This window comes from Paraburkholderia lacunae (genome assembly GCF_003353175.1).
GTDB lineage: Bacteria > Pseudomonadota > Gammaproteobacteria > Burkholderiales > Burkholderiaceae > Paraburkholderia > Paraburkholderia lacunae.
In genome coordinates this window covers 286,806-342,350 of the sequence record NZ_QHKS01000002.1, presented here as the reverse complement: position 1 = coordinate 342,350, position 55,545 = coordinate 286,806, and the positions used below count along the sequence as shown (strand labels likewise).

Below are 55,545 nucleotides of genomic sequence, written 5' to 3'. Positions count from 1 at the left end.
GCCGTACGCGCTCGGCATCATCGCAACGCGTTCGATCGACGAACCGGTGCTCGGCCTGAAAGATTTGATGGCGCGCAGCGAGGTGCGCATCAAGAACGGCATGCTGGCTTACGCTGCGCTCCAGAAGCTGAAGCAAGGCGACGCCACCGACGAAGCGAAAGCCGCCTTCGACGCGCACAAAAAGGACCTCGGCTACGGCCTGATGCTCAAGCAGTTCACCGCGAACGTCACCGATGCAACGCCTGATCAGATCGCCCAAGCCGCCAGGAAGACGATCCCGCCGGTGGCACCCGTGTTCTTCTCGTTCCGACTGATGGTCGGCCTCGGCATCCTGTTCCTCGCGACCTTCGTGCTGGCGTTCTGGTTCTGCGCGCAGCGCTCGCTGCTGCTGGAAAAGCGCCGCTGGTTCCTGCGCTGGGCCGTGTGGGCCATTCCGTTGCCGTGGCTCGCGGCTGAATTCGGCTGGATCGTCGCGGAGGTGGGCCGTCAACCATGGACCATCGCCGGCATTCTGCCGACCGCGCTGTCCGCGTCGAGCCTGACGCCGACCGACCTGTATCTGAGTATCGCCGGCTTCGTGGTGTTCTACACGGTGCTGTTCATCATCGAAATCATGCTGATGTTCAAGTACGCGCGGCTCGGGCCCTCGTCGCTGCATACGGGCCGCTATCACCACGAACAACAGCCGCTGAATCAGCCGCTGCCGTCCAACACGGCCGCATGAATCGCCGCCACGCCGTCTTAAGGGAAAAATCATCATCATGGATTACGCAACCCTCAAACTGATCTGGTGGGCGCTGATCGGCGTACTGCTGATCGGCTTCGCGCTCACCGACGGCTTCGACATGGGCGCGGCGATTCTGCTGCCGTTCATCGGCAAGACCGACGCCGAGCGGCGCATCGTCGTGAACACGGTCGGCGCGACGTGGGAAGGCAATCAGGTGTGGTTCATCACGGCGGGCGGCGCGATGTTCGCCGCGTGGCCGCTGGTGTACGCCGCATCGTTCTCCGGCTTTTACTTTGCGATGCTGCTGGTGCTGTTCTCGCTGTTCTTCCGGCCGGTCGGCTTCGACTACCGTAGCAAACGCGAAGACCCGCGCTGGCGCAGCGCATGGGACTGGGCGCTGTTCGTCGGCGGCTTCGTGCCGGCGCTGGTGTTCGGCGTCGCGTTCGGCAACCTGCTGCAAGGCGTGCCGTTCTCGTTCGACACCGATCTGCGCGTCACGTACCACGGCAGCTTCTTCGCGCTGCTCAATCCATTTGCGGTGTTGTGCGGGCTCGTCAGCGTGTCGATGCTGGCCGCCCACGGCGCAGCATTCGTGAAGATGAAGGCGGACGGCATCGTCGCGCAGCGCGCCTCCCGGGCGCTGCGGATCGCCTCACTGGTCGGCGTCGTGCTGTTTCTGCTTGCCGGCGCACTGGTCGCGACGATGATCGGCGGCTACCAGATCGTCGACGCCGCGCCGCTCGACACCGTCGCCAATCCGCTCCTGAAGAACGTGCTCGGCGCACCGGGCTTGTGGCTCACCAACTACGCGACCTATCCGTGGATGATGAGCGCACCCGTAGCCGGTGTGGTGGGCGGCGTGCTGGCATTGCTGCTGGCGCGCTCGCACTTCGAAAAGAGCGCCTTCCTGTCGACCTCGCTGATGATCATCGGCGTGATTCTGACGGCTGGCTTCTCGATGTTCCCGTTCATCATGCCCTCCTCGCTCGACGGCCGCAGCAGCCTGACGGTGTGGGATTCGACCTCGAGTCAGATGACGTTGAAGATCATGCTGATCGCCGTAATCATCTTCCTTCCGCTCATCCTGATCTATACGAGCTGGGTGTACCGCGTGATGCGCGGCAAGGTGACCGCCGCGGCGCTCGAAGAAAATCACCATTCGATGTATTGATCCGGAAACGATTAACAGGAGTTTGTGATGTGGTATTTCAGTTGGATTCTCGGCATTGGCGTGGCGTTGGCGTTTGGCGTCGTCAACGTGATGTGGCTCGAATCGCGCCGGCCATTGGAAGCGGGCAAGCATAAGACGCGTTGATGCATCCTGTGACGGCTACGCCGCCGTCGACACTGCCGGTCAACGCAAAGCGGCACCTTGCTTCGAAGGTGCCGCTTTTTTATTGCCGCGCTTTTTTATTGCCGCGCTTTTTATTGCCGCATGACTTGCGATGAAGCGACGCAGTGCGCTCCATCACCTGTATCACGCCGGCAGAGGAGTCGTGCGAACAGCCGCCGGCAGACGCGTTGCCAGTTGTGCGGCGTAGCGCTGCGCAGCGTCGCCGACGACGACGTGGAAGGTATCCGCCGAGACCCATGCGGTATCGAGCTTAGCGAGACGCTGACGATCAACCGCCGACGGATCGCGCACCACGACACGCAGACGCGTGGCCGCCACGGCGTCCAGCGACACCACGTTGCCCGCGCCGCCGAACACGGCGAGCCAATGCAGCGGATCGGGGTCGAGCGGACCGCCTTGAGCGCTCGTTGCCGCCGTCGCGGGCGCCGCCGAGGCAGCCGGTGCAGCAGGCGCAACAGCGGCACCCGGCTTCACGGGCTCAGCGCCGCCTTGCGCGATCACGGTGCGAATCTCGTCGGCGATGATGTCCGCTTCCGGCCCAATGATCACCTGCACATTGGTCGAGCCGCGCTTGAGCACACCGCGCGCACCGATCGTCTTCAGATCGCTTTCCGAGACCTTGTCCGAATCGACCACCGACAGACGCAGCCGCGTCGTGCAGGCGTCCACCAGCGACAGGTTCGACGCGCCGCCCAGCGCGGCGATATAACGCTGCGCGCGCGGCACGGCCGCAGCGGCAGCCGGCGCGACATAACCGCCGGCCGTGAACGACTCAACTTGTTCATCGGCGGCGGCGGGTTCGCGGCCCGGTGTCGCCATGTTGAATTTGCGGATGAAGAAGCGGAACAGACCGTAGTACGCCACCGCATACACGAGGCCGAGCGGAATCGCCCACCAGCCTTTGCTCGACAGGCCGTAGTTCAGCACGTAGTCGATCGCGCCCGCGGAGAACGTGAAACCGAGGTGAATCCCGAGTGCCGAGCAGATCGCGAGCGACAGACCGGTCAGCAACGCGTGGAACACATACAGCACCGGCGCGAGGAACATGAAGCTGAATTCGATCGGCTCGGTCACGCCCGTCAGGAACGAGGTGAGGGCCATCGAGAACAGCAGGCCGCCGACCACCGCGCGGCGCTCCTTCGGTGCTTCATGGAACATCGCCAGACACGCGGCCGGCAGGCCGAACATCATGACCGGGAAGAAGCCCGTCATGAACGTGCCCGCGCTCGGGTCGCCGGCGAAGAAGCGATGCAGGTCGCCCGTCACAGCGGCGCCGCCCGGCGGCGTGAACGTGCCGAACACGAACCACGTCAGCGAATTCAGGATGTGGTGCAGACCCGTGACGAGCAGCAAGCGGTTCAGCACGCCGAACACGAATGCACCGATCGCGCCCGCCGTGGTCAGCCAGTGTCCGGCGAGGTCGATGGCGGTCTGCACAGGCTGCCAGACATAGCCGAGCACGATGCCTAGCGCCAGACACGCGACGCCGGTGACAATCGGCACGAAGCGTTTCCCTCCGAAGAATGCGAGGTAGTCCGGCAGCTTGATGTCCTTGTACCGGTTGTACAGCAGACCCGCGACGATACCTGCCACGATCCCGGACAACACGCCCATGTTGAGCTTGTCGTTGATGTCCTTCATCACCGCGATTTCGATCAGGTAACCGATCGCGCCCGCGAGCGCCGCCACGCCGTTGTTATCCTTCGCGAAACCGACAGCGACGCCGATCGCGAACAGGAGCGGCAGGTTGTCGAAGATCGCCCCGCCGGCGTCGGCGATCATCTTGATGTTGAACACATCGGGCTGGCCCAGCCGCAGCAGCAGGCCGGCAACCGGCAGCACCGCGATCGGCAGCATCAGCGCGCGTCCAAGGCGCTGCACCTTCAGAAACGGATTCCCATCCATCGATACCTCCAATCCTTTGTCTCGTCGTTGAGTTTTGTAGCTGTACGTGATGATTGAGCGAAGCTGGTCGCGAACCGTGTGGGGTTCAGTCCAGCGGCCAGGTTTCGCGGCTCACTGCTCTTACCGCCTGTGCCGACTCGAGCGCCAGCGCATCCTGCGCGCGTTGACGGCACAGCTGATAATCGAGATTGCGCACCCGCGCCTTGATGCCCGGCACCGACACCGGATCCACCGACAGCTCGGTCACGCCGAGGCCGACCAGCAGCGGCATCGCAAGCGGATCGCCCGCCAGCGCGCCGCAGACGCCGACCCATTTGCCATGCTTGCCGGCACCCTGCACGGTTGCCGCGATCAACCGCAGCACCGCCGGATGCAAGCCGTCGGCCTGCGCGGCGAGATCGGCCTGGCAGCGATCCATGGCGAGCGTGTATTGCGTCAGATCGTTGGTGCCGATCGACAGGAAGTCCGCGTATTGCGAGAGTTGATCGGCGAGCAAGGCCGCCGACGGTACTTCGATCATCACGCCGACTTCGATCGGCTCGGTACGGCCCAATTCGCGAGCGAAGTCGTCGATGCGTTTGCGCAGACGGATAAGCTCGCCGACATCGGTCACCATCGGCAGCAGGATGCGCACGACGCCGAACGGCTTGACCGACAGCAGACCGCGCAGCTGGTCGTCGAGCAGGTCCGGACGCACTTGCGCGAGGCGAATGCCGCGCAGGCCGAGTGCCGGATTCGGTTCGGGCGGCAGCGTCAGGTAATCGACTTCCTTGTCCGCGCCGACGTCGAGCGTGCGGATGATCGCGGTGCGGCCATTCAAAGCGTCGACGATTGCCTGGTAACTCTGACGATGTTCGTCGGTAGTCGGCGCCTGCGCGCGGTGGATGAACAGCAGTTCGGTGCGCAGCAGGCCGACGGCATCGGCGCCGTTGTCGACTGCGGTTTTCGCGTCGTCGAGTGTGGCGATGTTGGCGGCGACTTCGATCGCGCGGCCGTCGGCAGTGACGGCGGCCTGTTGCGAAGTGCGGCGGTTCGCTTCACGCATGCCGGCGAGACGGGTTCGCTCCAGACGCGCACGTTCGACGTCGAGTTCGGTCGGTGCGAATTCCAGGCGGCCATGGGTGGCGTTCACCACCACTTGCGTGCCCGCGGGAATCGCGTGCAACGCATCGCCGACTGCAACCAGCGCGGGGATGCCCGCCTGGCGCGCGAGAATCGCCGCGTGCGAAGTCGCACCGCCGCGCGCCATCACCAGCGCGGTGACGCGCGAGCGATCCAGCGACGACAGATCCGACGGCGTGAATTCTTCCGCCGCCAGGACGGCTTCCTCCGGCAACGTGCGCGCCGCGGCGTTCGTATAGCCCAGCGCACGCAGAACCCGCTTTTCGATGTCGCGCAGATCGGCGGCACGCTCGGCGAGCAACGCGTCTTCGATTTTCGTCAGGATGCCGATCTGTGCGCGGATCGCTTCGCGCCATGCAAAACCGGCGCTCTTGCCGAGGCTGATCAGATCGCGTGCGGCGTCGAGCAAGGTGGGGTCCTCGAGCAGCACGCGATGCACCGCGAAAATACCCGCTTCGCCGACCGCGCCGCGTTGCGATGCGTCGCGTACGGTGGTGTCCAGGTCAGCATCGACGGCGGCGATCGCCTTGTCGAGCAGACGGCTTTCGGCCGCCGATGTGCCGTTCGCTTTTTCCGGCGGATCGATATCCGCGTCGTCCCAACGCACCAGCCTGCCGAGCGCGACGCCCGGCGCCGCGCACACGCCCGCGAGCGTATTCGGCGCGAGCGGTTCGCCCACCGCGCGCGCGACCGGTTGCGGCGCCGGCGAGCTTTGGCGCGCGGGTTTTTCTTCGACTTCCCCTTGCGCTTCACGCGTCAGTTCGCGAGCGATTGCTTCGACAGCCTCGGCCGCTTGCGGGCCAACGCCGAGCAGCTCGACGGTCGAACCTTCGCCTGCACCGAGGCCGAGCAAGCCGACCACGCTTTCGATCGGCGCCTTGCGCCCTTCATAGCGCACTTCGACACGCGCGTCGAAGCCGCACGCAGCTTCCCGCGCGCGCGCCGCGGGCCGCGCATGCAGGCCGCCTGCGTGAACCAGCGTGACTTGCTGACGGGCTTCCTCGGTCACGTTGGTCGCACTCGCCTCGCGCGACGCTTCCGCCGCCGCACCGGCGCGAGCGCGCAGCACCAGCAGCGGCGTTTCGCCTGCTTTGAGCATGCCGCCTTCGACGCGCTCGACAATCTCGAACGCCTCCGAATTGGCAATCGCGATCACCGACACGAGACTCGGTGCATTCAGCGCGACCTGGTCCTGATCGAATTCGATCAGCACGTCGCCGGCGCGCACGTGAGCGCCTTGCGCGACCATCGGCGCAAAACCCTTGCCGTTCAGCTCGACCGTATCGATACCGATGTGCAGCAAAATCTCCGCGCCTTCGGCGGTGGCCAACGTCACAGCGTGACCGGTGCGCGCGAGATGGGTGACGGTGCCGTCGCAGGGTGCGACGAGTCGGCCCTCGAGCGGATCGACACCGATGCCGTCGCCGAACATCCCGCCCGAGAACACAGGGTCGGGTACGTTCGCCAGCGGCACGACCGGACCGGTCATCGGCGCGAGCAAAACAATATGGCCTTCGGAATGGCTCATCAAACGGGACTCCTCGACACGTCGCATCTGATTTCTCGATCAGTGAGTTTCGGTGACTTTGTTGAGATGGCGCGGCGCATCGGGATTGCGCCCGCGCGCGGCGGCAAGGCCGGCGGCCATCACGTAAAAGGACAGGATTGCGGCGATCGGATCGAGCGCCGCATGAGCGGTGACGGCAAGCGGCAGGCTTGCTTCGGGCACGTCGTCCGGAGCGGCCAGCAGCACGCGGGCGCCGCGCGCCCGCATGTCGCGCGCGAGTTGCAGCAAGCCGGCCTGTTCCGGTCCGCGCGGGGCGAACACCAGCAGCGGATAATCGCGGTCGATCAGTTCCATCGGACCATGCCGCACTTCCGCGCTCGAAAACGCTTCCGCCTGGATGCCGGAGGTTTCCTTCAATTTCAGCGCGGCTTCCTGCGCGATCGCGAGGCCCAGGCCGCGGCCGATCACGATCATGCGTTCGATGTCGCGCAATTCGTCGACCGCTTTCGACCAGTCGAGCTTGCCGGCCGCGTGCAATGCATCGGGCAAGGTGCGCAGCGCGCCGAGCAGCGCTTCGTCACGCTGCCAGTGCGCGACGAGTTGCGCGGAAATCGACAGCATCGCGATGTAGCTCTTGGTGGCCGCGACGCTCAACTCAGGACCGGCGACGAGCGGCAGATGCCACTCGCACGCGTCGGCCAACGGCGAGCTCGGCGCATTCACCGCGGCGACGGTCAACGCACCCGCATTGCGCAGCGCTTCCATCGTGCCGACCAGATCGGGACTCTTGCCTGACTGGGAGAACGCGAGCGCGAGCTGACCGCGCACCTGCAGCGGCGCTTGCTGGAGTGTCGCGACCGACATCGGCAGCGAAGCGACCGGCACGCCGATACGGCTCATCGTCAGGCTGGCGAAGTAACTCGCCGCGTGGTCCGAACTGCCGCGCGCGACCGTCAGCGCGACATGGCGCGGCTGCTCCGCGAGCGTCGCCGCCAATGCCTCGACGCGCGAGGTATCGGCGAATTGCGCGGCGACCGTTTCGGCGGACGCCAGCGCTTCGTTAAGCATATTCGACAATCGATTCTCCTTCGACGTAAGTCGCGATCAGCGCCAGTTCGCGGTCGAATACGACCACGTCGGCCCACGCGCCGCGCGCGATGCGGCCTCGGTCTTCGATGCCGAGGTAGTCGGCGGCATAGCGCGACAAACGGTTTGACACATCGGCGATCGGCAAGCCGATCGACACGAGATTGCGCAGCGCCTGATCCATCGTCAGGGTGCTGCCGGCGAGTGTGCCGTCGGCGAGACGCACGCCGCCAAGGCACTTCGTCACGTGCTGGCTGCCGAGGCGGTATTCGCCGTCCGGCATGCCGGTGGCCGAGGTGCTGTCCGTGACGACGTACAGACGCGGAATCGCGCGCAACGCAGCGCGGATCGCACCCGGATGGACGTGCAGCAGATCGGGAATGATTTCGGCGAACTCGGCATGCGCGAGCGCCGCGCCGACGAGGCCGGGGTTACGGTGATGCATCGGCGACATCGCGTTGAACAGATGCGTGAAGCCGCAGGCGCCGTGTTTCATTGCGGCGACGGCGTCGTCGTACGTGCCGAGCGAATGGCCGAGCTGCACGCGCACGCCACGCGCCGCCATCTCGGAGATGACCTCCATGTGGCCGGCGATTTCAGGCGCCAGCGTGACCACGCGAATCGGCGCGATCGACAGATACTTCAGCACTTCGTCCATGACCGCCGAAACGGCAGCGTCCGGTTGCGCGCCAAGCTTGCCGGGATTGATGTACGGCCCTTCAAGATGCACGCCGAGCACGCGCGAACTGCCCGGCGTGCGGACCCGCGCCACGTCGCCGAGGCCCGCGACCACGCGCATCAGTTCGTCGCGCGGAGCGGTCATGGTGGTGGCGAGCAGGCTGGTGGTGCCGTAGCGCGCGTGCGTGCGGGCAATGGTTTCGATCGCATCGCCGTCTTCCATCACGTCGGCGCCACCGCCGCCGTGCACGTGCAGATCGATGAAGCCAGGCAGGATGTACGGCGCGTCGTTCGTCGACGGATCGACGCGTTCGCCGGTCAGCGCCGTGATGCGGCCGTTTTCGTATTCGAGCGTGCCGTGAATCCACCCGTCGGTGGTGAGTATGTTTCCGGTCAGCATGAGTCTCTCTGGTGAGGCGTAATGCAGGTTGTGACTGAATCGCGCTGTCCGGCGCCGCACATGGCGGCGGGCCGCGCGGACCGCTCAGGTGCGCCAATCACGCGCCCGGATCAGGTGCGCAATTCAGCGACAAAATCGTAGTAATCGTCGCGGCAATACGTGTCGGTCAGTTCGATCGCTCGCTGGTCGGCGCTATAGCCGATACGGGTGATGACCAGCAACGCCGAACGCGGTTCGATGTCCATCAGCGCGGCGATCTCGCTCGACGCATTGACCGCGCGAAAGTGCTGCAACGCGCGCACGACGGCGGCGCCGCGTTGTTCGAGATAGCTATATAGCGACACGCCGATTGCCAGCGGGTCGGGCACGACGGCCACCGGCAACGCGGAATGTTCGACCGCCATCACGATGCCGTCCGCGCGCCGTAGCCGCCGCAGACTCGCCACCGCCGCGCCGGGCGACAGGCCGAGGTGCACCAGCTCGTCACGGTTGGCGGCCCGGATATCGCGCTCGAGCCACACCGAATCCGGCCGGAAACCGCGTTGCTGCATTTTCTTCGTGAAGCCGGTGAGCCGCGACAGCGGGTCTTCGACGCGCGGCGTGATGAAGCTGCCCGCGCCGCGTGCACGCCGGATCAGCCCTTGTTCGACCAGCAGTTCGATCGCCTTGCGCGCGGTGATGCGCGACACGCCGATCGCATCCGACAGCGTGCGCTCCGAAGGCAGCGCTTCGCCCGCCGACCACACGCCGCAATGGATCGCCGTCGCCAGATTGCGCGCGAGCTGCAAATAGAGCGGCGTGACGTTGCGGGCGTCAGGCATCAATGCGGACCAGCGAGTTTCCATGGGGCTCCGGCGGTCGTCTTGAAGAGTGTGACCTTCGAAAATGAGAGCCCATTATATAACCAACATAATACCAGTCAATCGAATGGTCCCATCCTGGTTCTTATCCCCGGAAAGCCTTGCTGGCGCGGCGTTAGAAGGCGGTTTAGGGACTTAGGGACGTGGGTTTCGGGGATCGGGATTTACCCGTATTCGCGATGGAGGAAGGCGTCGGAGCGGTCCGTACTGGTTCTTGTCCCCCACGCCGAAATCCCTCGGAATTGATACCTTTCTGATACCAGTTTGACGCGCACCCCTTGCCGGAGCGGCTTTTTTAATGCCAAGCGTTCCAATATAGTGCTGTGTACCAAGTCAGTAAAAACTCCCCGGGGAGCTGCATTTGACAGATTCCGAGGCGCTGCGGCGTGCTCAGGCCGTCCGCCATTTCAATCGCTTCTACACGCAGCACATTGGCGCGCTGCACGAGCACTTGCAAAAGAGCGCCTTCTCGCTGACGGAAGTGCGCGTCCTGCACGAGCTATCCCGCGGACGTGGTCAGACCGCCTCGGTGCTGGGGCGCGATCTCGGACTCGACAGCGGTTATCTGAGCCGCCTTCTCACCAGCTTCGAACGACGCAACCTGATTACGCGACGGCCGTCCGACACGGACGCGCGCCAGTCGCTGATCGCCCTCACCGAGGGCGGTCACGCCGCGTATGCACCGCTCGATACGGCGGCCATCGAGGAGGTCTCGGCGGTGCTGAACGGCCTCAGTGCGCTCTCCCAGGAACAGCTGATCGCGGCGATGAAGCTGATCGAGCGGCTGCTCGACGGCGGGCCGCAGCACGAACTCGTGATCCTGCGCCAGCCGCGCGCGGGCGAGTGCGGCTGGCTCGTGCATCGTCAGGCGCAGTGGTTCGCGGCGCAATACGGCTGGGACCAATCGTTCGAAGGCTTGCTCGCGCGCGTCGTCGCAGATTACTCGCAACGTCAGGATCGGCTGCGCGAGATGTGCTGGATCGCCGACCAGGACGGCATGGTGGTCGGCTCGGTGTGCATCGTCGGCGTGTCGACGACGGTAGCGGGCGTGCGGCTCCTGTGGGTCGAGCCGGACGCGCAGCGTCTGGGCATCGGCACGCAGCTGATGAGCGAATGCGTGCGGTTCGCGAGGCGCGCGGGTTACACCAAGCTCACGCTGACCACCGCGAGCACGCTCAAGGAGCCGCGGCGGCTATGCGAACGCGCCGGTTTTCAACTGGCAGGCACGAGCGCGGAACGGCGTTTCGGCAAGGATCTAACAATCGAGCGATGGGAGTTGGAGTTGTAGCCTCGGGCTCGCCGGAGCGCAACCGCACGGATACATGAAGGTTCGAACGAAAAAAACGCCACGGTTTTCCGTGGCGTTTTTACTTTGCGGTACCGGTTGCGCGCGATCGCTTAGAACGACGGCACCACCGAGCCCTTGAACTGCGTCTTGATGAACTGACGCACGTCGTCCGACTGGTAGGCCGCGACCAGCTTCTTGACCCACGGCTTATCCTTGTCCTGTGCGCGCACGGCGATCAGGTTCGCATACGGGCTGCGGATGTCTTCGAGCGCGATCGCGTCTTTGGTCGGCTGCAGACCGGCGGCCAAAGCGAAGTTCGTGTTGATCGCGGCGGCGTCGACGTCCGACAGCGAGCGTGGCAGTTGGGCGGCGTCGAGTTCGACGAGCTTGATCTTCTTCGGATTGTCCGCGACGTCCAGCGCCGTTGCGTTGTTGCCGTTGGTGCCCGCGCCGGCCTTCAGCTTGATCACGCTTTGCGCTTGCAACAGCAGCAGCGCGCGATTTTCGTTTGACGGATCGTTCGGCACCGCGACCTTCGCGCCCTGCGGCAGGTCCTTCAGCGACTTCAGCCTCTTCGAATAGATGCCGAGCGGCGAGATGTACGTGAGGCCGGCATTGACGATTTTGTAGCCGCGTTGCTTGATCTGGCTGTCGAGGTACGGCTGATGCTGGAAGCTGTTGGCGTCGAGATCGCCCGCATCGAGCGCGGCGTTCGGCTGCACGTAGTCGTTGAACTCGACGACCTTCACGTTCAGACCTTCACGCTTCGCGACTTGGGTGACGACTTCCCAGATTTGCGCATCCGGGCCGCCGATGGTGCCGACCTTGATGGACTTGTCGTCGGCGTGCGCGCCGAAGCTGGTGACGATCGCCGCGCCGGCGACCACTGCGGAGAGGGCTTTGAGGATGTTTCTGCGCTGCATGTCATTCTCGCTTTCTTCTGATCGATGTCAGATTCGGGTGGAAGCCGGCGGCGAGCGCCTTATGGACGCGCCGCCAACTGGACCGCGAATGGTCTCATACGTCTGGCGAGATGGGAAATATCACAATCGCATAGGGTTATGTACGGCAGCGGCGCAGGCGGCACTCGGTGCGCCGCGACTGCAATGGCAGCCGGCCGCTGCGTCGCGCAACAAAACGTCCGCTGGTTGATAATTGCAGGCCATTGGCCGCGAGCACAGGCGGCCGAATCAATCTCTCACGAGGCCGCTCATGTACATCATCGATCTCATCTACACCGCGCCGCTCGAGCGCATCGACGACGCGCTGGAAGCGCACCGCGCGTTTCTGACCCAACAGTTTGAAGCAGGCGTGTTCGTAGCCGCCGGTCCGAAGGTGCCGCGCAACGGCGGCATCATTCTGGCGGTGCGCATCGATCGCGATAAGCTGGATGAGATTCTCGCCAGTGATCCGTTCGCCGAGCAGAACCTCGCACGCTACGAGGTGACGGAGTTCAAGGCGACGCGGCTGGCACCTGGGGTGAATTTGCCGATCCCGGCTTGAGGGTTGCAGCGCAAGAATGTGAAAACGGGCGCGCGGTTGAGGCACACGCCCGTTTTCATCACCGGTGCGTCAAAGTATCAATCCAGCAGCAGCTTGATATCGTGCACCCACGGCGTCGCGCCCTGGCCGTCGCGCGCGAATAGCCGCAGCTTGCCGTCCGTGTCGAACACATAGCTCGCCGCGGTGTGATCCAACGTGTAGCTGTCGGCGGTCTTGCCCGGTACCTTCGCGTAATAGACGCGGAAATCCTTCGTGAGCTTGGTGAGTTGCGCCTGGTCGGCCGGACGCAAACCGACGAACGTCGGATTGAACGCCGGCACGTACTGCGCCAGCAAAGCCGGCGTGTCGCGCTCCGGATCGACGGTGACGAATAGCACCTGCACGCGTTTCGCGTCCTCGGGACCGAGTTGCTGGAGCGCTTGCGAGAGCTCGGCCATCGTGGTCGGGCAAACGTCCGGACAATGCGTGTAGCCGAAGAACAGCACCACGACTTTGCCTTTGTAATCCGCCAGCGTGCGGATTTTGCCGGCCGTGTCCGGCAGCGAGAAGTTGCCGGCGAATTGCGTGTTACCGGTGATATCGACATTCTGGAACGCCGGCTGCTGCTTGCCGCAGCCGGCCACCAGCAGCGCGCCGCCAAGCGCGCAGGCCATCACTGCAGCACGCGCCGTACGCACGAAGGGGTCTTTGAGCATGGTGTTACGCGCCGATCACGACGCGTGCATAGTGGTCGATCAACAGCGCGGCGAACAGCAACGATAGATACACAATCGAGTAACGAAAGGTTTTGCGCGCCAGTTCGTCGGAATATTCCCGATAGATCTTCCACGCGTAAGCAAGGAATACGGCGCCCAACAGTACCGCCGACACAAGATACACCGCGCCGCTCATGCCGGAGATGAACGGCATCATCGTGACCGCGAACAGGATCACCGTGTACAGCAGAATATGCAGCCGCGTGTACTTCTCGCCGTGCGTGTTCGGCAGCATCGGCAGGCCGGCGTTTTCGTAGTCTTTGCGGCGATACAGCGCGAGCGCCCAGAAATGCGGCGGCGTCCACACGAAGATGATCAGCACGAGAATCCATGCGTCGCCCGGCACGTGACCGGTGACCGCGGCCCAGCCGAGCGCCGGCGGCATCGCGCCTGACGCGCCGCCGATCACGATGTTCTGCGGCGTGGCCGGCTTGAGCAATAGCGTGTAGATGACCGCATAGCCGACGAAAGTGGCGAGCGTCAGCCACATGGTGAGCGGATTGGCGAACGTATAGAGCGCCCACATGCCAAGTCCGCCGAGCACAGCCGAAAACAGCAGGATCTGTTTAGTCGTGATTTCGCCGCGCGCGGACGGACGCCACGAGGTACGGCGCATCTTCGCGTCGATTTTCTGCTCGACGAGGCAATTAATGGCGAACGCCGCACCGGCCAGCAGCCAGATGCCGACGGTGCCGCCGATCAGCACGGTCCACGGAACCATGCCGGGGGTCGAAAGAAACATGCCGATCACGGCGCAGAACACCGCGAGCTGCGTGACGCGCGGCTTGGTCAGGGCGATGTACTGGGAGACCCGGCTGCCGGGCGTTTGGGAGAGTGTTGTGCTGTCCATGTGGGGTCACGCTGGCGCGGCATCGCGCGCAGGCAACACGGCGCGGCCGGGACGGCTATAAGCGATCCGAAAGTTTAACATAACGAGCAGAAGCAGCAGGATCGCGGCCCCGCCGTTATGGGCGACCGCAATGGGCAGCGGCCATTGCAGGACGATGTTCGACAGCCCGGTGACGAACTGGATCGACACCACCAGCAGCACGCCGTTCGCCGGCCGCCGCAGCGACTCGAAACGACGCAGCTTCAGCGCGAACCAGACCAGATAGGCGACCACCACAAGCGCGAACGTACGATGGGTCCAGTGGATCGCCACCAGCGCGTCCTGCGTGATCATGTCGCCGTCGCCGGTCGTGCCGAGCGCGCGCCACAGGTGGAAGCCGTGCGCGAAGTCCATCGGTGGGACCCATTGGCCGTTGCAGGTCGGAAAGTCCGTGCAGGCGAGCACCGCGTAGTTCGTGCTGACCCAGCCGCCCAGCGCAATCTGCGCGACCAGCAGAATCAGGCCGCCAATCGCCGCCGCACGCCAGCGCGCGGCTTCGGGCTCGCAAGCAGGCAGCGGCGTCAGCCGGGCGGCCAGCCAGCCGAGCGTGCCGAGCAGCGCGAGACCGAGCAGCAGGTGCGTCGTCACGATGACCGGTTGCAGCTTCATGGTCACGGTCCACGCGCCGAACGCGCCCTGCACGAGGATCAGCAGCAGCAGCGAAGTCGGCCACCACGGCGACACATGCAACGGACGCCGCTTGATGCGAGCCGTCCACGCAATGATGGTCTGCGCGATGATCAGCACGCCGATCGCCATCGCGAAGTAACGGTGGATCATCTCGATCCAGGCTTTGGTCATGCTGACCGGCCCGGTTGGCATCGCCTGATGCGCGGCGGCAATGGCCGCATGCGCGATGAACGGCGAAGAGGTGCCGTAGCAGCCCGGCCAGTCCGGGCAGCCGAGGCCGGAATCGGTGAGCCGCGTGAAACCGCCGAACATCACCAGGTCCAGCGTCAGAAAGGTGGTGAGCCAGACCAGCTTGCGGAATTGGTTGTCGTCGGCCTTGACCCATACGTAGGACAGCGGCAACAACGCAATACACAAGCCGATCAGGGCCAGTTGCAGTACAAACATCGTTCTTATCCTGGTTGCGGCATCAGCCGATGCTCGACCATTTGAGCAGCTTCGTCACGTCGCCCTTGATCTTGCTGGGGTTCGGATCCTTCGGGAAACGCATCATCAGGTTGCCGTTCGGATCGACCATGTAGATGTGGTCGGTGAGCCTGGTGCCGTTGTCGGCGGGCAGCCAGGCTGACACCTGTGCCGGGTCGGCGACCAGCATGTTGGTGTCGGGATAGGCCTTTTGTATCACGTCGGCGACGTTGCCTGCATCGGTGCGCAGCCACACCTCGACGACGCGCTCGCGTTCCGGGCCTTGAGCTGCGCGGATTTGTCGCATGAAGTACAGCTTGGTGGCGCAGGCTTTGTCGCACGCGCTGCTGTCGACCGAGATCAGCAGCCAGCGGCCGCGCAATGAAGCGAGCTTGACCGGCTTGCCGTCTTCGCCTGTCACGACGAGCGATTCGGGAATCGGCCGCTGCGGTTCGACCAGCGTGCCGTAGCTCGTGCTGCCGCCGGCCGGTTTGATCACGTAGTACGTGAAATACGACACGACAATCGGCGCGGCGCAGATGATCGCCAACAGCAGCAGCGTCCAGCGGCCACGCCGCCACGATCCCTGGCCGTTCGGCTGGCCGGGCATCTTTTTGGGTGCGGCGGGTTTGCCGGCTTGCGGCGAACGGGGAGATTGCGTCGACACTACAGGACCTCTTTCAATGATTGCGCGGTTCCGGCCCTCGGGCCACGAAGCCGCGCGCTGCATTACACGCTCGGCGCGTGCTCTTTCTTAGCGGCGCGGCGCGCGGCGTAGAGGCCGAAGCCCAAGGCCGCGACCGCCATGCCCCACCACTGGAACATGTAGCCGTAGTTACGCTCGACGCCGCTTGTCGGCGCCGGCCAATCGCGCACCAGTTTGTCGCCGTCGTCGCTCAATTGCTGAATGACGAACGATTGCAGCGGCAGACCGGTTTCCGCGGCGTAGGCGCCGGTATCCAGATTCTGGCGAATCAGCAGATGCGCGGCCGAGCCACCCTGCCCCAACTCGAATGCGCGCGTAGCATCGGCACGCGCAATGCCTTCGATTTCGATCTCGCCTTGCGGCGTGGCGTACGGCGCGATCGTCTCGCGATTGTTCATGTTGCGCGGCAGCCAGCCGCGATTGACCAGCACGTATCCGCCGCCGGCGAGTTTAAAAGGCGTCACGACGTAAAAACCCGGCTGATCGTTATACGGGCGATTATCGAGGTAGACGACCTTGTCCGCGACAAAGCTGCCACGCGCCTTCACGCGATGAAATTCGATGTCCTTCAGTTCGACCGGCGTGGCGCCGATCACCTGCGCGGGCGCATTTTCGAACTGCGCGATGTGCGCTTCAAGCGCTTCCTTCTGATGCGCGCGGTCGCGCTGCCAGAAACCGAGCCGCACCGTCACCGCGATCACCAGCAGAATCAACAGCGCGGGAATCAGGCGGATCTTCATCGAAAACACTCCACCACTGCCTGCGGCACAGTCTGGAACACACGGCAGACGCCGGCGCGCGGTGCGATAATAACTGTCTTGCCTCTACGCCTTCCGGTCTCAGTTAGTTCCATGCACATTCTCGTTCCCATCGCCTTCGTCCTGATCATCGCCAGCATGGTATCGGCGCTGTACTTCATGATGCATGACAAGGGCAAAACCAAACGGATGGTCTGGTCGCTCGCCACACGGGTGGGCCTGTCGATCTCGCTGTTCCTGTTCATCCTGTTCGCACACTGGATGGGCTGGATCCAGTCGACCGGTATTCCTTACGGGCGTTGAGCTCGGCGCGAAAATCCGCTTCATCAAGCAAAACGCCGCCCTGACAGGGTCGAGAGCGGCGCTGCATAAGTCTCTTCGTACTGCTCGTGCGCTGCGCCCTTGGGGCGCTTTGCGCGAACCGCCTGCCCGTTGCGGCCACCGCTTCCGGCAACCGGTATGAGGCAGACCAGACTGTGTTATAGCCAGTACACGACGACGTACAACCCGAGCCACACGACGTCGACAAAGTGCCAGTACCAGGCCGCGCCTTCGAACGCGAAGTGATGGTCCGCCGTGAAGTGGCCGCGGATCATCCGCACCAGCACCACTGCCAGCATCGTGCCGCCGAGGAACACGTGGAAACCGTGGAAGCCCGTCAGAAGGAAGAACGTCGAACCATACACACCCGACGACAGCGTCAGGTTCAGTTCGTTGTACGCGTGGAAATACTCGAAGCCTTGCAGGAACAGGAAGGCGACGCCGAGCACGAGCGTGGCGGCCAGCCAGCCGATCGCCTGCTTGCGATGATTGTCGCGCAGTGCATGGTGCGAAACCGTCAGCGTGGCGCCCGACGACAGCAGCAGCGCCGTGTTGATGGTCGGCACCGGCCACGGCTGCATCGACTTGAAGGTCGACACCAGCGCTGCCGGACCGTTGTTCGGCCACACTGCCGAGAAATCCGGCCAGATCAGCTTGTAGTCGAGGCTGCCGAGTTGATGCAGCGCGATCTCACGGGCATAGAACAGCGCGCCGAAGAACGCACCGAAGAACATCACTTCGGAGAAGATGAACCAGCTCATGCTCCAGCGGTACGACTTGTCGACTTTCTTGCCGTACATGCCGCCTTCCGATTCCGCGATCGCGTCGCCGAACCAGTGCCACAACGTAAAGAGCAGCCACAGCAGACCGGCGACGACGCCGATCGGCGCCAGGGTATGGTCGTTGATCCAGGCCGCAAGCGATCCGAGCATGACCAGCAATCCGACCGCGGCGCTGATCGGATGCCGCGACGGATGCGGTACGAAATAGTACGGGCTCTCGTTTTGACCGCTCATTCTTGATTCTCCACTTCAGTCCAGTTGTTCCGGAATCTCCGGCTGTATCTTCGACGGCGCGTCGGTACCGCACCGCTTCACTCTAATTCGGGGGCTTTGCTTCGCCCGGTGCTACTTGTTCGACTACCGCCTCGAGCGCCTCAACCCACTACAGCGCGCACGATCAGAATCAACACGACAATCAGGATCGCAGCACTGATCAGCGCTGCCGCAATCACATGCAGCGGGTTCAGCTGTGCCGCGTCCGCTTCCAGATCGCTCCGCTTGCGCACGCCGAAAAACGACCAGAACACGGCTTTCATCGACTGGCCGAAACTGCTCTTGCGCGGGCCGCCTCCGTTATCGCTCATACGTCCTCTCTTCCTTCGCCTGCGGCAAACGCCGTCAGGCGGGATTGGCGCTAGTTGCCGCCGTGTTGGCCGCGGGTGCCGCGGTACCGGCAGCCGCCGGCGCCGGCGTGTTCAGTTCGAAGAACGTATACGACAACGTGATCGTTTTCACATCCTTCGGCAACTTCGGATCGACCACGAACACCACCGGCATCCGCTTCGTCTGATTCGCCGTCAAAGTCTGCTGCGTAAAGCAAAAACACTCGATCTTCCTGAAGTACTCGGTGGCCTGCTTCGGCGCGTAGCTCGGAATGGCCTGCGCCTGAATCGTGCGCGCCTGTTCGTTGCTCACCTCGTACATCACCGTCGTCACCTCGCCCGGATGCACATCGAGACTGCGCTGCTCCGGCTTGAAACCCAGCGGGCCGCGCGCGTTCGCATCGAATTCGATCGAAATCGTGCGGCTCATGTCGACCTGCGTGTTCTTCGCCTCGCGCACCGTGGCGTCACGCTGCACGAGGTTGTTGATGCCGGTGATCTGGCAAATCGCGCGGTACATCGGCACCAGTGCAAAACCAAACCCGAACATCATCAGCGCGACGACGAACAGCTTGATCAGCATCGAACGGTTAAAAGAGCGATCGGCCTGAGCCGGCGGTTGCGTCGACATCTCAATCCTCAACAAACCTGCAAACCAGACTGCAACGGCCGCGTCAGGCGAACCACCACTGCTTGATGATGACACTCGCGAAAAAGACCGCGGCGATAGCGAGCATCACCAAACCTATCCGCCTGTTGCTCGCGCGAATCTGTTCCGGCGTACGTCTTTCCTGTGGATTGCGCGTCATGCTCGACTTTCTGAATACTTTCGTGACTACCGTTTTGCAGCGGCCGCCTGGGCGACTGCCCGGTTCCCGCGGCTGCAACACCTACTTGCGCCGCCGCTGGAACCGTCACCTTTGCTGAAGGCCGATTACTCGACTGTCGGCGGGTTTTCGAACGTGTGGAACGGAGCCGGGCTCGGCACGGTCCATTCGAGGCCCGTTGCGCCGTCCCACGGCTTGTCGCCGGCCTTTTCAAGCTCGCCGCCGCCGCGGTATGCCGGCAGCGCGACTGCGAACAGGAAGTAGACCTGTGCCAGACCGAAGCCGAATGCACCGATCGAGATGACCTGGTTCCAGTCGGTGAACTGCGCCGGATAGTCAGCGTAACGACGCGGCATGCCTGCGAGACCGACGAAGTGCATCGGCAGGAACGCAAGGTTGAAAAAGAACATCGACGCCCAGAAGTGGATCTTGCCGCGCGTTTCGTTGTACATCCAGCCGGTCCACTTCGGCGCCCAGTAGTACCACCCGGAGAACAGCGCGAACAGCGAACCCGCCACCAGCACGTAATGGAAGTGCGCCACCACGAAATAGGTACCGTGATACTGGATGTCGAGCGGCGCCATGGCGAGCATCAGGCCCGACAGACCGCCGAACGTGAACACCAGCAGGAAGCCGACAGCGAATAGCATCGGCGTTTCGAACGACAGCGAACCGCGCCACATCGTCGCGACCCAGTTGAACACCTTCACGCCCGTCGGCACCGCGATCAGCATCGTCGCGTACATGAAGAACAGCTGGCCGGTCACCGGCATGCCGGTGGCGAACATGTGGTGCGCCCAGACCATGAACGACAGAATCGCGATCGACGAGGTTGCATACACCATCGAGCTATAGCCGAACAGCGGCTTGCGCGAGAACGCCGGGATCACCTGGGACACGATCCCGAACGCCGGCAAGATCATGATGTACACCTCGGGGTGACCGAAGAACCAGAAGATATGCTGGTACATCACCGGGTCGCCGCCGCCTGCCGCGTTGAAGAACGACGTGCCGAAGTGGCGGTCGAACAGCACCATGGTGATCGCGCCTGCCAGAACCGGCATCACGGCGATCAGCAGGTACGCGGTGATCAGCCACGTCCAGACGAACATCGGCATCTTCATCAGCGTGAGGCCGGGTGCGCGCATGTTCAGGATCGTCACGACGATGTTGATCCCGCCCATGATCGACGACGCGCCCATCAAGTGGACCGCGAAAATCGCGAAGTCCATGCCTGGGCCCATCTGCGTGGAGAGCGGCGCGTACAGCGTCCAGCCTGCGGCGGTCGCGCCGCCCGGCGAGAAGAACGAACCGACCAGAAGAACGGCAGCAACCGGCAGCAGCCAGAAGCTGAAGTTGTTCATCCGCGCGAAAGCCATGTCCGATGCGCCGATCTGCAGCGGCACCATCCAGTTCGCGAAGCCGACGAACGCCGGCATGATCGCGCCGAACACCATGATCAGGCCGTGCATGGTGGTCAACTGGTTGAAGAACTCGGGACGCATGATCTGCAGACCCGGCTCGAACAGCTCGGCGCGGATCATCAGCGCCATCACGCCCCCGGAGAGGAACATGACGAACGAGAAGATCAGGTACAGCGTACCGATGTCCTTGTGATTGGTTGCGAACAGCCAACGGCGCCAGCCATGCGGCGTTTCGTGGGCATGGTCGCCGTGCACGTGCTCGTGGCCCGCGACTACATCGTGTCCGATGCTAGACATGACAATCTCCTAAAGCGAATTCTGCGGTGCTGACCATGAACACGTCAGGCGGCCGGGCTGATCTGAACACGCCGGGCTTCTTTCGCGTCGCTGCCGCCCGTGATCGTTTCCGGCTTCTTCAAAATGATGTGGTCTTCGGCGATGCCGGCTGCTTTCAACGCGTCGCGCACGGCTTCAGCGCGGCTCTTCGCAAGCTTCGCATTGGCGTCGGCCGAACCGGTGACGTCGGTGAAACCCGACAGTGCGAACTTCGCGTCCGGATGCGCCTTCGCGTAGGCCGCGGCCGCGTCGACCGCCGCTTTCGCGTCGGCCGGCAGCGCGCTCTTGCCGATCTCGAAGTAGACGTTTGCCGGCAGCGCTGCCTGCGACGCTGCCGCGCTCTCCGAACCGGCCGCAGCCGCTTCGGCGCCCGAGGCGCCCGAAGCCGCCGCTTCCGCGCCGCTTGCCGCTGCGCCTGCTTCGGCCAGATGGTTGCCGCCTTCCGGCAGCTTGCCGTTACGGGCGTCCGCAACCTGTTTCGGCTGGAGAAGGTCGCCGGTATGGTTGCCCCACGAATTACGTTCGAATGTGATGACCGAGGCGATTTCGACGTCGTTCAAGGTCGGCGCCCACGAAGGCATCGCGTTCTTGCCCTTCAGCACGAGGCTCACGTGCTCGGCGAGCGAGCCGTTGGCGATCTTGCTGCCGTCGATCGCCGGGAAGGCGCCTGCGCCCTTGCCGGTGGGCTGGTGGCAGACCGCGCAGTTGGCGGCGTACACCTTGCCGCCGCGCTCCGTCAACTCGGCGAGCGTGTAGGTCTTGTTCGGATCGTCCTGGCCGGCGGCCAGTTTCTTCTTCTCCGTGTCGACCCACTTCGCGTAGTCGTCAGCGGACAGCACCTCGACTACCACCGGCATGAACGCGTGTTCCTTGCCGCACAGTTCGGTACAGAAGCCGCGGAACGTGCCGACCTTTTCAGCCTTGAACCACGTGTCGCGCACGAAGCCCGGAATCGCATCCTGCTTTACGCCGAAAGCCGGCACGTACCAGGAGTGGACCACGTCGTTCGCGGTGGTGATGATGCGGATTTTCTTGTCGACCGGGACGACGAGCGGATTGTCGACTTCCTGCAGATACGTGGTGGAAATCGGCTGACGGCCGTCGGTTTCCGCACGCGGCGTGGCCAGCGTGGACAGGAAGCTGATGCCCTCGCCCGGACCCTTCACGTAGTCGTAACCCCATTTCCACTGATAGCCGGTGACCTTGATGGTGACGTCGGCATTGGTGGTGTCCTTCATCGCGACGACGGTCTTGGTGGCTGGGAGCGCCATCAGCACGACGATGACGAACGGCACGATCGTCCAGATGATTTCGACGGTGGTGCTTTCGTGAAAATTAGCAGCCTGGTGACCTTTCGATTTGCGGTGGGCAAAGATCGAATAGAACATCACAGCGAACACGCCGATGAAGATCACCGTGCAAAGAATCAGCATGAACGTGTGAAGGCTGTAGAGCTCCTCAGCGATTTTCGTCACAGGCGGCTGGAGATTGATCTCGTTGACGGCGGGACCGCCCGGAACATCGCCCACTGCCAGGGCTGCACCGGCGAAAAGCACACCGCTCATCGCCAGCACGCCCATGAGGGCTCGCTTGATTGTTTTCATAGCTTCCTTACCCAAATTTTCCATTCAAACCCTCGACCCCTCTGGCAGGTTGCCACGCGCTCCCCGTGAACGCCGCGCGCCTTCACGCATCTAACAACGCGTGAGCCACATACGCAATTCGCCTGCGAACTGCGCGCGCCGATACTGCGCGAGATGTTGCCCGATCATGATCGTCTGGCCGCGCGAGACCAGTTTGATCTGGTCACGCGGCGTTGCGCCCGCCTCGATCCGCACCCAGCGCGGATTGAATTCGAACTGCGTGAGCTGCTCCGCGCTGACCTGCTCGATGACGAGCCGGTTCTGAAACAGCCGGATGCGCTCGTAATCGACAGCATGGCGCGCATATATGGCAAATGCGATACCCACCGCCAGCAATTCAATACCGGTGAACGGCAACACCAGCCAGGCGCCGACCAGAACCAGCATGAAAGCAATTGCCAGCGAGAACAATGCAAGCGACACGTAGAAACATACGAACTGCCGCGGCGATATCGAACAGTTGCGTTTCATCATCCAGTCTTTGAGGACTGGGTCAGAATCCGCCAGCAGATCTGATGCATCCATCGCTGCCTCCCGCGAATCGCCGCTCGCGGCCTTCCATCACCGCCGCGCCACCTCATGTTGCAGCCCCGCGCCTCGGGCCTGCCGCCCCAAATGTGGGAACTTCAGGCGACAAACTGACGCATTATAGGCGTGATCCATAGCATCCACAAGCAAGCCTCTATCGGCTCACAAGCCAGGCGCGACAAGCCTCCGCGCCGTTTTGACACACCATCTGGGCGTCTTTTGAAGCGGTAATTTCAGACATAACAGACGTCCTCTTTACCGCTTCAACGATTCTTCGGCGAACCTCGTCCGATGTCCTCGATCCGCACGATCCCATGACCTTCCGCCGTGGTGCGCGGCACGGCTTTCCATGCGTGTCCGTAGATCACCTCGAAGGTCAGCGCGATCGTACCGTCGACGCGCCGGCGGGCTTCGAGCGCCGCCAGCAAAGCCTTGTGCAGCCGGCGCGCAGCTGGATTCGACGACGCCGCGCGCTCGAACGGATAGGCGCCCCAACGGCGCACGTCCGCGAGCAGCGACTCGGGCGACTTATAAGTAATAGTCAGCGTTTCCTGATCCATCACGGGAATCTCGAAGCCGCTTTCGACCAGCATGTCGCCAAGATCATGCATGTCGACGAAGTCAATCACATGCGCGCGCGAACTCACGCCGTGCGCCGCCTCGACCTCGGCGTACGCGCCGCGCAATTCCTTCAGCGAATCGGGACCGAGCGTGCTGAACATCAGCAGGCCGTTCACTTTCAATACCCGCTGCCACTCGGGAAATACGAGGTCCGGCCGCGAGTGCCAGTGCAGTGCGAGATTGGACCAGACGAATTCGAAGGCGCCGGCCGCGAACGGCAGCGCAGAGAAGTCGGCCTGCGCAAACCGAGGACCGCGCGCGCCAAGCGCCTTGCCGAGCGTTGCGGGCAGAAAGCGCCGCCAGCTCGTGTCGCCGGCGTCGTGGCGCAGCGCACGCGCGAGCATCCCATGCGACAGATCGGTGCCGAACACCGGCGCCTCGGGGAAGCGCTCGCGCAACGCGGGAATGTCTTCGCCCATGCCGCAGCCCGCGTCGAGCACGCTCGACGGCGCGACCTTGATGTAATCGAGACGCTCGCGCATGCGTTGCGCGATTTCGCGCGGCAGGAACGCGACTTCGTCGAAGGTCGCTGAACGGCGATCGAAAATTCGCCTGAGGCGCCGGGAATCATAGGCCGGACGGCCAGATTGAGCGGGAGATGGGGACATGGGTGTCGTACTGGCGAAGAGCCCGAAGTATACTCGCTCGCTTCCGTCCCTTCAGTGTGAAAGGCCTTCGCGGGCGGTCCGATCATGTCATTTCGAGCATTTTCTTCGTCCTCCGTTAGCCGGTGCACGCGTTTTGTGCGCGGCTTGCATTCGGCATGGCCACACGTCGTGCACGCCGTGCTGCCGAACCTGTGCGCACTGTGCGGCAATTTGTCGCACAAGACGCTGTGCGCCGGTTGCGACGAAGCGTACTGGAATGAAGGCAGGTTGCGCTGCACGGCATGCGCCGCTCCATTGCCCGGCACGCAGCGCGCGGGTCGCGCGCACTATCGCTGCGCGGATTGCGTCGGCGAGCCGCCGCCGTTCGACGCGACCTTCGCGCTCGCCGACTACCGCGCGCCGCTCGACGCGCTCGCGCTCGGCCTGAAATTTCGCGCGCGGCTCATGCTGGCGCACGAATTTGCGCAACGGCTCGCATGTCTCGCCGAAGACTCGCAGGCCGATGCATCGGAATGGCCTGACGTGATCTCGCCCGTGCCGCTCGCCAGCAAGCGGCTGGCCGAACGCGGCTACAACCAGGCGTGGCAAATTGCCAAACCGCTGGCCCGCGCGCTAAACGTGCGCAGCGACGCAACCCTGCTGCATCGGACTGTCCACACCGCGCCGCAATCGCGGCTCGACCTCGATGCGCGCCGGCTCAATGTAGGCCGCGCGTTCCTGGTCGCGAAACCGGTACAGGGTCTGCACGTCGGCATCGTCGACGATGTGATGACGACCGGTGCGACGCTCGAAGCGCTGGCGCGCACGCTGAAGGCCGCCGGTGCGCGGCGCGTCACCAACTTCGTCGTGCTGCGCACGCCGAAAAACTAGTCTCAACCTGATCCCATCATGTTCAATGTCGTTCTCGTCGAACCGGAAATTCCCCCGAACACCGGCAACGTCATCCGCCTGTGCGCCAACACGGGCGCGCGGCTGCATCTGATCGAGCCGCTCGGCTTTCCACTCGACGACGCCAAATTGCGCCGCGCCGGCCTCGACTATCACGAGTATGCGCGGATGAACGTGCACGCCGATTGGGCAGCGTTCATCGCGAGCGAAGCGCCCGATCCGGCGCGCATGTTCGCGTTCACCACGCGCGGCTCGGGCCGCTTTCATGAGCACGCATTTCAAGCCGGCGACTGGTTCGTGTTCGGCGCCGAAACGCGCGGCCTGCCCGACGCGGTGCTCGATCAATTCGCCAACGAACAGCGGGTGCGTCTGCCGATGCGGCCGGACAACCGCAGCCTGAATCTGTCGAACACGGTCGCAATCGTGGTGTTCGAAGCGTGGCGTCAGACCGGCTTCGAAGGGGGCGTCTGACGGCGCTTCAACTCGGCTTCGTAGCGCGCGTGCATGGCGTCGACGAAACAGGCGAACACCATGCACGCCGCTAACGTGCAACCATTGAAAATGAGGATGGGAACCTCGCTAGTCCGAAGCGTCGATAAAACGTGGACGGCGATGGCAGGCAGCCGTTCAGCGAGCTTGCGCGCCAAACGGCTGAAAGATGGGACTTATTCGGCTTTCGAATCGCGCCGCAGCAGGGCGCTGACGGCGTCACGCGGTGCCACGCCGTCGAACAGCACAGCACAGACCGCTTGCGTGATCGGCATCTCGATCGCGTGCGCGCGCGCGATCGCCAGGACGGCTTCTGCACAACGCACCCCTTCGGCCACGTGACCGAGACCGCCAAGAATATCGTCAAGCGTGCGGCCGGCGGCGAGTTGCACGCCGACCGTGCGATTGCGCGACAGATCGCCCGTCGCGGTCAGAATCAGGTCGCCGAGGCCGGTCAAACCGGTGAACGTTTCCGCCCGACCGCCGAGCGTCACGCCGAGACGCGACATTTCAGCCAGGCCGCGCGTGATCAGCGCAGCGCGCGCATTCAGACCGAGGCCGAGGCCGTCGGCAATGCCCGTCGCGATCGCCAGCACGTTCTTCACCGCGCCGCCGACTTCCACGCCGACGACGTCGTCGCCGGTATAGATGCGCATGGCGCCATGATGGAACGCAGCGACCGTGCGCTCGCGGCAAGCCGCCGACGCACTCGCGATGGTCAACGCCACCGGCAGCCCCTGCCCCACTTCGCGCGCGAAGCTCGGACCGGACAGCACACCGTTGCTGCCGTGCCCCGGCAGTTCGGCGGCGACCACCTGATGCGGCAACAGTTGCGAATCGGCTTCGAAACCTTTGCACAGCCACACCACATGCGCCGGCACTTTGCCCGCGTCGTGCATCGCCCGAAACAGACCGCGCAGGCCGGCCACGGGCGTTGCCACGACGCACAGGGCGTCGTCGGCAAGCGCGTGGTCGAGCGCCGCGCTCAAGTCCGCTTCATAGCGAAGCGCCGCAGGCAAAGCAACGCCCGCCAGATAGCGGGCGTTTTCGTGCGAAGCGGAAAGATCGGCCACGAGCGCGGGTTCCCGCGCCCACAACACCGTGTCGTGCGGTACCGCCAGATGGCCGGCGAGGGCTGTGCCCCATGCGCCGGCGCCGAGAACAGCAACCTTCATAGCCGGCACTGCCTGCGACGCGTTAATGCGTGACGCCGTTTTGCGCCGCGCCGTCCTGGCTGCCCATCTGCGCGAGACGTTGCTCGTACAGGGCCTGGAAGTTGATTTCGGCGAGGTGGATCGGCGGGAAACCGGCGCGGGTGATCGCATCGGCGATGTTCGAGCGCAGGTACGGGAACAGGATCGTCGGGCAAGCAATGCCGACCAGCGGATCGATCTGCTCAGCCGGGATGTTGCGAATGTCGAAAATGCCGGCTTGCTTGGCTTCGATCAGGAACGCGACCTTGTCCGACACCTTGGCCGTCACGGTGCCCGTGACGAGTATTTCGAACACGGTGTCGGCGAGGCGCTCGGCCTTCACGTCGACTTCGACTTCGACCGACGGCATTTCCTGCTCGAGGAAGATAGCCGGCGAGTTCGGCTGTTCGAGCGACATGTCCTTCAGGTAGATGCGCTGGATGTTGAAGAACGGCTGGTTATTCTCGTCGGACATGATTGGATGATTCCCTGATTTATACACATGGCGGCGGCCCATTCAGCCACGGGCCGCCAGATCGTTGAGCCGCATCGCCGCCCTTGTGGGGACGGCGATGCGCCGGCTTGTTTCGTCCCACCCGACTCTCGCGCCGGCCGGCGCGCAAACTCAGGCGGCTTCAGGCAGCAGCTTCGAGCAGCGGCATCAAACCGCCCGCGCGATCGAGCGCGGACAGATCATCGTACCCGCCGACGTGCGTCTCGCCGATGAACACCTGCGGCACCGTACGACGGCCGGTTCGCGTCATCATCTCCGAGCGACGGGTCGGGTCCTTGTCGATCAGTACCTTTTCGACCTGCTCGACGCCGCGCGACTTTAAAAGACGTTCGGCCATCTGGCAATACGGACACACCTGGGTGCTGTACATGATCACTTTGTTCACTTCGCTGCTCCTTGTTTCACAACCGGCATGCCGGCTTTCTGCCAGGCGTCGACACCGCCTTCGAGAACGTGGACTTCGGCGTACCCGGCATCTTGCACGATACGCGCCGCCTTGTTCGACTGCTGGCCGGTCTGGCACACCAGCAGCACCGGGTTGCTCTTGTTCTTCACGAGTTGCGCGACTTTTGCCTGCAGCTCAGCAAATTCAAGGTGCCGTGCCGCGGGCAGATGACCCTTGGCAAAATCAGCCGACGGACGCAGGTCGATGACCGCCGCATTGCGACGGTTGATCAGTTGGGTGGCTTCAGCGGCCGACAGGCCGCCACGGCCGCGCCGGCTGATCGTCGGCCACAGCAGCAACCCACCGGAGATGAGGACGATCGCGATCAGTACAAGGTTTGTGTAATCAGTGAAAAACTTCACGGAAAATCCGCCGAAAAAGAGAGAAATCGAAAAGGGCAATCCACCCATTATAAAATAACCCTCTGACGCGATGGCGGCCCTCCTCGAGACGGGCCTCGCAGCGCTTTACCGCTTCCTTACTACCGACCGGCAATCTCATGTACAAACTCGTTCTCATCCGCCACGGCGAATCGACGTGGAACAAGGAAAACCGCTTCACGGGCTGGGTCGACGTCGACCTGACCGAGCAGGGCAACCGTGAAGCGCAGCAAGCGGGCCTGCTGCTCAAGGAATCCGGCTACACGTTCGACATTGCCTACACGTCGGTGCTCAAGCGCGCGATCCGCACCTTGTGGCACGTGCAGGACCAGATGGACCAGATGTATCTCCCCGTCGTGCATTCATGGCGTCTGAACGAGCGCCACTACGGCGGGCTGTCGGGCCTGAACAAAGCGGAAACCGCCGCCAAATTCGGCGACGAACAGGTGTTGGTCTGGCGCCGCAGCTACGACACGCCGCCGCCGGCGCTGGACCCGTCCGACGACCGCGCTCCGTTCAACGATCCGCGCTACGCCAAGGTGCCTCGCGAGCAGCTCCCGCTCACCGAGTGCCTGAAGGACACCGTCGCGCGCGTGCTGCCTTTGTGGAACGAGTCGATCGCGCCGGCCATCAAGGCGGGCCGCAAGGTGGTGATCGCCGCGCACGGCAACTCCATCCGCGCGCTGGTGAAGTATCTCGACAATATTTCGGACGACGACATCGTCGGCCTGAACATTCCGAACGGCGTGCCGCTCGTCTATGAACTCGACGACAGCCTGAAACCGATCAAGCACTACTATCTGGGCGACCAGGAAGCGATCGCGAAGGCGCAAGCCGCCGTCGCAAGCCAGGGCAAGGCGGGCTGATTCCGCCAGATCGCCGCGGCCGCTGCGTGAGATGCGCAGCGGCGCGGCTCCGATCTCCCGAACCGGACCCGACCGGCGCTGTCGAATCACGATTACCTGCGTCACGCACTGCCTGGGCGGGTGTGCAGTTATACTTGTCCGTCCCCATCTCTATCGACGCTGCCACGCGCTTCCGACCGCAACAGACTCTATGCGAAAGAACCTGAAAAACATCGGCCTGATCGCCGCGGGCCTTGCTACCGGCGCATTTGCCACGCTGCAACTTTCCGCCTCGGCCCAGCAACCCGCCAGCGCTACGGCCGCGCCGCTGCCGCTGGACCAGCTCCGGCTCTTCGCCGAAGTCTTCGGTCAAATCAAGCATGAGTACGTCGAACCGGTCGACGATAAAAAGCTGCTCACCGCCGCGATCAAGGGCATGGTGTCGAGCCTCGACCCGCACTCTTCGTACCTCGACAAGACCGATTACGAAGAACTGCAGGAGCAGACCAAGGGCCGCTTCGCGGGCTTGGGAATCGAAATTTCGTCTGAAGACGGCCTGATCAAGGTGATCTCGCCGATTGAAGACACCCCGGCGTTCCGCGCCGGCATCCGTCCGGGCGACCTGATCACCCGCATCAACGACAAACCCGTGCGTGGCATGACGCTCGACCAGGCGGTCAAGCAGATGCGCGGCGAACCGGGCACCAAGGTCACGCTCACCATCTTCCGCAAGACCGACGACCGCACGTTCCCGCTCACGGTCACGCGCGCGATCATCAAGGTCCAGTCGGTCAAGATGAAGATTCTCGCGCCGGGCTACGCCTACGTGCGCATCACCAGCTTCCAGGAGCGCACCACGCCTGATCTGGCCGCGAAACTGCAAGACATTGCGCGCCAACAGCCGAACCTGAAGGGCCTCGTGCTCGACCTGCGCAATAACGGCGGCGGCCTGCTGCAAAGCGCGGTCGGCGTCGCGGGCGCGTTCCTGCCGCCTAACTCGGTGGTGGTATCGACCAACGGTCAGATCCCGGATTCGAAGCAGGTTTATCGCGATACGTACGACAACTACCGTCTGCAATCTTTCGACGGCGATCCGTTGAAGGATGAAGCGCCGATCTTCAAGACGGTGCCGATGATCGTGCTGACCAATGCCTATTCGGCGTCGGCTTCGGAAATCGTCGCGGGCGCGCTGCAGGATCAGCATCGTGCGCTGATCGTCGGCAAGACCACGTTCGGCAAGGGCTCGGTGCAGACCGTCCGGCCCATGACGGCGGAGACCGCGCTGCGTCTGACCACGGCGTACTACTACACGCCGAGCGGCCGTTCGATCCAGAACAAGGGCATCCGTCCTGACATCGCGGTGGATCAATACGTGGAGGGCGATCCGGACGACGCACTGGTCACCCGCGAAGTCGACTACTCGAATCACCTTGCGAACACGCAGGACCCGAACGAGAAGAAGGAGGCGGAACAGCGCGAACAGGAGCGCATGGACCAGCTGCGTCAGCTTGAAGAGCAGAACGACAAGAAGACGCCGGAACAGCGCCAGAAGGATCGTGAGCGCAAGCCGGTGGAATTCGGTTCAACCGACGATTTCATGCTGCAACAGGCGCTGAACAAGCTGGAAGGCAAGCCGGTGATGGAATCGAAGTCGTTGACCGAGCGGCGTCTGGCGCAGAACAAGCCGGCTACGTCGGCCTCCGCGCCGGTAGCGGTAAAGGCGACACAACCGGTGCCCGGCGCGTCGGTGCCGGCAGGCGCTGCGGCGCCTGGCCCGTCCAAGTAAGCATCCGTCTCACGTGTCTTCGCAGCGCCCTATGCTGCGAAGACACGCTCCCCGCGCGATTAGAATAACCACCACGACAACGCGCGCCGCAGGCCATCGGCCTCGCATCCCATCGCGCGATTCACTTCACGCGCCCGCCATGAACGACGATCAACTCCTCCGCTATTCCCGCCACATCCTCGTCGACGAAATCGGCATCGAGGCGCAGCAGCGTTTTCTCGATGCGCACGCGATCGTTGTCGGCGCGGGCGGGCTGGGTTCGCCGGCCGCGATGTATCTGGCGGCCGCGGGTGTCGGCCGTCTGACGCTGGTCGATGCCGATACGGTCGATCTGACCAATCTGCAGCGGCAGATTCTGCATGTGACCGCCTCGGTCGGGCGTAAGAAGGTCGAGTCCGGGCGCGACGCGATCGCACGGCTCAACCCTGAGGTGGTGGTGAACGCGGTGGCCGAACGCGTCGACGATGCGTGGCTCGACCGGGAAGTGCCGCACGCCGGCGTCGTGCTCGATTGCACCGACAACTTCGCGACCCGCCACGCGATCAACCGCGCTTGCGTGAAGCACGGAGTGCCGCTGGTGTCCGGCGCGGCATTGCGCTTCGACGGCCAGATCAGCACCTTCGATTTCCGCGAGGAATCGTCGCCCTGCTACGCGTGCGTGTTTCCCGAAGACCAGCCGTTCGAGGAAGTCGCGTGCTCGACGATGGGTGTGTTCGCGCCGACGGTCGGCATCATCGGTTCGATGCAGGCCGCCGAGGCGCTACGCGTGATCGGGGGAATCGGCACGCCGCTGGTGGGCCGCCTGATGATGCTCGATTCGCTGCGGATGGAATGGAACACGATGCGCATCGCGCGCCAGCCGGACTGTCCGGTATGTGGCGAGAAGCATCCGGGCTGAATGAAATTGACAGAACCTGAAGGAAGCGTCGCGACCGCGCGACGCTTCCTTCGCGGCACCGCTTAAGCCAGCGCCACGCGCTTGAGCGCCGCTTGGACTTCTTCCGGTTCGAACGATGCCAGCACGTCGGCCACCGGCTTCTCCAGCGTCTTCAGATGCGAGCGCAGGATTTCCTGCTTGACCACCAGCAACTGGCTCGGGTGCATTGAAAACTCGGTGAGACCCATGCCGAGCAGGAGACGCGTCAACGCCGGATCGCCCGCCATTTCGCCGCACACCGACACCGGCACGCCTGCCCGCTTCGCTTCGCGCAGCGTGAATGCGATCAGATGCAGCACCGCCGGATGCAGCGGGTCGTACAAATGCGCGACCGAATTATCCGCGCGGTCGATCGCCAGCGTGTACTGGATCAGATCGTTCGTGCCGATCGACAGGAAATCGAGCCGCTTCAAAAACAGCGGCAGCGCGATCGCTGCGGCCGGAATCTCGATCATCGCGCCGACCTGCACGTTCGGATCGTAGGCGATGCCTGCGTCGTCCAGCTGACGCTTGGCTTCGCGAATCAGATCGAGCGTCTGGTCGATCTCCTGCGCGTGGGCGAGCATCGGAATCAGAATCTTCACCTTGCCAAACGCCGACGCGCGCAGAATCGCCCGCAGTTGCGTCAGGAACATCTGCGGCTCCGACAGGCTCCAGCGAATCGCCCGCAGGCCCAAGGCGGGATTGGAGGCGGTTTCGTAACCGTCGCCCCCGCCCATCGAATCGAGCGGCTTGTCGGCGCCGACGTCGATCGTGCGGATCGTCACCGGCAGGCCGTTCATTAACTCGACGGCGCGCCGGTACGCGCCGAACTGCTCTTCCTCTTCGGGCAACCGGTCCTTGTGATTCATGAACAGGAACTCGGTGCGAAACAGGCCGACGCCGGTCGCGCCGGCGTCGACCGCCGCGCGTGCGTCGTCCGGCAATTCGATGTTCGCGCACAGCTCGATGCGTGTACCGCACAGCGTTTGCGTCGGCGAAAATTTCAGGCGCTGGAGCTTGCGCTGCTCGAGCGCTTTTTCGCTTTGACGGTACGAATATTCTTCGAGAACGATCGGGGCGGGATCGACGATCACGATGCCATGATCGCCGTCGACGATGATCAGGTCGTCCTGCCGGATCAGCTGGCTCGCATGCTGCACGCCAACCGCGGCCGGAATGCCGAGACTGCGCGCGACGATCGCCGTATGCGAAGTGCGCCCGCCGAGATCCGTGACGAAGCCCTGAAACGTTTGCGTCTTGAACTGCATCATGTCGGCCGGCGCGATGTCATGCGCGACCACGATCATCTCGTCGCAGGCGCCGTGCACGCCGTCCACCAGCGCCGCCGACGCACCGGCGAGTGCCTTCAGCACGCGCTCGACCACCTGCTCGATGTCGGCTTTGCGCTCGCGCAGGTATTCGTCTTCGATATCGTCGAAATGGCGCGACAGGCGCTCGAGTTGTTCGGTCAGCGCCCACTCGACGTTGTAGCGGCGTGTACGGATCAGATCGATGGTTTCCTGCACGAGCATCGCATCGTTCAGGATCATTGAATGAACATTGATGAACGCACCCATTTCGCTGGGCGCGTCTGCCGCGAGATCGGCGCGCAGCGCGTCGAGCTCCTGATGCACGAGTTGCTGGGCCGAGCGGAAACGCTCGACCTCCCCTTCGATCTGGGTGGGTTCGATCAGATAGTGGTCTACGTCAAGTGCAGCCGGGGCGATCAGATAAGCCCGCCCGATGGCGATACCGCGTGACACGGGAATTCCATGCAGCGTGAATGACACGCGCACCTCCTCTAGTTGTGTGATGCCGCGGCAAACCGCTGCAGTGCTCTCAGACTCTCTTGGCCATTATAAATTCCGTGCCCGCTCCACGTACGACCGCGCTATGTGCAGCGCAACACGAATTGCCGTAAGCGATGCTCGCCCGCGGCGCCAAATCATCTGCCAATACCGCCATTGTCACGCGCTAAAAAAAACGCCGCGGACAGCCGCGGCGTTTTGCTCAAAGCAACGTGAACACGCGAACTCATTGACCCTCGCCGAATTTATCGGCAATCAGTTTCAACAATGCGTCCATCGCTTCTTTTTCGTCGGCGCCTTCCGTTTCGATCACAACGGTGCTGCCGATGCCCGCTGCCAGCATCATCACGCCCATGATGCTCTTGGCGTTGATGCGGCGACCGTTGCGGCTCATCCAGATTTCCGCCTGATAGTTGCCCGCGAGTTGCGTCAACTTGGCCGACGCGCGCGCGTGCAGCCCCAGCTTGTTCACGATAGTCGTTTCCTGTTGCAGCATGTGATGGTCCGAAGCGCGGGTAAGTGTTGTTGTGAAGGGTGAAACTGCAAATTGTCCGAAGCCGGCGATCCGCTTACAACCCGGTCGGGCCGGCCTTCTGCGTCAAAACGGCCTCAGTCGGCAAGGCCGGCAAACAGTCGCTGGAACAGGCTGTCGGCGCATCCGGCACCGCCGTGGCGGGTCCGATTGCCTGCACGCCTTTGGTGGCGCCGGCGAGCGCCTTGTCGGCCAGCGTGTCGAGCGGCGTGGCGCGGTAACAGACCGCGCGCACCAGCATCGGCAAATTGACGCCGCACAGCACGCGCACATTCGGCACTGAAGCGAGGCGCCCGGCGATATTCGCCGGCGTCGCACCGAACATATCGGTGAGCACAAGCGCGCCGTTTTCTTCCTTGAGCCGCTCGATTTCAGCGTGCGCAAACGCGACCATTTGGGCGGGATCGCAATCCGGCGATACGTCGATAACGCCGATGCGAGCCGGCAAGCCGCCATAGATGTGCGAAATGCAATCGCGCAACGCGCTGGCGAACGGAGCGTGCGCAATGATCAGAATGCCTGCCATGTCAGCCTTGCTGCAAAAAAACGGCCCCGAACCGTGGACCGGGACACACTACCCGGTTCGTAAGCGCCCTCGACCGGCCGTGGGTCGTGAGGGCCGGAACGCACCATTTGACGAGCGGCCCGCAGCGCCTGAAGCACCGCGGACAACGACTCGCTCACTGTCCGCGATCCATGCCCGTGGCGTCCTGGGGACACCGTCCAATCGGCTTGGACAGGCTTGGATCGCAAGAGCGGGCATTGTAGCAGGCCCATTTTGCGCCAAAGCCGTCGTTTCGCTCGATGCGGATTCACTACCCAGTTTGGGGGCGACGGCGGCCGTTCAAGAAGAGCGCTTTCAACCTGCCGCGCGCTCCAGCGCGCCGATGAACATCGCTGCAACGTCGAAACCGGTCTGATCCATGATTTCGCGGAAGCAGGTCGGGCTCGTCACGTTGACTTCCGTGAGCCAGTCGCCGATCGCATCCAGACCGACCAGCAGCAGGCCGCGCGCAGCCAGCACCGGCGCGAGCGTGTCGGCGATCTTGCGGTCGTGTTCAGTGAGCGGGCGCGCCACGCCCAAGCCCCCTGCCGCCAGATTGCCGCGCACTTCATTGCCCTGAGGAATGCGCGCGAGTGAATACGGCACCGCCTCGCCGCCGATCAGCAGAATGCGTTTATCGCCGTCCTTGATGTCGGGGATGAATTTCTGCGCCATCACGGAACGCGCGCCGTCGTGGCTCAGCATTTCGATGATCGAGCCGAGATTCATGCCGTCGGCCTTCACGCGGAACACGCCCATACCGCCCATGCCGTCGAGCGGCTTGAGGATCACGTCGCCGTGTTCCTCATGAAACGCGCGCAGACGGGTGGCGTCGCGCGTGACCAGCGTGGGCGCGACGAACTGCGCGAACTCGCCGATCGCCAGCTTTTCCGAGTGATCGCGAATCGCCTGCGGCTTGTTGAAGATGCGCGCGCCGCCGCGTTCAGCGAGTTCCAGCAGCCACGTCGACGTCACGTATTCCATATCGAACGGCGGGTCTTTGCGCATCACCACCGCGCTGAAGCTCTTCAGCGTTCGCGGCGTGGCCGCTTCGGCCGCGTACCAGGTGTCGCGATGCAGATCCACTCCGTCGCCAACGATCGCAAAGCGCTGCACGTTCGCCTCGACGTCGCCGCCCGTCCACGCCAGATGCTTCGGCTGGCACGTGTACAGCGTGTGACCACGGCGCGCGGCCTCGGCCATCATCGCGTAAGTCGAGTCTTTGTAAATCTTGAACTGCGTGAGCGGATCGGCGATGAAAAGAATATCCATGAAGGTCCCGGTGCGCCCTGATGGGCCTGGCATTGATCGTAAATATAGACGGTGTGGACCGTGCCCACAGCGGCGGCGGTGACGGCGGCACCCAGGCCGCCGTCGATCCGTTTGCGGAATTCAGACCTGAATCGCTTCCGGATCGGTCTTTTCCAGTTCGACCGATGCAGCCAGCAACCCCAGCCGCGCCACCACGCCATACATGTAGAAGCGGTTCGGCGGCGCCGCGCCGGGCTTCGCGTGCGCATCGGGCAGCGCCGTATGCTCGAAGCCGAGCGGCACGAAGTGCATGCCGGGCGCGTTGAGATTCTGATCGCGCTCGCGGCTGCCGTGCACGCGATAAAAACCGCCGACCACGTAACGGTCGATCATATACACGACCGGCTCGGCAACTTCTTCGCCGATGCGCTCGAAGGTGTACACGCCTTCCTGCACGATCACGTCATGCACTTCGAGGCCGTCTTTGGTGGCCGCCATCTTGGCGCGTTCGCGCTTGGTGAGCGCGGCCACTTCCGACGCGTCGTGCACGGTCATCACGCCCATACCGTAGGTGCCCGCATCGGACTTGATGACGACATACGGTTTTTCGGAGATGCCATACTCGCGGTACTTCCTGGCGATCTTCTTCAGCACGCCGTCGATCGCGTCCGCCAGTGCTTCCTCACCGGTGCGTTCCCGGAAGTCGACGCCTTCAACGTGCGCGAAGTACGGATTGATCATCCACGGATCGATCTCGACCATCTTCGCGAACTTTTTCGCGACGTCGTCATAGCAGGAGAAGTGCGTCGACTTGCGGCGCACGGCCCAGCCCGCGTGCAGCGGCGGCAGCAGATACTGCTCGTGCAGATTTTCCAGCACGGACGGAATGCCGCCCGACAGGTCATTGTTCAGCAGAATCGAGCAAGGATCGAAGTTCTTCAGACCGAGGCGCCGTTGCGAGCGCTCGAGCGGTTCGAGCACGAGTTTCTGCCCGTCCGACAGCGCGATCGTGACCGGCCCGACGATGCTTTCGTCGAGCGTGCCGAAACGCACGTTCAAACCCGCCTGGCGCATGATCGCGGCCAACCGGGCGACATTCTCGAGATAAAAGGCGTTGCGCGTATGGCGCTCGGGAATCACCAGCAGATTCTTCGCGTCCGGGCAGATCTTTTCGATCGACGCCATCGCGGCCTGCACGGCGAGCGGCAGCACTTCCTGCGGCAGATTGTTGAACGCGCCGGGGAACAGATTGGTGTCGACCGGCGCGAGCTTGAAACCCGCGTTACGCAGATCGACGGAACAATAGAACGGCGGCGTGTGCTCCTGCCATTCGAGCCGGAACCAGCGTTCGATGGCGGGCGTAGCGTCGAGGATCTTCCGCTCGAGGTCGAGCAGCGGGCCGTTTAACGCCGTAACTAGGTGCGGAACCATTGATCACTCGCAGACTGGAGAAAAAAGATTGTAGAGCAAATGCTTTGCCCATTTGGGGACGGTTTCTCCATTCGCAAGCGGATACGAATGCATTCTCGCTATCGCCATGATAGGCGGGGAAATCTCCTGTTTACAGGATAGGCCGCAAGAAAAAAGCCCGCCATAAAGGCGGGCCAAAGTCGCTGCGCTTGATTCAGTGATTCGTCAAGCCTTGGAGCTCGTATTCGATCCTTATTCGACGTGTTCGCCGTGCAGCGTCACGTCCAGACCTTCGCGTTCCTGTTCTTCCGTGACGCGCAGACCCATCACCATGTCGATGATCTTCAGCAGGATGAAGCTCACCACCCCGCTGTAGATCAGCGTCGTCAACACGCCCTTCGCCTGCAGAACGATGCTGCCGTCCGCGCCGCCGATGTCCTTGACCGCGAACACGCCGGTCAGGAGCGCACCCACGATACCGCCGATGCAGTGCACGCCGAACGCGTCGAGCGAGTCGTCGTAACCGAGCTTGTGCTTGAGCCACGTAGCCGACCAGAAGCAGATCACGCCTGCCGCGATGCCGATCACGAGGGAGCCCGTCATACCGACGAAGCCCGAAGCCGGCGTAATCGCCACCAGACCCGCCACGGCACCCGACACGATACCGAGCACCGACGGCTTACCCTTGGCGGCCCATTCAGCGAACATCCAGGCGAGTGCTGCTGCTGCGGTTGCCACTTGCGTTGCGAACATCGCGAAGCCGGCACGGCCGTCAGCCGCCACTGCCGAACCCGCGTTGAAGCCGAACCAGCCTACCCACAGCATGGCGCCACCGATCAGCGTGAGCGTCAGGTTGTGCGGCGCCATTGCTTCCTTGCCGTAGCCGACACGCTTGCCGAGCACCAGAGCGCAGACCAGCGCCGCGATACCGGCGTTGATGTGCACCACCGTGCCGCCCGCGAAGTCGAGGATGCCCGCGCTAGCCAGCCAGCCGCTCGGCTCCCAGACCATATGCGCGATCGGCGAGTAGACGATGATCGACCACAGCGTCATGAACACCAGCATCGCCGAGAACTTCATGCGATCGGCAAACGCGCCTGTGATCAGTGCCGGGGTAATGATCGCGAACGTCATCTGATAGACGCAGTAGACCGTTTCCGGAATCGTCGGTGCAAGGTGGCTGACGGTCAGCGTCGTCGCCTTGTCGCCGTGGATGTAGTTCATGCCCGCCATGAAGAAACGTGACAAACCGCCGATGAACGAACCGCCCGGGGTGAAGGCGAGGCTGTAGCCCACCACCACCCAGATGATCGACACGAGGCAGGTGATCGCGAAGCTCTGCATCAGGATCGCGAGCACGCTCTTCTTGCGGACCATGCCGCCGTAGAACAGTGCCAGACCCGGGATCGTCATGAACAGCACGAGCGCGGTGGAGGTCAGCATCCAGGCGGTGTCGCCCGAATTGATCTTCGACGAATCGACCGAGAACGGCGCGGTCGGGGCGGCCGGCGCGGCGGCAGCGGATGCGGCCGATGCATCAGGGGCGGCTGCGGCGCTGGCAGCCGGTGCAGCGGACGCGTCCGCGGCCGGTGCCGAAGCCGCGGCAGCAGCGGGTGCCGCCGAAGCGTCCGGTGCCGGCGCGCTCGCCGCTGTACCAGAAGCAGCTGCCGAGGCGGCTGCCGGGGCGGAAGCGTCGTCCGCGAGGGCGGCGCCGATACCGCCCGCGAGCAGCGAACCGGCCATCAGCAAGGACATCAATAATTTGCGCATCTTCGTTTTCCTCTTGTCGCTATCTGTGTCGCTATCTTTGGGTGTTACAGAGCGTCCGCGCCGGTCTCCCCGGTGCGAATCCGAATCACTTGCTCGATCGGCGTGACGAAAATCTTGCCGTCGCCGATCTTGCCGGTGCGTGCTGCACGTTCGAGCGCTTCGATCGCCTGGTCGACGATGTCGTCCGAGACAGCCGCCTCGATCTTCACCTTCGGCAGGAAATCGACCACGTATTCGGCGCCCCGATACAGCTCCGTGTGGCCCTTCTGACGGCCGAAACCTTTGACCTCCGTCACTGTGATGCCCGAGACGCCGATGGCCGACAAGGCTTCGCGCGCCTCATCGAGCTTGAACGGCTTGATGATTGCGGTAATGAGTTTCATGACATCCCTCGCTAAGTTGCGTAACCCGTTGCGTAACCTGTTTGCGTACCCATAATCCGTTCGCGTGGTCTCGTTCCGCTGCCGGGTAAATCGCATCCGGCAGTGCGCGCGGGGCAGTAACAGCAACTCGCATGCCAGCTGTGTCAGACGTCGCCCGCAGCACGCTTCAAAAGGGGCTCAGCCGGCCCTGGCCGGATGGCCAACGTTGACGGGACACGGTGGCGCGGCACATGGATCGTTGCTAGAGTGTTCGCAGGCTTCGGATACACAGCCGCGCACCAAACGGGCTCATGCGACGGCGGCAGGCAGCCGCCCATGCACCAATATCGATCATTCGCTGCGGCAAAGCACAGACGTAACGAAATACGCACATTTTTTGTGCACCAAGGGGAACACCATGAAACAACCGAACGATGTCTTTAACGATTTCCAGGCCCGCATGAGCGAGCTGTTCAAGAATTCGCCGGCCAAGGATGTCGAACGCAACGTCAAAGCCATGCTGTCGCAGGGCTTTTCCAAGCTCGATCTGGTCACGCGTGAGGAATTCGACACGCAAACCCAAGTACTGGTGCGCACCCGCTCGCGCCTCGAAGAACTGGAGCGCCGCGTCGCCGAACTCGAGCAGAAGCTCCCGGTCACGACGCAAACGCCTTAAGGCGTCGCACACAGCCTTGTAGCTGCATCGTGCTGCACATCACTGGCAAGCGAGCCGTGACGTCATCAGCGTCTTAGGGGACGTGCGCGCCATTGGCGCCGTCCGACGGGAGAAAACATGTCGCTTGCCGTGGTGCGCAGTCGCGCGCCGGCCTCTGGCCGCGCGCCTGAAGTAACCGTCGAAGTTCACCTCGCGAACGGATTACCCTCTTTTTCCATCGTCGGCCTTCCTGATCTGGAAGTGCGCGAAAGCCGCGAGCGCGTCCGCGCGGCGCTGCAGAATTGCAGCTTCGACTTCCCTGTCCGGCGGATCACAGTCAACCTCGCTCCGGCTGATTTGCCGAAGGAGTCTGGCCGCTTCGATCTGCCGATCGCTCTGGGCATTCTCGCGGCAAGCGGGCAGATTCCGGCGGAATCGTTGCTGCACCGTGAATTTGCCGGCGAGCTGTCCCTGACCGGCGCGCTGCGGCCTATGCGCGGCGCTTTTGCGATGGCCTGCGGGACGGCGCGCAGCGCAGCCGCTCACAGCAGCGCGTCTCACAGCGCTCCTCGCAGTGCGTCCAACGGGGCCTCAAGTGCTGCCTCCATGACCGCGAGCGAGGAGTCCGCGGCCGGGACGCCGGCTCAGCCGACCGCGCAGCTTTATCTTCCGGCCGCCAGCGCCGCGGAAGCCGCGCTCGTGCCCGGCGTCGATGTCTACGGCGCCGCCGATTTGCCGTCGTTGTGCGCCCATCTGGCCGGAGCGCCCGACGCCAGGCTCGATCCTGTCGCCGCGCCCAGCCTTGCCGGGACCGCGCCCGCCGTGGTCCCGGACATGGCCGACGTGATCGGCCAGCGCGGCGCGCGCCGTGCGCTCGAGGTCGCTGCCGCGGGCGGCCATCACGTGCTGATGGTGGGACCGCCCGGCGCGGGCAAGTCAATGCTCGCCGCGCGCCTGCCAAGCCTGCTCCCGCCGATGACCGACGATGAAGCGCTCAGCTCCGCCGCCTTGCTGTCTGCCAGCCGGGCAGGCTTCACGCCCTCGCAGTGGCGGCAACGGCCGTTTCGCGCGCCGCATCACTCGTCGAGCGCGGCGGCGCTGGTCGGCGGGCACAATCCGCCGCAGCCCGGCGAAATCACGTTGGCGCATCTGGGCGTGCTGTTTCTCGACGAACTGCCCGAATTCGACCGGCACGTGCTGGAAACGCTGCGTGAACCGCTCGAAGAGGGCCGTATCACTATTTCGCGCGCGGCGTTGCAGGCGGATTTCCCGGCGGCCTGCCAGTTGATTGCCGCAATGAATCCCTGTCCATGTGGATGGCGCGGCGACCCCAATGGCCGTTGTCGCTGCACGCCGGAGATTGCGGCACGCTATCTGCGCAAGCTGTCGGGCCCGCTGCTCGACCGGATCGATATTCAGATCGAGATTCCCGCGCTGGCACCCGCTGAACTGTCCGCGCGCAAGGCCGTGACCGCGGAGGCGAGCGCGGCCATAGCGGAAAGGGTGAGCGCGGCGCGAGCGCGGCAACTGGCACGCCAGGGCAAAACCAATCGAGAACTGGGCGGCCGCGAAGTCGATGACGTGTGCCGGCCCGACTCGGCCGGCGAAGCATTGCTGCGCGAAGCAGGCGAGCGCTTCGGCTGGTCAGCGCGTGCCTACTACAGGGTCCTGAAAGTGGCCCGGACCATCGCCGACCTCGCCGGGGCAGCTGCGCCAAGTGCCGCGCAAATCGGCGAAGCGATCCAATATCGACGCGCTTTTGGTTCCGTATGAGGCGAAAAATCCGCTGTCAAGACTTGACTTATTCACACACGCACGTTCCGCATAGATTTTGATACATCTGAAAGGTGCGCCTAAGTCAGAGCATAAAAGGCTTTGATTTTATTGATCTTTTTTGGCTGACCCACGCACGCGCAAACTAACAGAACGCCCACCGGACGGGCATCTGCGGCAAACGGCGGAGAGTTTTCAACAAAGTTATCCACAGCACCTGTGGGTAACCGGAAAACCTCCATGTAAACCAGCAATTAGCGCGCGAAGCTGCGAAGGAACTTTCACTGTACCCAGCCGGTCATCCCGCGCCGGATGGGCCAGAACTACCGCTGTCAATAAAGCTGGAACGACGAAAAAAACTGGTCGATCTGTTCCTGCGGCAGCGGCTTCGCAGCGATGATCGCGGCCTGATAGACGTGCCGGCCGCGCGCCACCAGACGCGCGTAGACGGTGCGCGCTTCGTGTTGCGAACCAGCCTCGCCGCTTAGCTTCATTTCCAGACCCGGCACCTGACCGCCTGCGGCGAGCGGGATCTGCACGGCGTGCGCATCGGGTGCGGCGCCCACGTTGCGGGCGAGGCCGGTGCGCAGGAACTCGAGCGCGGCCCGCTGGATCTGCGGATCGTCGTTCGGCAGCATCACCGTGCCGACCGCGAACACGGCATCGCCGGCCTCGGCCGTCTGCATCGCCATCTGCATCGGCTGGCCGGCGATCTGCACCGGGCGCTGATCGTTGCCAGGCTTGGCCGGCAAGTCGACGGTGTAGCCGTTGTCGTTGTTCATGACGGTGCGCCAGTCGAAGGTCGGTGAGCACGCTGTCAGCGCGCCGCCCAGCGCCAGCGCGCAGACCGCCGTGCCGAGAGCGGCGCGCGCGCGCCGCAAGCGCGAAACCGGAGCGACTGCACGACGACCCACCAGAGACTGGCGAGAGGAACGGCTATCGGAAGGGCGAGGCGGGCTGCAAAGTGGCAAGCGGGAGAGAAAACGAAAAGCAGTTCGGAACATGGGAACGGAAGATAGGACGTACGAGAAACGCCATTATCCGCTCCCGATCCGCGGCCTGCCGCACAGCCGGGTTGAGGCCATTGGCGCTACAATAACGACGGTAAGCATTTCGGGCCCCCAACCCAAGCCGATGCACTGTCCCGCGCGTTCCGCGCGACTCTCGAGGTTCCGTTCATGAGCTCCACCCCGTCCACCGCCGCCCGGCGCGCGAGTCCGCTTCGTTACATCATCATGGCCGTCGTCGCTGCAGCGATCGCCATTGCCGGCTATTTCGCCTTTGCCGGCCAGCAGCGCGTGCCCGATGCCACCTTCACCCTGTTGTCCGGCCAGAAAGTCTCGACCGCCGATCTGAAGGGCAAGGTCTATCTCGTCAACTTCTGGGCGACCAGCTGCGACACCTGTATGAAGGAAATGCCGCAGATGATCCAGACCTATAACCGCTTCAAGGGCCAAGGGCTCGAATTCGTTGCGGTCGCGATGAACTACGACGCGCCGATGTACGTGACGAATTACACGCAAACGCGCCAGTTGCCGTTCAAGGTTGCCATGGACGATGGTTCGGCCGCCAAGCAGTTCGGCAACGTCCAACTTACGCCGACCACCTTCGTGGTCGACAGGAACGGCAAGATTCTCAAGCGTTACGTGGGCGAACCGCAATTCGCGGAACTCGACCAATTGCTGCAACAAGCGCTGAACGCAGCCTGAGCGCGTAGCGTTTCCTGATCCATATCGATCCCGACGCGCCGGCGCGCATTGCCTCGCCGCCGGCGCTTCAGATGCTCACCGCTCCCCTTCCCCTTTGGCCGCCAGGCCATATCGCTTGATCTTCTCGTAAAGCGTCGCCTTCCCAAGCTGCAACTTGTCTGCAGCGACCGCGACGACGCCGCCGGTCTGCTCCAGCGCTTCCGCAATCACCGCCCGTTCGAACTGCTCGACCCGCTCTTTGAGCGGCTGGGTCGCCGCATCGTCGTCGGCGAACGACATGACGGGATCGTCGGCGACGCCGAGCACGAAACGGTCGGCGGCATTGCGCAACTCGCGGACGTTGCCCGGCCAGTCGCGCTGCATCAGACTCGCGCGCTGCCGGTCGGTGAGAATCGGCGCGGGTCGTTGGTAACGCACCGCCGCGTCCAGCAGGAAGTGCTCGAACAACGGCACTATGTCCTCGCGCCGCTCGCCTAACGGCGGCAGCGCGATCGTCACCACGTTCAGCCGATACAGCAGGTCGCGCCGGAACGAGCCGTCCGCGACATGCTCGGCCATATCGCCCTTCGCGGCGGCGACCACGCGGCAATCCACGCGAATCGGCTGATTCGAGCCGAGCCGCTCCAGCACACCGTCCTGCAAGACACGCAGCAGTTTGACCTGCAACGCGAGCGGCATGCTCTCGATTTCGTCGAGGAACAAGGTGCCGCCCGACGCGTGTTCGAGCTTACCGATCCGCCGTTTTGCCGCGCCCGTGAATGCGCCCGGTTCATAGCCGAACATCTCCGATTCGAACATCGGTTCCGGCAGCGCACCGCAATTGACCGCGATAAACGGCTTGTCACGCCGCGGCGACAGTTCGTGCAAGCTGCGTGCGATCAGTTCCTTGCCCGCGCCGGTGTCGCCATTGATCAGCACCGACGCATCGGTGGGCGCGACATTCGCAATCAGCCGCCGCACCTGCTCGATCGCCGGACTGCGGCCGATGATGCGCGGCGCCACCGTGTTCTGTTCGGCCAGTTCGCGGCGCAGCGCGAGGTTCTCCAGCACCAGCGTGCGGCGCTCCAACGCGCGCCGTACGGTCTCGATCAAACGCTCGGAGGCGAACGGTTTCTCGATGAAGTCATATGCGCCGTCGCGCATGGCCTGCACGGCCATCGAAATGTCGCCGTGGCCCGTGACCAGAATCACCGGCACGTCGGGCGCGCGCTCGTGGCACTGCGCCAGCAGATCGAGGCCGCTCGCGCCCGGCAAGCGGATATCGCTGACGATCACGCCGCAAAAATCCGCACTAATCACTCTGGCCGCCGATTCCGCCGACGCATGACCGATCACGTCGAAGCCCGCCAGTTGCAGGCTCTGCACGCTGGCGCGGCGCACCAGTTCGTCGTCCTCGATATACAGCACTTGCAAGCCGTGATTCGACATGTCGTTCTCGTTTGATTCAGGAACCCGTCGTAAGCGGGTCCGATGTTTGGCTCGTCTGCACGCGCACGCGGCGCAGCGTCAACACGAATAGTGCCCCCCCGCCGTCCGGCGCATTGCGTGCGACCAGCGTACCGCCGCAATCGCGCGCAATCGACGACGAAATCGCAAGGCCCAGCCCCAGCCCCTGGCCCATTTCCTTCGTGGTGAAGAACGGCTCGAAGAGACGCGGCAGGACGTCGTCGGGAATGCCGTGGCCGTTGTCGCCCACGGCGAACGACACGGTCGCATCGGCGACTTCGATCTCGATGGAGATACGCGGCGGCGTCATGCCCGCCGTCGCGTCGAGCGCGTTGCCAAGCAGATTGATCAGCACCTGTTCGAGCCGCAGATCGTCGCAATTCGCGATCAGCTGCGGATGATCGTCGGCGAGATTCAGGAGCGTGCGCGCGCCGCTGCCGGTATCGAGCAAAGCGAACTCGACTTCGACACCCTGCAAACGCTTTTGCAGCAGCGCGATGACGTTGCGCAACGCCCGCACGATCGGCGCGCGTGCGTTGCGGGGCCGCGCCCGGCCCACGAACAGCTTCAACTGATTGGTGATCTTGCCCATGCGCTCGGTGAGCGCCGCGATCGCTTCGAGGTTTTCGCGCGCCGACGCCTGATCGCCGCGTTCGAGCAGCACACGCGTATTGTCGGAGAAACCGCGCAACGCCGCGAGCGGCTGATTCAATTCGTGCGTAATGCCGGCCGCCATCTGACCGAGCGCGGCGAGCTTGCTCGCCTGTATCAGTTCGTCGTGCGCGGCGCGTAGCTCCTGTTCGGCGCGGGTGCGTTCGGCCACTTCCTTGTGCAATTGTTCGTTCGCCTGCGACAGGTCCGCGGTGCGCTCCGCAACCCGCCGGTTCAGTTCCGCATAGGCCTTTTGCAGCAGCGCGCGGCTGCGCATCACCTCGCGCACGCGGGCGCGGCGCATTCTCCAGTAGAACGCCAGCAACACCAGCGAGACATAACCGAATCCGGTCGCGATAGTCGCATTGCGCGCCTGGGCGTCGACCGGATCGAGCGGCGACATCGTGATCAGATGCCAATCCGGCTCGCCCATGCCGCGTCGCGACGCGAGATAGCGCGGCGCATAGCGGCCGCCGCCGATGCGCACAATTTGCGCATTGCCGGCGAGCATGCGCTCGATCGTGACCGGCAGCGGCGCAATCGGCTGCTGCGCGTATTGACGCGCCTGGTAAATCGAATCGGCGACCTGGCCCGACAGCGGCCGTATCGTGTGATATTTCCACGCCGGCACCGACGACAGAAAGATCACGCCGTGGTCATCGGTGACGACGAGCGGCTCGGCTGCATCCGCGCCCTGGAACCACTCGAGATCTAGCTTGACCACCGCCGCCCCGACAATCTTGCCGTCACGCCGCACCGGCTGCGAAATGTAGTAGCCCGGCGCCTGCGAAATCGTGCCGATGCCGAAGAAGCGGCCCACGCCGCCCTTGACCGCATCGAGAAAATACGGCCGGAACTGATAGCCCGCGCCGATAAAGCTGCCCGGCCCTTGCCAGTTGCTCGCGGCGACGCAATAGCCGTCGAGAGGAATGATGTACGTGACTGTCGCCCGCGCGTGGCGGTTGAGGTCTTCGAGATAGAGATTGGCGCGCTCGACGTTGGCCGGACTGGGGTTGACCAGCACGTCCTGCACGAGCGGATGTTCGGCCAGCAGATAAGGCAGCGACTCGTAACGCTCGAGTGTGCTTTTCAGCGCGCTGGCAGTGCGGTCGACACGCACCGCGGCGTTGTGGCGCAAACTGTCGATCCCGCGCTGCCACGCGATGCTGTAGGTGAGCCCGCACGCCGCCACGAGCCCGGCGACGAGCGCGAAGAGGATCAGCAGGCGGCGCGTCACGTTGGCAATTCCCGATCGGTGGTGATCGGTTATTGTGGCATAAGGTGACGCGCCGTCGGCGCAAGGTTCAGCCGACGGCAAACTCCGCCGGCGCGCAGCCGCCAGTTTCATACGTTGGCGTCCGCGGCCGTCGTCCTGGCTTAGACGCCGGCCGGCTCGTTGACCGGCACGTCGCCACGCAGCGCGGCGTTCAGCTTCGAGCGGTCCAGTTCCTTCTCCCATGCCGATACCACCACCGTCGCCACGCCGTTGCCGACGATATTGGTCAGCGCGCGGCATTCGCTCATGAAGCGGTCGATGCCGAGAATCAGCACCATGCCCGACAGCGGGATGGTGGGCACCACAGCGAGCGTCGCGGCCAGCGTGATGAAGCCGGCACCGGTCACGCCGCTCGCACCCTTCGAGGTCAGCATCGTCACAGCCAGCAGCGTGAGTTGCTGCGTCCACGTGAGGTCGGTGTTGGTGGCCTGGGCGATGAACAGCACGGCCATCGTCATGTAGATGTTGGTGCCGTCGAGGTTGAACGAGTAACCGGTCGGCACCACGAGGCCCACCACCGAGCGCGAGCAGCCGAGCTTTTCGAGCTTCAGCATCAATTGCGGCAGCGCTGCTTCCGACGAGCTCGTGCCGAGCACGATCAGCATTTCTTCCTTGATGTACCCGACGAAGCGCAGGATGTTGAAGCCCACCGCCCGCGCGATGATGCCGAGCACGACCACCACGAACACGATCGAGGTCAGATAGAACGTGCCGATCAGCTTGAGCATCGGCAGCAGCGAGCCGATGCCGTACTTGCCGATCGTGAAGGCCATCGCGCCGAATGCGCCGATCGGCGCCAGCTTCGTGATGATGCGCACGATGCCGAACAGCACGTGCGAGATGCCGTCGATGAAGTTCGTCACGGCCTTGCCCTTCTCACCCGCCGTTGCCAGTACCGCGCCGAACAGCAGCGCGACCAGCAGGATCTGCAGGATTTCGCCTTGCGCGAAAGCCGACGAGATCGTGTCCGGAATGATGTGCATCAGGAAGTCGACCGTGTTCTGGCCGTGCGCCTTGGCGGCGTACGAAGCGACCGCCTTGCCGTCGAGCGTGGCCGGATCGATGTTGAAGCCGACACCCGGCTTCAGCACGTGCGTGGCGAGCAGGCCGAGCACCAGCGCGAAGGTCGAGACGATTTCGAAGTAAAGCAGCGCCTTGCCGCCGACGCGACCGACCTTCTTCATGTCTTCCATGCCTGCGATGCCCGTCACCACCGTACAGAAGATGATCGGCCCGATCACCATCTTGATCAGCTTGATGAAGCCGTCGCCGAGCGGCTTCATGTCGACGGCGAGGTTCGGATAGTAGTGGCCGAGCGCGATACCGATGATGATCGCCACGATCACCTGGACGTATAGCACTTTGTAGATTGGTTTCTTCACGATGTTTCCTGCGATGTGGATGAGCCCATGGCCTGCCACGCTGCGCATCATGCGAACGAATGATCGTCACGCCTGTGCACGGCATTAGGCCGCGACAAGACGACGAATTCAGAGATACCGGGAAGGGAAATCAGACATCGTTGTCTCCTTGCTTTAGTTGTCGGACCGTTGCGGCCGCGTGATCTATTTCGCAAGGTCGATGCCAGCTTGAAGCGCGCCCTCGCCCTTTGATTTATATAGTTTTTTTTGTGCGTTGGCGCGCGCGCCGTCCGAGATTCCGGAAATCCAGACGAGGGCTGTCGGGGAATCCGGAATGCATCGAGGCGGCGACCTCGGGAAAACCCCGAGAACTTTTCGACAGCGCCCTTCGCTCATGAAGAGCACCCTTTGCCGGCTTTTATGCGCCGGCTTTTACGCGCCGCCTTCTTCGAGCACCAGCAGGTTCTCATGCGAGAAACCCAGCGACACCGGCTGCCCTCGTTCGGGTAAACCGCGATTCGGGTCGTTGAATACGTCGAGCGAAATGACCGCGTCCTTCACACGCGCTCTGATGCGCACCACCGCGCCGAGGAAGTTCACCTCTTCCACCGTCGCATTCAGCGTGTTGCGGCCAGGCGCGGCCGGCTCCAGCACGATGGCCTCAGGCCGCAACGCGAGCAAACGCTTCTTGCCGGCGTCGTCGGACGGCAATTCCTGCGTGGTGGTCAGCTCCTGGCCGTCGACGGCCATCTTGCCAGCCGCCGGATCGACCACATGCCCCGACAGAATGTTCAGCGTGCCGACGAACGACGCGACAAAGCGCGTGCGCGGATAGTTATAGATTTCCGAAGGCGAGCCGATCTGCTCGACACGGCCCTCGTTCATCACGACGATGCGGTCGGAAATCGACAGCGCCTCTTCCTGGTCGTGCGTGACGAAAATCGACGTAATGCCGAGCTCGCGCTGCAACGCGCGAATGTCCTGCCGCAGCGAAATGCGGATTTTCGCGTCGAGCGCGGAGAGCGGCTCGTCGAGCAGCAATACCTGCGGCTTGCCGGCCAGCGCGCGCGCGAGCGCCACGCGCTGCTGCTGCCCGCCCGACATCTGCCACGGATAGCGCCCGCCGAGATGCGGCAGCTTGATCAACTGCAGCATTTCTTCGACGCGCTGGTTGATCTCCGCCTGCGGGCGGTGCGTGACTTTCAGCCCGAAGCCGATGTTCTCGGCCACCGTCATGTTCGGAAACAGCGCATACGACTGAAACACCATGCCGACGTTGCGTTGACGCGTGCGCAAATGCGTAACGTCCTTGCTGTCCAGCCGGATGACGCCGCGCGTCGGCGTTTCGAAGCCGGCGATCATCCGCAGCACCGTGGTCTTGCCGCAGCCGGACGGCCCGAGGAAGGTGATGAACTCGCCGCGTTCGATCTGCATGTCGAAGTGGTGCAGCGCCGTGTTCGCCCCGAACGCCTTGTGCAGATTTTCGATCTCAAGGAATGCCATGATTCGCTGCCTCAGTCCGTCAAATTTTCTGGCCGCTCATTGCGCGGGCCGAGCCGAATACCTGAATCAAACCCATCGACGCCCACGTGATCACGAACGCGATGATCGCAAGCGCCGAAGGCTCATACGCGCGGTTCGCGCCGATCAATTGCAGATACGGTCCGAACGCCGGCCGGTCGAGCAGGCTCGCCAGCGTGAATTCGCCGATCACCACGGCAAAGGTGAGAAACGCGCCGGACAGAATGCCCGAACGGATATTCGGAAAGATCACCTTGAAGAGAATCGTCGGCCAGTTCGCGCCGAGACACTCGGCCGCTTCGGTCAGCGAGCGCACGTCGACGGCGCGCAGACCGGCATCCACCGCACGGTACATGTACGGCAGCGACAGCGTCACATAGCCGAGCACCAGCAGTAAGTCGGTCGCGCGTTCGTTGCTGGTGAGCGGCAGAATCGAACTGCTGTTGTAGATGCGCAGATAGCCGAACACGATCACGATCGCCGGCACCACCAGCGGCAACAGCGTGATGAACTCGACGACCGGCCGCAGTTTAGGCAGCCGCAATTGCACCCAGTACGCAGTCGGCACCACCAGCAGCACGCCGATGATGATCGTCAGCACCGCCATCAGAATCGAATAACCGAACGAGGCCTGAAAACGCGGATCGGCGAGCACGACGCTGTACGCCTCGAAGCTGTATGTGCCGCGCTTCATCCGCAGGCTGAATTCGAAGGTCGCGATCAACGGAATCAGGAAATACAGCGAACCGACGATCATCGCGGTCCACGCGCCCACACGAGACTGGCTTTTCATCGACGCCCCCTTTCCGCGCGCGAACGCAGCCAGATGTAGCCACCGTTCGAGAGCCCCGTCACGAGCACCATGCCGAGCGCGAGCGCGTAGCCGAGGTTCTGGTTATGCATCACGTCGCCGCGAATCTGTGCGTACAACAGGATCGTGACGATGTTCAGCGAACTGCCAGTCAGCGCATAAGCGGTGGCGACCGCGCCGAACGAATTGGCGAACAGCAGCAAGGCGGCGCCGAGCACGCTCGGCCACAGCACCGGCAATGCAACGTAGCGCCAGTATTGATATGACGTGCCGCCGAGACAATCGCAGGCTTCGCGCCATTCCCGCTTCAGGCCGTCGAGCGCGGGCGTGACGATCAGCACCATCAATGGAATCTGGAAGTACAGGTAAGTCAGTGTCAAACCGGAGAAGCTCAGGATGCTGAAGCCCGTGGAGTACAGATTGAAGCCGAGGTATTTCTTCAGCAGCACGGTAACGAGACCGACGCGCCCCAACGTGCAGATGAAGGCGAACGCGAGCGGCACGCCGGCAAAATTCGACGCGACGCCGGAGAACGTCATCAAGGTCGGACGAATCCAGCCCGGCAGTCTGCCTTGCACCGCCGCCCACGCGAGCAGCGAACCGATCACCGCGCCGCCGAGTGCGGACGCGGCGCTCACCTTGAAGCTGATCCAGTAAGCGTCGAGGACGCCCGGCTGAAACAGGTCGCGGAAATTGACGAGCGTGAAGTGGCCTTGCGAATCCTGGAACGCGCCGACCATCAGAAAGCCGGTCGGCAAAATCAGGAACAACAGCGCGAAGGTGAAAAACGGCACCACGCCGATCCAGTTCAGGACCTGCGACGCGCGGCCCGGACCGTCGACGCGAGGTGTCGGCGTGGGCACAGTCGGAACCAGCAATTCCGGCTGCACCGATCCAGCATCCGTTGAAGCGCTCATAGCTCACCCTTGGGGCTTTCTGACTAACGCCGGGCGCGCCGCCCAACTGGAGCGACGCGCCGCCGGCAACACTGCGCGCTGCACCTGGCAGCGCCGTTGCATCGCTTACTTCACGTTCGCGCCGACCGCTTCGTCCCAATGCTTCGTGATGGTTTCCTTATAGGCGTCCTGTTGGGACAACGTCGGAAACACCGCGTTCTTGTAGGCCGAAGCCGGCGGCAGTTTGTCGAGCAGCGCTTGCGGGACTTTCTTCGCCGCGACCATTTCGTTATAGCGCATCGGGTGGCAATAGCCGGTCAGCCAGCCGATCTGGCCTTCGTCCGAATACAGGTACTCCATCCACAGCTTGGCCGCGTTCGGATGCGGTGCATAGGCGCTGATCGCCTGCACATAGACACCGGCGACCACGCCTGTTTTCGGAATCACCACCTGCACCTTCGGATTGCCCTTCAGCGTGTCGCGGTCGGCGAGCGCGTTGTAGTCCCAGCGCACGATGATCGGCGTGGTGCCCTGCGCGAGCGACGCAGCCTTGCCGATCACCGGCACGAAGTTGCCGCTCTTGTTCAGGTCGGCGAAGAATTTGAGGCCGGCTTTATCGGCCTTGCTCACGTCGCCCTTGCTCTGCGACAAGCCCGAGGCGAACACGCCCTGGATCGCCTGGTTGGCCGAGCGCGGGTCGCCCGCCAGCGAGACGGCATTCTTATAGTCCGCCTTGAGCAGATCGCTCCAGTCGGCCGGCGCCTTGTCGATCATGTCGGCATTCACTTCGAACGACAGCACGCCGTAGTAATCGCCGTACCAGTAGCCGTCGGCATCTTTCGACTCTTTGGGAATCGAGTTCCACGATGCGACCTTATACGGCTGCAACAGACCTTCCGCCTTCGCGCTCGGACCGAAAGACAAGCCCACGTCGATCACGTCAGGCGCTTGCGGACCTTTATTGCCCTTGTTCGCCTTGATCGCTTCGACTTCGTCGCCCGAGCCCGCATCCGGATTCAGCTCGTTGATCTTGATGCCGTATTTCTTCTGAAAGCCGGCGACCAGCTGACCGTAGTTGCACCAGTCGTGCGGCAACGCGATCACGGTCAGTTGACCTTCCTGCTTGGCGGCGGCGATCAGTGCGTCGAGCGGCGCGGCCGAAGCGCTGCTCACGCCGGCTGCGGCAACACCCGCAGCGGCGGACATCGAGAGTAAGCGTGTTAACGCGCGAGCTAACGCAGTACGGTTCATGGTCTTCCCCATCCTCTGCCGAAATTGCTACGTTTGGAAAATTTCTGATGCGAGTTCTGTGGGCGCAGTTGTGATTGCCTGTGTATACCTGGATTCACGCGCCCGCGCCATGCTCAGCCCTGATTCACCGGTGCGGAAAACATGTCGTGGTCCAGTTTATCGATGCGATCCGTGCAAATCATGTCGACGCCCCACTGCGCGAGAAGCCGCGCGCGCGCCGGGTCGTTCACGGTATAGGCCAGCACGCGCAAGCCGGCCGCGTGGATCTCGGCGACCAGCGGCTCAGTCAGATGCCGGTGACTCGCGTGCAACGACACGCAGCCCAGTTCGCGCACGATGCGCAGCCAGTCCGCCGGCACTTCCTCGAACAGCATGCCGCGCTGCAGCGAAGGCGCCGCGTCGCGCGCTGCGGCGAGCGCGTCGAAAGAAAACGACGAAAGCAGTGGCGGCGTCTGAGCTTGCCAAAGCGTCAGCGCGCCGCTTGCCACCAGACGCCCGGTGATCTCGTCACGGCCTGGACACGGTTTGATTTCGAGGTTGGCAGCGATGCCGTCGCGCGCGCAGCGCTCGGCCGCTTCGGCGAGCGTCGGCAGGCGCGTGCCGGCGAATTGCGGTCCGAACCAGGTGCCGGCGTCGAGCCCGGCAAGTTGCTGCCAAGTGTGGCCGGCGGCGGCGCCGTGGCCATTGGTGGTGCGCTCGAGCGTGTCGTCGTGCAGCAGAAAGAGCTGGTTATCGGCGGAAAGCTTGGCGTCGAATTCGACCATGCGGTAGCCGTAGCGTACGCACGCGTCGAAACCGGCGAGCGTGTTCTCCGGCGCCAGCGTGCCGCCGCAGCGATGCGCGACCAGCCTCGGATACGGCCAGTCTGCGGATATGGCGCGATCAGTCCCGTTCCCCACGTTTTCCACGTCTCCCCACCTTCCCGATAGACCGGTTGAAACAGGCTCCCGACACGCTTTCAACTGCCGCTGCCGCGATGACGAACGCTGTTGCCTGCAGCCTTCGTGCGCGAACCCCACGCGTAGTATCGCGCGAATGGATGACACTGCGATTCTGGCCACACGTCCATTGCCTCGACGGCGCCGGCATCTGCCAATTCATCGTCAGAATGACGAATCGTGCAGTGTTCCGGCCGCGCCGCATGCATCTGCAAATCGTTCATTCGATGGATCCCACGATCCATTATGGCAACGATACAGATCAAACAAATTGCCAAGAAATGCCGCAAAATGCTCGAAACAGGACATTCCAATTCCTTTGCGAACATTTCCCGTTCGAAATAGGCGCAGGCGTCCGATCTGCGAAGGCTAAGGTCAAATACACAAACTTGCAAGCTACCAAAAAAATACAACACAATTCGGCTAGAGTAGTGCGCTTGACATCGTCTGGACACACATCCGTGCCCACGATGTCGTGATCAAAACAGAGCCCCGTGAACGCGCGTTCGCATTCAAGGAAAATTGCATGTGGCAGGAAGACCGTCATCAGAGAATTCGCGCGTTGCTGTCGACGCTTCAGCGTGTGTCGACCGAACGCATCATGGCGGACCTCGGCGTATCGCGCGAAACCGTGCGGCGCGATTTACTCGATCTCGAAGCGCTCGGTGAGTTGCGGCGCGTGCACGGCGGCGCGATCAAACCCGCCGACGAAGCGCCGATCGCCGAGCGTGCGCACATGCGCGTCAAATCGAAGACAGCGATCGCCAAGGCGGCAACCGGCTTGATCGCCAGCGGCCAGACGCTGTTCATCGACGCGGGCACCACCACCACGGCGCTGGCCGAAGAACTGGCGAAACTGGCGAACCTGACGATCGTCACCAACTCGATCGACGTCGCACTGAAAATGCGCGGCGCCGCCGAGCAAGCCGAAGCGGCCAATGAAGTCATCCTGCTGGGCGGCTCGATCAGCGATCGCGCGATGGCGACCACCGGTGCCACCACCGTGCTCGACATCCAGCGCTATCGCGCGGACATGGCGCTGCTCTCGCCGGTCGGCATCGATCACCGGCACGGCGCAACCAATTACGATCACGGCGAAACCGAAGTCGCGCGCGCCATGGTCGCCAACGCGGATCGCGTGGTGATCCTCGCCGACTACAGCAAGATCGGCCAGCGCAGCCGGATTTCGTACTGTCCGGTCGATCGCATCGACGTGCTGATCACCAACAAAAAGGCGGCCGAAGCCGCCGATTTCGCATCGCTGAAAAGGAAACTGGAAGAGATTGTTCTGGCTTAGCGCCTCGTGTGGGCCCGGTTGCCGGTGAAGCGCGCCGGCGATCGACAGCCGGCGAGATGCCTATTCCTTCACATGCATCGTGTCGAGCACGCGCTTGCGCAAGCGCGTGTCGCGCAGCGCGCCGACAGCGTCGAGTACCGGATAGGCTGTGGAGCAGAACAGCGAATTGAGCCGCTTCATGTCGCTGATCAGATCCAGATGTAACGCGCTGGTCTCGATGCTGCGCAAGCTTTGCCCCGCGAGCCGGTCCAGATGCTTGTATGAATACGCGCGCTCCAGATCGCGAAAGCGCTCCTTCTCCGCCAGCAAGCGCTCCGCGCAGCGCAGATCGTTGTTCAGAAACACGGATAGCCCGAGTTGCAGATTGGCGACGAGGCGTGTCTGCAAATCGTCCAGCTCACCGAGCCCTTCCTCGGAGAACGACAATCGGTGCGCGATCTTCTTCTCCTCAATATCGCTCACGATCCGCTCGATGATGTCGCCCGCATGCTCCAGGTTG

At 63.4% G+C, this 55,545-nt stretch carries 56 protein-coding genes (2 of these 56 running past the window's edge); 15 read left to right on the top strand and 41 right to left on the bottom strand.

Annotation, left to right across the window (positions count from 1 at the left end; all coding sequences use genetic code 11):
• The 3 genes in view from DLM46_RS04395 to cydX are tightly spaced (at most 37 nt apart) and all read left to right on the top strand, a layout consistent with a single transcriptional unit that may run on beyond the window.
• Window positions 1-724 carry the 3' end of a cytochrome ubiquinol oxidase subunit I gene (locus tag DLM46_RS04395; protein ID WP_115099549.1) on the top strand. The gene continues 869 nt to the left of window position 1, outside the view, so only the last 724 of its 1,593 coding nucleotides appear in the window; its start codon lies beyond the left edge, outside the window; its stop codon occupies window positions 722-724.
• 37 nt (window positions 725-761) lie between these two features.
• Window positions 762-1,898, top strand: a complete 1,137-nt coding sequence (cydB, locus tag DLM46_RS04390) for a cytochrome d ubiquinol oxidase subunit II (protein WP_115099548.1) — start codon at window positions 762-764, stop codon at window positions 1,896-1,898.
• Window positions 1,899-1,925: 27 nt separating this feature from the next.
• The gene (gene cydX / locus DLM46_RS04385) at window positions 1,926-2,042 is read left to right on the top strand and encodes a cytochrome bd-I oxidase subunit CydX (protein ID WP_115099547.1); all 117 of its coding nucleotides are present in this window, start codon (window positions 1,926-1,928) and stop codon (window positions 2,040-2,042) included.
• Between the two features lie 162 nt (window positions 2,043-2,204).
• Here cydX and nagE read toward each other — a convergent pair whose 3' ends face one another.
• The 5 genes from nagE to DLM46_RS04360 form a co-directional block, all read right to left on the bottom strand.
• On the bottom strand, window positions 2,205-3,986 hold the full coding sequence (gene nagE / locus DLM46_RS04380) for an N-acetylglucosamine-specific PTS transporter subunit IIBC (protein WP_115099546.1): 1,782 nt from the start codon (window positions 3,984-3,986) through the stop codon (window positions 2,205-2,207).
• 85 nt (window positions 3,987-4,071) lie between these two features.
• A complete protein-coding gene (gene ptsP, locus DLM46_RS04375) occupies window positions 4,072-6,636 on the bottom strand; it encodes a phosphoenolpyruvate--protein phosphotransferase (RefSeq protein ID WP_208866232.1) in 2,565 nt (854 codons plus the stop codon).
• Window positions 6,637-6,675: 39 nt separating this feature from the next.
• A complete protein-coding gene (locus DLM46_RS04370; protein WP_115099544.1) occupies window positions 6,676-7,683 on the bottom strand; it encodes an SIS domain-containing protein in 1,008 nt (335 codons plus the stop codon).
• Window positions 7,676-8,779, bottom strand: coding sequence for an N-acetylglucosamine-6-phosphate deacetylase (gene nagA / locus DLM46_RS04365; protein ID WP_115099543.1), 1,104 nt, complete (start codon window positions 8,777-8,779; stop codon window positions 7,676-7,678). Before nagA ends, DLM46_RS04370 begins: the two co-directional genes overlap by 8 nt.
• A gap of 110 nt (window positions 8,780-8,889) precedes the next feature.
• Entirely contained in the window at window positions 8,890-9,624 is a 735-nt protein-coding gene (locus DLM46_RS04360) for a GntR family transcriptional regulator (RefSeq protein WP_115099542.1), read from the bottom strand.
• A gap of 376 nt (window positions 9,625-10,000) precedes the next feature.
• Between DLM46_RS04360 and DLM46_RS04355 the strand changes: the two genes are divergently transcribed.
• Window positions 10,001-10,927, top strand: a complete 927-nt coding sequence (locus DLM46_RS04355) for a bifunctional helix-turn-helix transcriptional regulator/GNAT family N-acetyltransferase (RefSeq protein WP_115099541.1) — start codon at window positions 10,001-10,003, stop codon at window positions 10,925-10,927.
• 110 nt (window positions 10,928-11,037) lie between these two features.
• Here DLM46_RS04355 and DLM46_RS04350 read toward each other — a convergent pair whose 3' ends face one another.
• Window positions 11,038-11,850, bottom strand: a complete 813-nt coding sequence (locus DLM46_RS04350; protein ID WP_115099540.1) for a MetQ/NlpA family ABC transporter substrate-binding protein — start codon at window positions 11,848-11,850, stop codon at window positions 11,038-11,040.
• Window positions 11,851-12,139: 289 nt separating this feature from the next.
• On the opposite strand from DLM46_RS04350, the gene DLM46_RS04345 reads away from it, so the two are divergent.
• Window positions 12,140-12,430, top strand: coding sequence for a YciI family protein (locus DLM46_RS04345; RefSeq protein ID WP_115099539.1), 291 nt, complete (start codon window positions 12,140-12,142; stop codon window positions 12,428-12,430).
• Window positions 12,431-12,507: 77 nt separating this feature from the next.
• On the opposite strand, the gene DLM46_RS04340 is transcribed toward DLM46_RS04345, so the two are convergent.
• The 5 genes from DLM46_RS04340 to DLM46_RS04320 all read right to left on the bottom strand — a co-directional run bounded on the left by DLM46_RS04340 (window position 12,508) and on the right by DLM46_RS04320 (window position 16,615).
• Window positions 12,508-13,125: an SCO family protein gene (locus tag DLM46_RS04340; protein ID WP_115099538.1), complete on the bottom strand. Its 618-nt coding sequence runs from the start codon at window positions 13,123-13,125 to the stop codon at window positions 12,508-12,510.
• Window positions 13,126-13,129: 4 nt separating this feature from the next.
• Window positions 13,130-14,035, bottom strand: a complete 906-nt coding sequence (cyoE, locus tag DLM46_RS04335) for a heme o synthase (protein WP_115099537.1) — start codon at window positions 14,033-14,035, stop codon at window positions 13,130-13,132.
• A 6-nt stretch (window positions 14,036-14,041) separates the two neighbouring features.
• Window positions 14,042-15,151 carry a COX15/CtaA family protein gene (locus DLM46_RS04330; RefSeq protein ID WP_115099536.1) on the bottom strand — a complete coding sequence of 370 codons (1,110 nt, stop codon included), beginning with the start codon at window positions 15,149-15,151 and terminating at the stop codon, window positions 14,042-14,044.
• A 22-nt stretch (window positions 15,152-15,173) separates the two neighbouring features.
• The gene (locus DLM46_RS04325) at window positions 15,174-15,836 is read right to left on the bottom strand and encodes an SCO family protein (protein ID WP_115099535.1); all 663 of its coding nucleotides are present in this window, start codon (window positions 15,834-15,836) and stop codon (window positions 15,174-15,176) included.
• A 62-nt stretch (window positions 15,837-15,898) separates the two neighbouring features.
• Window positions 15,899-16,615 carry an SURF1 family protein gene (locus tag DLM46_RS04320; RefSeq protein ID WP_115099534.1) on the bottom strand — a complete coding sequence of 239 codons (717 nt, stop codon included), beginning with the start codon at window positions 16,613-16,615 and terminating at the stop codon, window positions 15,899-15,901.
• A gap of 111 nt (window positions 16,616-16,726) precedes the next feature.
• On the opposite strand from DLM46_RS04320, the gene DLM46_RS04315 reads away from it, so the two are divergent.
• Entirely contained in the window at window positions 16,727-16,936 is a 210-nt protein-coding gene (locus DLM46_RS04315; RefSeq protein WP_007179452.1) for a twin transmembrane helix small protein, read from the top strand.
• Between the two features lie 176 nt (window positions 16,937-17,112).
• Here DLM46_RS04315 and DLM46_RS04310 read toward each other — a convergent pair whose 3' ends face one another.
• From DLM46_RS04310 to DLM46_RS04280, 8 genes are all read right to left on the bottom strand, one after another.
• Entirely contained in the window at window positions 17,113-17,970 is an 858-nt protein-coding gene (locus DLM46_RS04310; RefSeq protein WP_115099533.1) for a cytochrome c oxidase subunit 3, read from the bottom strand.
• 140 nt (window positions 17,971-18,110) lie between these two features.
• Window positions 18,111-18,320 (bottom strand): DUF2970 domain-containing protein, encoded by a 210-nt coding sequence (locus tag DLM46_RS04305; protein ID WP_115099532.1) that lies wholly within the window; start codon window positions 18,318-18,320, stop codon window positions 18,111-18,113.
• A 34-nt stretch (window positions 18,321-18,354) separates the two neighbouring features.
• On the bottom strand, window positions 18,355-18,969 hold the full coding sequence (locus DLM46_RS04300; protein WP_115099531.1) for a cytochrome c oxidase assembly protein: 615 nt from the start codon (window positions 18,967-18,969) through the stop codon (window positions 18,355-18,357).
• Window positions 18,970-19,012: 43 nt separating this feature from the next.
• The gene (locus DLM46_RS39810; RefSeq protein ID WP_208866231.1) at window positions 19,013-19,147 is read right to left on the bottom strand and encodes a cytochrome oxidase small assembly protein; all 135 of its coding nucleotides are present in this window, start codon (window positions 19,145-19,147) and stop codon (window positions 19,013-19,015) included.
• A 125-nt stretch (window positions 19,148-19,272) separates the two neighbouring features.
• Window positions 19,273-20,886: a cytochrome c oxidase subunit I gene (gene ctaD, locus DLM46_RS04295; RefSeq protein WP_115099530.1), complete on the bottom strand. Its 1,614-nt coding sequence runs from the start codon at window positions 20,884-20,886 to the stop codon at window positions 19,273-19,275.
• A gap of 44 nt (window positions 20,887-20,930) precedes the next feature.
• Window positions 20,931-22,553 (bottom strand): cytochrome c oxidase subunit II, encoded by a 1,623-nt coding sequence (gene coxB / locus DLM46_RS04290; RefSeq protein ID WP_115099529.1) that lies wholly within the window; start codon window positions 22,551-22,553, stop codon window positions 20,931-20,933.
• A 66-nt stretch (window positions 22,554-22,619) separates the two neighbouring features.
• Entirely contained in the window at window positions 22,620-23,093 is a 474-nt protein-coding gene (locus DLM46_RS04285) for a DUF2244 domain-containing protein (RefSeq protein ID WP_115099528.1), read from the bottom strand.
• Window positions 23,094-23,359: 266 nt separating this feature from the next.
• Window positions 23,360-24,325: a methyltransferase domain-containing protein gene (locus DLM46_RS04280; protein ID WP_115099527.1), complete on the bottom strand. Its 966-nt coding sequence runs from the start codon at window positions 24,323-24,325 to the stop codon at window positions 23,360-23,362.
• 84 nt (window positions 24,326-24,409) lie between these two features.
• Here DLM46_RS04280 and DLM46_RS04275 point away from each other — a divergent pair, with 84 nt between their 5' ends.
• Window positions 24,410-25,195: a ComF family protein gene (locus DLM46_RS04275; protein WP_115099526.1), complete on the top strand. Its 786-nt coding sequence runs from the start codon at window positions 24,410-24,412 to the stop codon at window positions 25,193-25,195.
• Window positions 25,196-25,213: 18 nt separating this feature from the next.
• On the top strand, window positions 25,214-25,684 hold the full coding sequence (gene trmL, locus DLM46_RS04270; protein ID WP_115099525.1) for a tRNA (uridine(34)/cytosine(34)/5-carboxymethylaminomethyluridine(34)-2'-O)-methyltransferase TrmL: 471 nt from the start codon (window positions 25,214-25,216) through the stop codon (window positions 25,682-25,684).
• A gap of 194 nt (window positions 25,685-25,878) precedes the next feature.
• On the opposite strand, the gene DLM46_RS04260 is transcribed toward trmL, so the two are convergent.
• The 4 genes from DLM46_RS04260 to DLM46_RS04245 form a co-directional block, all read right to left on the bottom strand.
• Window positions 25,879-26,877: an NAD(P)H-dependent glycerol-3-phosphate dehydrogenase gene (locus DLM46_RS04260; RefSeq protein ID WP_115099524.1), complete on the bottom strand. Its 999-nt coding sequence runs from the start codon at window positions 26,875-26,877 to the stop codon at window positions 25,879-25,881.
• Window positions 26,878-26,899: 22 nt separating this feature from the next.
• Window positions 26,900-27,370, bottom strand: coding sequence for a protein-export chaperone SecB (gene secB, locus DLM46_RS04255; protein ID WP_115099523.1), 471 nt, complete (start codon window positions 27,368-27,370; stop codon window positions 26,900-26,902).
• Window positions 27,371-27,530: 160 nt separating this feature from the next.
• The gene (gene grxC, locus DLM46_RS04250; RefSeq protein ID WP_115099522.1) at window positions 27,531-27,794 is read right to left on the bottom strand and encodes a glutaredoxin 3; all 264 of its coding nucleotides are present in this window, start codon (window positions 27,792-27,794) and stop codon (window positions 27,531-27,533) included.
• On the bottom strand, window positions 27,791-28,216 hold the full coding sequence (locus DLM46_RS04245) for a rhodanese-like domain-containing protein (protein WP_054035864.1): 426 nt from the start codon (window positions 28,214-28,216) through the stop codon (window positions 27,791-27,793). The genes grxC and DLM46_RS04245 overlap by 4 nt, the downstream gene beginning before the upstream one ends.
• 137 nt (window positions 28,217-28,353) lie before the next feature.
• Between DLM46_RS04245 and gpmA the strand changes: the two genes are divergently transcribed.
• The 3 genes from gpmA to DLM46_RS04230 all read left to right on the top strand — a co-directional run bounded on the left by gpmA (window position 28,354) and on the right by DLM46_RS04230 (window position 31,763).
• Window positions 28,354-29,100 carry a 2,3-diphosphoglycerate-dependent phosphoglycerate mutase gene (gene gpmA / locus DLM46_RS04240; protein ID WP_115099521.1) on the top strand — a complete coding sequence of 249 codons (747 nt, stop codon included), beginning with the start codon at window positions 28,354-28,356 and terminating at the stop codon, window positions 29,098-29,100.
• 190 nt (window positions 29,101-29,290) lie between these two features.
• Entirely contained in the window at window positions 29,291-30,865 is a 1,575-nt protein-coding gene (locus DLM46_RS04235; RefSeq protein WP_115099520.1) for a S41 family peptidase, read from the top strand.
• 139 nt (window positions 30,866-31,004) lie between these two features.
• A complete protein-coding gene (locus DLM46_RS04230) occupies window positions 31,005-31,763 on the top strand; it encodes a HesA/MoeB/ThiF family protein (protein ID WP_115099519.1) in 759 nt (252 codons plus the stop codon).
• Window positions 31,764-31,825: 62 nt separating this feature from the next.
• Here DLM46_RS04230 and ptsP (DLM46_RS04225) read toward each other — a convergent pair whose 3' ends face one another.
• The 7 genes from ptsP (DLM46_RS04225) to DLM46_RS04195 form a co-directional block, all read right to left on the bottom strand.
• Window positions 31,826-33,574, bottom strand: coding sequence for a phosphoenolpyruvate--protein phosphotransferase (gene ptsP / locus DLM46_RS04225; protein WP_115099637.1), 1,749 nt, complete (start codon window positions 33,572-33,574; stop codon window positions 31,826-31,828).
• A 244-nt stretch (window positions 33,575-33,818) separates the two neighbouring features.
• Window positions 33,819-34,088, bottom strand: a complete 270-nt coding sequence (locus DLM46_RS04220) for an HPr family phosphocarrier protein (RefSeq protein WP_115099518.1) — start codon at window positions 34,086-34,088, stop codon at window positions 33,819-33,821.
• Between the two features lie 73 nt (window positions 34,089-34,161).
• Entirely contained in the window at window positions 34,162-34,650 is a 489-nt protein-coding gene (locus DLM46_RS04215) for a PTS sugar transporter subunit IIA (protein ID WP_115099517.1), read from the bottom strand.
• 333 nt (window positions 34,651-34,983) lie between these two features.
• The gene (gshB, locus tag DLM46_RS04210; RefSeq protein WP_115099516.1) at window positions 34,984-35,940 is read right to left on the bottom strand and encodes a glutathione synthase; all 957 of its coding nucleotides are present in this window, start codon (window positions 35,938-35,940) and stop codon (window positions 34,984-34,986) included.
• Between the two features lie 120 nt (window positions 35,941-36,060).
• Entirely contained in the window at window positions 36,061-37,350 is a 1,290-nt protein-coding gene (gene gshA, locus DLM46_RS04205) for a glutamate--cysteine ligase (protein ID WP_115099515.1), read from the bottom strand.
• Window positions 37,351-37,581: 231 nt separating this feature from the next.
• On the bottom strand, window positions 37,582-39,099 hold the full coding sequence (locus DLM46_RS04200) for an ammonium transporter (RefSeq protein WP_115099514.1): 1,518 nt from the start codon (window positions 39,097-39,099) through the stop codon (window positions 37,582-37,584).
• 44 nt (window positions 39,100-39,143) lie between these two features.
• Window positions 39,144-39,482, bottom strand: a complete 339-nt coding sequence (locus DLM46_RS04195) for a P-II family nitrogen regulator (RefSeq protein WP_006048089.1) — start codon at window positions 39,480-39,482, stop codon at window positions 39,144-39,146.
• A gap of 397 nt (window positions 39,483-39,879) precedes the next feature.
• Between DLM46_RS04195 and DLM46_RS04190 the strand changes: the two genes are divergently transcribed.
• Window positions 39,880-40,137, top strand: coding sequence for an accessory factor UbiK family protein (locus tag DLM46_RS04190; RefSeq protein WP_115099513.1), 258 nt, complete (start codon window positions 39,880-39,882; stop codon window positions 40,135-40,137).
• Between the two features lie 117 nt (window positions 40,138-40,254).
• Window positions 40,255-41,889 carry a YifB family Mg chelatase-like AAA ATPase gene (locus tag DLM46_RS04185; RefSeq protein ID WP_115099512.1) on the top strand — a complete coding sequence of 545 codons (1,635 nt, stop codon included), beginning with the start codon at window positions 40,255-40,257 and terminating at the stop codon, window positions 41,887-41,889.
• A gap of 332 nt (window positions 41,890-42,221) precedes the next feature.
• Here DLM46_RS04185 and DLM46_RS04180 read toward each other — a convergent pair whose 3' ends face one another.
• Window positions 42,222-42,893 (bottom strand): hypothetical protein, encoded by a 672-nt coding sequence (locus tag DLM46_RS04180; RefSeq protein WP_425273961.1) that lies wholly within the window; start codon window positions 42,891-42,893, stop codon window positions 42,222-42,224.
• A 174-nt stretch (window positions 42,894-43,067) separates the two neighbouring features.
• Between DLM46_RS04180 and DLM46_RS04175 the strand changes: the two genes are divergently transcribed.
• On the top strand, window positions 43,068-43,598 hold the full coding sequence (locus tag DLM46_RS04175) for a TlpA disulfide reductase family protein (protein WP_115099510.1): 531 nt from the start codon (window positions 43,068-43,070) through the stop codon (window positions 43,596-43,598).
• Window positions 43,599-43,673: 75 nt separating this feature from the next.
• Here the strand turns inward: DLM46_RS04175 and DLM46_RS04170 are convergent, their stop codons facing one another.
• From DLM46_RS04170 to DLM46_RS04130, 9 genes are all read right to left on the bottom strand, one after another.
• Window positions 43,674-45,026 carry a sigma-54-dependent transcriptional regulator gene (locus tag DLM46_RS04170; protein WP_115099509.1) on the bottom strand — a complete coding sequence of 451 codons (1,353 nt, stop codon included), beginning with the start codon at window positions 45,024-45,026 and terminating at the stop codon, window positions 43,674-43,676.
• A 16-nt stretch (window positions 45,027-45,042) separates the two neighbouring features.
• Window positions 45,043-47,043, bottom strand: a complete 2,001-nt coding sequence (locus tag DLM46_RS04165) for a sensor histidine kinase (RefSeq protein ID WP_115099508.1) — start codon at window positions 47,041-47,043, stop codon at window positions 45,043-45,045.
• 29 nt (window positions 47,044-47,072) lie between these two features.
• The gene (locus tag DLM46_RS04160; protein WP_115099636.1) at window positions 47,073-48,353 is read right to left on the bottom strand and encodes a dicarboxylate/amino acid:cation symporter; all 1,281 of its coding nucleotides are present in this window, start codon (window positions 48,351-48,353) and stop codon (window positions 47,073-47,075) included.
• 411 nt (window positions 48,354-48,764) lie between these two features.
• Window positions 48,765-49,835 carry an ABC transporter ATP-binding protein gene (locus DLM46_RS04155; RefSeq protein WP_115099507.1) on the bottom strand — a complete coding sequence of 357 codons (1,071 nt, stop codon included), beginning with the start codon at window positions 49,833-49,835 and terminating at the stop codon, window positions 48,765-48,767.
• Between the two features lie 19 nt (window positions 49,836-49,854).
• Window positions 49,855-50,646, bottom strand: a complete 792-nt coding sequence (locus tag DLM46_RS04150; RefSeq protein WP_115099506.1) for an ABC transporter permease — start codon at window positions 50,644-50,646, stop codon at window positions 49,855-49,857.
• A complete protein-coding gene (locus tag DLM46_RS04145; protein ID WP_115099505.1) occupies window positions 50,643-51,581 on the bottom strand; it encodes an ABC transporter permease in 939 nt (312 codons plus the stop codon). Before DLM46_RS04145 ends, DLM46_RS04150 begins: the two co-directional genes overlap by 4 nt.
• Window positions 51,582-51,686: 105 nt before the next feature.
• Complete coding sequence (locus tag DLM46_RS04140) at window positions 51,687-52,811, bottom strand: ABC transporter substrate-binding protein (protein WP_115099504.1); 1,125 nt, start codon at window positions 52,809-52,811, stop codon at window positions 51,687-51,689.
• Window positions 52,812-52,924: 113 nt separating this feature from the next.
• Window positions 52,925-53,710 carry a glycerophosphodiester phosphodiesterase gene (gene ugpQ / locus DLM46_RS04135; RefSeq protein WP_115099635.1) on the bottom strand — a complete coding sequence of 262 codons (786 nt, stop codon included), beginning with the start codon at window positions 53,708-53,710 and terminating at the stop codon, window positions 52,925-52,927.
• Between the two features lie 59 nt (window positions 53,711-53,769).
• Window positions 53,770-54,078 carry a hypothetical protein gene (locus DLM46_RS04130; RefSeq protein ID WP_133300298.1) on the bottom strand — a complete coding sequence of 103 codons (309 nt, stop codon included), beginning with the start codon at window positions 54,076-54,078 and terminating at the stop codon, window positions 53,770-53,772.
• Window positions 54,079-54,275: 197 nt separating this feature from the next.
• On the opposite strand from DLM46_RS04130, the gene DLM46_RS04125 reads away from it, so the two are divergent.
• Window positions 54,276-55,046, top strand: coding sequence for a DeoR/GlpR family DNA-binding transcription regulator (locus DLM46_RS04125; RefSeq protein WP_115099502.1), 771 nt, complete (start codon window positions 54,276-54,278; stop codon window positions 55,044-55,046).
• Window positions 55,047-55,106: 60 nt separating this feature from the next.
• Here the strand turns inward: DLM46_RS04125 and DLM46_RS04120 are convergent, their stop codons facing one another.
• Window positions 55,107-55,545, bottom strand: partial view of a Na/Pi cotransporter family protein gene (locus tag DLM46_RS04120; RefSeq protein WP_115099634.1) — the final stretch only. Its footprint extends 1,229 nt past the window's final position; only the last 439 of its 1,668 coding nucleotides appear in the window; the start codon falls outside the window, past its right edge; it ends in the stop codon at window positions 55,107-55,109.

Excerpts from the sequence above, each read along its gene's own strand:
- cydB (WP_115099548.1), top strand. The coding sequence starts at position 762 with ATGGATTACGCAACCCTCAAACTGATCTGGTGGGCGCTGATCGGCGTA.
- cydX (WP_115099547.1), top strand. The coding sequence starts at position 1,926 with ATGTGGTATTTCAGTTGGATTCTCGGCATTGGCGTGGCGTTGGCGTTT.
- nagE (WP_115099546.1), bottom strand. The coding sequence starts at position 3,986 with ATGGATGGGAATCCGTTTCTGAAGGTGCAGCGCCTTGGACGCGCGCTG.
- ptsP (WP_208866232.1), bottom strand. The coding sequence starts at position 6,636 with ATGAGCCATTCCGAAGGCCATATTGTTTTGCTCGCGCCGATGACCGGT.
- DLM46_RS04370 (WP_115099544.1), bottom strand. The coding sequence starts at position 7,683 with ATGCTTAACGAAGCGCTGGCGTCCGCCGAAACGGTCGCCGCGCAATTC.
- nagA (WP_115099543.1), bottom strand. The coding sequence starts at position 8,779 with ATGCTGACCGGAAACATACTCACCACCGACGGGTGGATTCACGGCACG.
- DLM46_RS04360 (WP_115099542.1), bottom strand. The coding sequence starts at position 9,624 with ATGGAAACTCGCTGGTCCGCATTGATGCCTGACGCCCGCAACGTCACG.
- DLM46_RS04350 (WP_115099540.1), bottom strand. The coding sequence starts at position 11,850 with ATGCAGCGCAGAAACATCCTCAAAGCCCTCTCCGCAGTGGTCGCCGGC.
- DLM46_RS04345 (WP_115099539.1), top strand. The coding sequence starts at position 12,140 with ATGTACATCATCGATCTCATCTACACCGCGCCGCTCGAGCGCATCGAC.
- DLM46_RS04340 (WP_115099538.1), bottom strand. The coding sequence starts at position 13,125 with ATGCTCAAAGACCCCTTCGTGCGTACGGCGCGTGCTGCAGTGATGGCC.
- cyoE (WP_115099537.1), bottom strand. The coding sequence starts at position 14,035 with ATGGACAGCACAACACTCTCCCAAACGCCCGGCAGCCGGGTCTCCCAG.
- DLM46_RS04330 (WP_115099536.1), bottom strand. The coding sequence starts at position 15,151 with ATGTTTGTACTGCAACTGGCCCTGATCGGCTTGTGTATTGCGTTGTTG.
- DLM46_RS04320 (WP_115099534.1), bottom strand. The coding sequence starts at position 16,615 with ATGAAGATCCGCCTGATTCCCGCGCTGTTGATTCTGCTGGTGATCGCG.
- DLM46_RS04315 (WP_007179452.1), top strand. The coding sequence starts at position 16,727 with ATGCACATTCTCGTTCCCATCGCCTTCGTCCTGATCATCGCCAGCATG.
- DLM46_RS04310 (WP_115099533.1), bottom strand. The coding sequence starts at position 17,970 with ATGAGCGGTCAAAACGAGAGCCCGTACTATTTCGTACCGCATCCGTCG.
- DLM46_RS04305 (WP_115099532.1), bottom strand. The coding sequence starts at position 18,320 with ATGAGCGATAACGGAGGCGGCCCGCGCAAGAGCAGTTTCGGCCAGTCG.
- DLM46_RS04300 (WP_115099531.1), bottom strand. The coding sequence starts at position 18,969 with ATGTCGACGCAACCGCCGGCTCAGGCCGATCGCTCTTTTAACCGTTCG.
- DLM46_RS39810 (WP_208866231.1), bottom strand. The coding sequence starts at position 19,147 with ATGACGCGCAATCCACAGGAAAGACGTACGCCGGAACAGATTCGCGCG.
- ctaD (WP_115099530.1), bottom strand. The coding sequence starts at position 20,886 with ATGTCTAGCATCGGACACGATGTAGTCGCGGGCCACGAGCACGTGCAC.
- coxB (WP_115099529.1), bottom strand. The coding sequence starts at position 22,553 with ATGGAAAATTTGGGTAAGGAAGCTATGAAAACAATCAAGCGAGCCCTC.
- DLM46_RS04285 (WP_115099528.1), bottom strand. The coding sequence starts at position 23,093 with ATGGATGCATCAGATCTGCTGGCGGATTCTGACCCAGTCCTCAAAGAC.
- DLM46_RS04280 (WP_115099527.1), bottom strand. The coding sequence starts at position 24,325 with ATGTCCCCATCTCCCGCTCAATCTGGCCGTCCGGCCTATGATTCCCGG.
- DLM46_RS04275 (WP_115099526.1), top strand. The coding sequence starts at position 24,410 with ATGTCATTTCGAGCATTTTCTTCGTCCTCCGTTAGCCGGTGCACGCGT.
- trmL (WP_115099525.1), top strand. The coding sequence starts at position 25,214 with ATGTTCAATGTCGTTCTCGTCGAACCGGAAATTCCCCCGAACACCGGC.
- DLM46_RS04260 (WP_115099524.1), bottom strand. The coding sequence starts at position 26,877 with ATGAAGGTTGCTGTTCTCGGCGCCGGCGCATGGGGCACAGCCCTCGCC.
- secB (WP_115099523.1), bottom strand. The coding sequence starts at position 27,370 with ATGTCCGACGAGAATAACCAGCCGTTCTTCAACATCCAGCGCATCTAC.
- gpmA (WP_115099521.1), top strand. The coding sequence starts at position 28,354 with ATGTACAAACTCGTTCTCATCCGCCACGGCGAATCGACGTGGAACAAG.
- DLM46_RS04235 (WP_115099520.1), top strand. The coding sequence starts at position 29,291 with ATGCGAAAGAACCTGAAAAACATCGGCCTGATCGCCGCGGGCCTTGCT.
- DLM46_RS04230 (WP_115099519.1), top strand. The coding sequence starts at position 31,005 with ATGAACGACGATCAACTCCTCCGCTATTCCCGCCACATCCTCGTCGAC.
- DLM46_RS04220 (WP_115099518.1), bottom strand. The coding sequence starts at position 34,088 with ATGCTGCAACAGGAAACGACTATCGTGAACAAGCTGGGGCTGCACGCG.
- DLM46_RS04215 (WP_115099517.1), bottom strand. The coding sequence starts at position 34,650 with ATGGCAGGCATTCTGATCATTGCGCACGCTCCGTTCGCCAGCGCGTTG.
- gshB (WP_115099516.1), bottom strand. The coding sequence starts at position 35,940 with ATGGATATTCTTTTCATCGCCGATCCGCTCACGCAGTTCAAGATTTAC.
- gshA (WP_115099515.1), bottom strand. The coding sequence starts at position 37,350 with ATGGTTCCGCACCTAGTTACGGCGTTAAACGGCCCGCTGCTCGACCTC.
- DLM46_RS04200 (WP_115099514.1), bottom strand. The coding sequence starts at position 39,099 with ATGCGCAAATTATTGATGTCCTTGCTGATGGCCGGTTCGCTGCTCGCG.
- DLM46_RS04195 (WP_006048089.1), bottom strand. The coding sequence starts at position 39,482 with ATGAAACTCATTACCGCAATCATCAAGCCGTTCAAGCTCGATGAGGCG.
- DLM46_RS04190 (WP_115099513.1), top strand. The coding sequence starts at position 39,880 with ATGAAACAACCGAACGATGTCTTTAACGATTTCCAGGCCCGCATGAGC.
- DLM46_RS04185 (WP_115099512.1), top strand. The coding sequence starts at position 40,255 with ATGTCGCTTGCCGTGGTGCGCAGTCGCGCGCCGGCCTCTGGCCGCGCG.
- DLM46_RS04180 (WP_425273961.1), bottom strand. The coding sequence starts at position 42,893 with ATGTTCCGAACTGCTTTTCGTTTTCTCTCCCGCTTGCCACTTTGCAGC.
- DLM46_RS04175 (WP_115099510.1), top strand. The coding sequence starts at position 43,068 with ATGAGCTCCACCCCGTCCACCGCCGCCCGGCGCGCGAGTCCGCTTCGT.
- DLM46_RS04170 (WP_115099509.1), bottom strand. The coding sequence starts at position 45,026 with ATGTCGAATCACGGCTTGCAAGTGCTGTATATCGAGGACGACGAACTG.
- DLM46_RS04165 (WP_115099508.1), bottom strand. The coding sequence starts at position 47,043 with ATGAAACTGGCGGCTGCGCGCCGGCGGAGTTTGCCGTCGGCTGAACCT.
- DLM46_RS04155 (WP_115099507.1), bottom strand. The coding sequence starts at position 49,835 with ATGGCATTCCTTGAGATCGAAAATCTGCACAAGGCGTTCGGGGCGAAC.
- DLM46_RS04150 (WP_115099506.1), bottom strand. The coding sequence starts at position 50,646 with ATGAAAAGCCAGTCTCGTGTGGGCGCGTGGACCGCGATGATCGTCGGT.
- DLM46_RS04145 (WP_115099505.1), bottom strand. The coding sequence starts at position 51,581 with ATGAGCGCTTCAACGGATGCTGGATCGGTGCAGCCGGAATTGCTGGTT.
- DLM46_RS04140 (WP_115099504.1), bottom strand. The coding sequence starts at position 52,811 with ATGAACCGTACTGCGTTAGCTCGCGCGTTAACACGCTTACTCTCGATG.
- DLM46_RS04130 (WP_133300298.1), bottom strand. The coding sequence starts at position 54,078 with ATGTTCGCAAAGGAATTGGAATGTCCTGTTTCGAGCATTTTGCGGCAT.
- DLM46_RS04125 (WP_115099502.1), top strand. The coding sequence starts at position 54,276 with ATGTGGCAGGAAGACCGTCATCAGAGAATTCGCGCGTTGCTGTCGACG.